The sequence below is a fragment of the Escherichia sp. WS33 genome (assembly GCF_046486385.1).
In the GTDB taxonomy this organism is placed as follows: Bacteria; Pseudomonadota; Gammaproteobacteria; order Enterobacterales; family Enterobacteriaceae; genus ECMA0423.
In genome coordinates this window covers 1-57671 of the sequence record NZ_JBJQLJ010000021.1, presented here as the reverse complement: position 1 = coordinate 57671, position 57671 = coordinate 1, and the positions used below count along the sequence as shown (strand labels likewise).

52 protein-coding genes, 4 tRNA genes and 3 pseudogenes (1 of these 59 running past the window's edge) are annotated in these 57671 nt (G+C 51.3%); 20 read left to right on the top strand and 39 right to left on the bottom strand.

The genetic code is table 11. The features are described 5' to 3' along the window. Both yigL and pldB read right to left on the bottom strand, forming a co-directional pair. Positions 1-376, bottom strand: the start of a protein-coding gene (yigL, locus tag ACJHXA_RS16945) for a sugar/pyridoxal phosphate phosphatase YigL (protein ID WP_000285353.1). It extends 425 nt beyond the left edge of the window; 376 of the gene's 801 nt are visible here — the first part of the coding sequence; its start codon is at positions 374-376; the stop codon falls past the left edge of the window. Between the two features lie 7 nt (positions 377-383). Further along, a complete protein-coding gene (pldB, locus tag ACJHXA_RS16940) occupies positions 384-1406 on the bottom strand; it encodes a lysophospholipase L2 (RefSeq protein ID WP_000487654.1) in 1023 nt (340 codons plus the stop codon). 110 nt (positions 1407-1516) lie between these two features. On the opposite strand from pldB, the gene rhtB reads away from it, so the two are divergent. Then, positions 1517-2137 carry a homoserine/homoserine lactone efflux protein gene (gene rhtB / locus ACJHXA_RS16935; protein WP_000171710.1) on the top strand — a complete coding sequence of 207 codons (621 nt, stop codon included), beginning with the start codon at positions 1517-1519 and terminating at the stop codon, positions 2135-2137. 61 nt (positions 2138-2198) lie between these two features. Here the strand turns inward: rhtB and rhtC are convergent, their stop codons facing one another. The 3 genes from rhtC to pldA all read right to left on the bottom strand — a co-directional run bounded on the left by rhtC (position 2199) and on the right by pldA (position 5714). Then, positions 2199-2819: a threonine export protein RhtC gene (rhtC, locus tag ACJHXA_RS16930; RefSeq protein ID WP_000928824.1), complete on the bottom strand. Its 621-nt coding sequence runs from the start codon at positions 2817-2819 to the stop codon at positions 2199-2201. A gap of 63 nt (positions 2820-2882) precedes the next feature. Next, positions 2883-4712: an ATP-dependent DNA helicase RecQ gene (gene recQ / locus ACJHXA_RS16925; protein WP_001346040.1), complete on the bottom strand. Its 1830-nt coding sequence runs from the start codon at positions 4710-4712 to the stop codon at positions 2883-2885. Positions 4713-4844: 132 nt separating this feature from the next. Further along, positions 4845-5714 (bottom strand): phospholipase A, encoded by an 870-nt coding sequence (gene pldA, locus ACJHXA_RS16920; protein WP_078046122.1) that lies wholly within the window; start codon positions 5712-5714, stop codon positions 4845-4847. Positions 5715-5878: 164 nt separating this feature from the next. On the opposite strand from pldA, the gene yigI reads away from it, so the two are divergent. Together yigI and rarD are read left to right on the top strand one after the other, a co-directional pair. After that, entirely contained in the window at positions 5879-6346 is a 468-nt protein-coding gene (yigI, locus tag ACJHXA_RS16915; protein ID WP_001277142.1) for an acyl-CoA thioesterase YigI, read from the top strand. Positions 6347-6397: 51 nt separating this feature from the next. Beyond that, positions 6398-7285, top strand: coding sequence for an EamA family transporter RarD (rarD, locus tag ACJHXA_RS16910; protein ID WP_000339103.1), 888 nt, complete (start codon positions 6398-6400; stop codon positions 7283-7285). Positions 7286-7331: 46 nt separating this feature from the next. On the opposite strand, the gene ACJHXA_RS16905 is transcribed toward rarD, so the two are convergent. Further along, a complete protein-coding gene (locus ACJHXA_RS16905; RefSeq protein WP_283512328.1) occupies positions 7332-7631 on the bottom strand; it encodes a hypothetical protein in 300 nt (99 codons plus the stop codon). A gap of 623 nt (positions 7632-8254) precedes the next feature. Continuing rightward, positions 8255-8401 (bottom strand): annotated as a pseudogene (locus ACJHXA_RS16900) (CorA family divalent cation transporter); the annotation flags it as partial. Between the two features lie 186 nt (positions 8402-8587). On the opposite strand from ACJHXA_RS16900, the gene ACJHXA_RS16895 reads away from it, so the two are divergent. Together ACJHXA_RS16895 and ACJHXA_RS16890 are read left to right on the top strand one after the other, a co-directional pair. Then, positions 8588-9436, top strand: a complete 849-nt coding sequence (locus ACJHXA_RS16895; protein WP_001059699.1) for a YPO3983 family protein — start codon at positions 8588-8590, stop codon at positions 9434-9436. Next, positions 9433-9912, top strand: coding sequence for a DUF943 family protein (locus ACJHXA_RS16890; RefSeq protein ID WP_000837561.1), 480 nt, complete (start codon positions 9433-9435; stop codon positions 9910-9912). Before ACJHXA_RS16895 ends, ACJHXA_RS16890 begins: the two co-directional genes overlap by 4 nt. Before the next feature lie 53 nt (positions 9913-9965). Here ACJHXA_RS16890 and corA read toward each other — a convergent pair whose 3' ends face one another. Then, a complete protein-coding gene (gene corA, locus ACJHXA_RS16885; protein ID WP_000947159.1) occupies positions 9966-10916 on the bottom strand; it encodes a magnesium/cobalt transporter CorA in 951 nt (316 codons plus the stop codon). 151 nt (positions 10917-11067) lie between these two features. After that, the gene (ysgD, locus tag ACJHXA_RS16880; RefSeq protein WP_211180520.1) at positions 11068-11124 is read right to left on the bottom strand and encodes a protein YsgD; all 57 of its coding nucleotides are present in this window, start codon (positions 11122-11124) and stop codon (positions 11068-11070) included. A gap of 161 nt (positions 11125-11285) precedes the next feature. Here ysgD and ACJHXA_RS16875 point away from each other — a divergent pair, with 161 nt between their 5' ends. Next, on the top strand, positions 11286-12050 hold the full coding sequence (locus tag ACJHXA_RS16875) for a phosphodiester glycosidase family protein (protein WP_000951164.1): 765 nt from the start codon (positions 11286-11288) through the stop codon (positions 12048-12050). A 146-nt stretch (positions 12051-12196) separates the two neighbouring features. Here the strand turns inward: ACJHXA_RS16875 and uvrD are convergent, their stop codons facing one another. The 6 genes from uvrD to lptM form a co-directional block, all read right to left on the bottom strand. Continuing rightward, a complete protein-coding gene (gene uvrD / locus ACJHXA_RS16870) occupies positions 12197-14359 on the bottom strand; it encodes a DNA helicase II (RefSeq protein ID WP_000383406.1) in 2163 nt (720 codons plus the stop codon). Positions 14360-14442: 83 nt separating this feature from the next. Continuing rightward, a complete protein-coding gene (gene yigB / locus ACJHXA_RS16865; RefSeq protein ID WP_001213584.1) occupies positions 14443-15159 on the bottom strand; it encodes a 5-amino-6-(5-phospho-D-ribitylamino)uracil phosphatase YigB in 717 nt (238 codons plus the stop codon). Further along, positions 15159-16055: a tyrosine recombinase XerC gene (gene xerC / locus ACJHXA_RS16860; RefSeq protein ID WP_000130691.1), complete on the bottom strand. Its 897-nt coding sequence runs from the start codon at positions 16053-16055 to the stop codon at positions 15159-15161. Before xerC ends, yigB begins: the two co-directional genes overlap by 1 nt. Further along, on the bottom strand, positions 16052-16759 hold the full coding sequence (locus ACJHXA_RS16855) for a DUF484 domain-containing protein (RefSeq protein WP_000812796.1): 708 nt from the start codon (positions 16757-16759) through the stop codon (positions 16052-16054). The genes xerC and ACJHXA_RS16855 overlap by 4 nt, the downstream gene beginning before the upstream one ends. Continuing rightward, positions 16756-17580 carry a diaminopimelate epimerase gene (gene dapF, locus ACJHXA_RS16850; RefSeq protein ID WP_001160654.1) on the bottom strand — a complete coding sequence of 275 codons (825 nt, stop codon included), beginning with the start codon at positions 17578-17580 and terminating at the stop codon, positions 16756-16758. Before dapF ends, ACJHXA_RS16855 begins: the two co-directional genes overlap by 4 nt. Before the next feature lie 36 nt (positions 17581-17616). Continuing rightward, positions 17617-17820 carry an LPS translocon maturation chaperone LptM gene (gene lptM / locus ACJHXA_RS16845; RefSeq protein WP_000799884.1) on the bottom strand — a complete coding sequence of 68 codons (204 nt, stop codon included), beginning with the start codon at positions 17818-17820 and terminating at the stop codon, positions 17617-17619. 349 nt (positions 17821-18169) lie between these two features. Between lptM and ACJHXA_RS16840 the strand changes: the two genes are divergently transcribed. The 4 genes and pseudogenes from ACJHXA_RS16840 to cyaY all read left to right on the top strand — a co-directional run bounded on the left by ACJHXA_RS16840 (position 18170) and on the right by cyaY (position 22247). Continuing rightward, a complete protein-coding gene (locus tag ACJHXA_RS16840) occupies positions 18170-18724 on the top strand; it encodes a DUF3304 domain-containing protein (RefSeq protein WP_000522552.1) in 555 nt (184 codons plus the stop codon). A gap of 337 nt (positions 18725-19061) precedes the next feature. Then, entirely contained in the window at positions 19062-20570 is a 1509-nt protein-coding gene (locus ACJHXA_RS16835; protein WP_000580515.1) for a hypothetical protein, read from the top strand. Continuing rightward, positions 20567-21879 (top strand): annotated as a pseudogene (locus tag ACJHXA_RS16830) (DKNYY family protein). The gene ACJHXA_RS16835 and the pseudogene ACJHXA_RS16830 overlap by 4 nt, the downstream one beginning before the upstream one ends. A 47-nt stretch (positions 21880-21926) precedes the next feature. Further along, on the top strand, positions 21927-22247 hold the full coding sequence (gene cyaY / locus ACJHXA_RS16825; protein WP_000999947.1) for an iron donor protein CyaY: 321 nt from the start codon (positions 21927-21929) through the stop codon (positions 22245-22247). Positions 22248-22286: 39 nt separating this feature from the next. Here the strand turns inward: cyaY and cyaA are convergent, their stop codons facing one another. After that, complete coding sequence (cyaA, locus tag ACJHXA_RS16820) at positions 22287-24833, bottom strand: class I adenylate cyclase (protein ID WP_000281680.1); 2547 nt, start codon at positions 24831-24833, stop codon at positions 22287-22289. A gap of 386 nt (positions 24834-25219) precedes the next feature. Between cyaA and hemC the strand changes: the two genes are divergently transcribed. The 5 genes and pseudogenes from hemC to ACJHXA_RS16795 all read left to right on the top strand — a co-directional run. Then, positions 25220-26161 (top strand): hydroxymethylbilane synthase, encoded by a 942-nt coding sequence (gene hemC / locus ACJHXA_RS16815; protein ID WP_001307481.1) that lies wholly within the window; start codon positions 25220-25222, stop codon positions 26159-26161. Further along, on the top strand, positions 26158-26898 hold the full coding sequence (hemD, locus tag ACJHXA_RS16810) for a uroporphyrinogen-III synthase (protein ID WP_000026061.1): 741 nt from the start codon (positions 26158-26160) through the stop codon (positions 26896-26898). The genes hemC and hemD overlap by 4 nt, the downstream gene beginning before the upstream one ends. A 21-nt stretch (positions 26899-26919) precedes the next feature. After that, entirely contained in the window at positions 26920-28143 is a 1224-nt protein-coding gene (gene hemX, locus ACJHXA_RS16805) for a uroporphyrinogen-III C-methyltransferase (RefSeq protein WP_000139042.1), read from the top strand. 2 nt (positions 28144-28145) lie between these two features. Next, positions 28146-29342 carry a protoheme IX biogenesis protein HemY gene (hemY, locus tag ACJHXA_RS16800; RefSeq protein ID WP_000921791.1) on the top strand — a complete coding sequence of 399 codons (1197 nt, stop codon included), beginning with the start codon at positions 28146-28148 and terminating at the stop codon, positions 29340-29342. 678 nt (positions 29343-30020) lie between these two features. Beyond that, positions 30021-30158 (top strand): annotated as a pseudogene (locus tag ACJHXA_RS16795) (arylsulfatase); the annotation flags it as partial. Between the two features lie 107 nt (positions 30159-30265). On the opposite strand, the gene ACJHXA_RS16790 reads toward ACJHXA_RS16795, so the two are convergent. The 21 genes from ACJHXA_RS16790 to trxA all read right to left on the bottom strand — a co-directional run bounded on the left by ACJHXA_RS16790 (position 30266) and on the right by trxA (position 48698). After that, the gene (locus ACJHXA_RS16790; protein WP_000941530.1) at positions 30266-31501 is read right to left on the bottom strand and encodes an anaerobic sulfatase maturase; all 1236 of its coding nucleotides are present in this window, start codon (positions 31499-31501) and stop codon (positions 30266-30268) included. A gap of 146 nt (positions 31502-31647) precedes the next feature. Continuing rightward, positions 31648-31724: transfer RNA gene (locus ACJHXA_RS16785), tRNA-Pro, on the bottom strand. Between the two features lie 42 nt (positions 31725-31766). Then, positions 31767-31853, bottom strand: a tRNA-Leu gene (locus ACJHXA_RS16780). A gap of 20 nt (positions 31854-31873) precedes the next feature. Further along, a tRNA-His gene (locus tag ACJHXA_RS16775) sits at positions 31874-31949 on the bottom strand. A gap of 58 nt (positions 31950-32007) precedes the next feature. Then, a tRNA-Arg gene (locus ACJHXA_RS16770) sits at positions 32008-32084 on the bottom strand. 102 nt (positions 32085-32186) lie between these two features. Beyond that, on the bottom strand, positions 32187-33572 hold the full coding sequence (thrP, locus tag ACJHXA_RS16765) for a bifunctional threonine/serine APC transporter ThrP (protein ID WP_000774731.1): 1386 nt from the start codon (positions 33570-33572) through the stop codon (positions 32187-32189). Between the two features lie 190 nt (positions 33573-33762). Next, the gene (gene wecG, locus ACJHXA_RS16760; protein ID WP_001064038.1) at positions 33763-34503 is read right to left on the bottom strand and encodes a lipopolysaccharide N-acetylmannosaminouronosyltransferase; all 741 of its coding nucleotides are present in this window, start codon (positions 34501-34503) and stop codon (positions 33763-33765) included. 2 nt (positions 34504-34505) lie between these two features. Beyond that, positions 34506-35858: an ECA oligosaccharide polymerase gene (gene wzyE / locus ACJHXA_RS16755; RefSeq protein WP_000055129.1), complete on the bottom strand. Its 1353-nt coding sequence runs from the start codon at positions 35856-35858 to the stop codon at positions 34506-34508. Further along, entirely contained in the window at positions 35855-36934 is a 1080-nt protein-coding gene (gene rffT / locus ACJHXA_RS16750; RefSeq protein WP_000217240.1) for a TDP-N-acetylfucosamine:lipid II N-acetylfucosaminyltransferase, read from the bottom strand. The genes wzyE and rffT overlap by 4 nt, the downstream gene beginning before the upstream one ends. Continuing rightward, entirely contained in the window at positions 36931-38181 is a 1251-nt protein-coding gene (gene wzxE, locus ACJHXA_RS16745; RefSeq protein WP_000050267.1) for a lipid III flippase WzxE, read from the bottom strand. The genes rffT and wzxE overlap by 4 nt, the downstream gene beginning before the upstream one ends. 1 nt (position 38182) lies before the next feature. Further along, positions 38183-39313 (bottom strand): dTDP-4-amino-4,6-dideoxygalactose transaminase, encoded by a 1131-nt coding sequence (rffA, locus tag ACJHXA_RS16740; protein WP_000612044.1) that lies wholly within the window; start codon positions 39311-39313, stop codon positions 38183-38185. Between the two features lie 4 nt (positions 39314-39317). Then, positions 39318-39992, bottom strand: coding sequence for a dTDP-4-amino-4,6-dideoxy-D-galactose acyltransferase (gene rffC / locus ACJHXA_RS16735; protein ID WP_001145196.1), 675 nt, complete (start codon positions 39990-39992; stop codon positions 39318-39320). Next, positions 39970-40851 carry a glucose-1-phosphate thymidylyltransferase RfbA gene (gene rfbA, locus ACJHXA_RS16730; protein ID WP_000676056.1) on the bottom strand — a complete coding sequence of 294 codons (882 nt, stop codon included), beginning with the start codon at positions 40849-40851 and terminating at the stop codon, positions 39970-39972. The genes rffC and rfbA overlap by 23 nt, the downstream gene beginning before the upstream one ends. A gap of 18 nt (positions 40852-40869) precedes the next feature. Beyond that, the gene (rffG, locus tag ACJHXA_RS16725; RefSeq protein WP_001226604.1) at positions 40870-41937 is read right to left on the bottom strand and encodes a dTDP-glucose 4,6-dehydratase; all 1068 of its coding nucleotides are present in this window, start codon (positions 41935-41937) and stop codon (positions 40870-40872) included. Continuing rightward, on the bottom strand, positions 41937-43199 hold the full coding sequence (gene wecC, locus ACJHXA_RS16720; protein WP_000006621.1) for a UDP-N-acetyl-D-mannosamine dehydrogenase: 1263 nt from the start codon (positions 43197-43199) through the stop codon (positions 41937-41939). Before wecC ends, rffG begins: the two co-directional genes overlap by 1 nt. Beyond that, positions 43196-44326 (bottom strand): non-hydrolyzing UDP-N-acetylglucosamine 2-epimerase, encoded by a 1131-nt coding sequence (wecB, locus tag ACJHXA_RS16715; RefSeq protein WP_000866670.1) that lies wholly within the window; start codon positions 44324-44326, stop codon positions 43196-43198. The genes wecC and wecB overlap by 4 nt, the downstream gene beginning before the upstream one ends. Before the next feature lie 55 nt (positions 44327-44381). Next, positions 44382-45428, bottom strand: a complete 1047-nt coding sequence (gene wzzE, locus ACJHXA_RS16710) for an ECA polysaccharide chain length modulation protein (RefSeq protein WP_001299252.1) — start codon at positions 45426-45428, stop codon at positions 44382-44384. A gap of 11 nt (positions 45429-45439) precedes the next feature. Further along, the gene (gene wecA / locus ACJHXA_RS16705; protein WP_001050960.1) at positions 45440-46543 is read right to left on the bottom strand and encodes a UDP-N-acetylglucosamine--undecaprenyl-phosphate N-acetylglucosaminephosphotransferase; all 1104 of its coding nucleotides are present in this window, start codon (positions 46541-46543) and stop codon (positions 45440-45442) included. 239 nt (positions 46544-46782) lie between these two features. Further along, positions 46783-48042 (bottom strand): transcription termination factor Rho, encoded by a 1260-nt coding sequence (gene rho, locus ACJHXA_RS16700; RefSeq protein WP_001054527.1) that lies wholly within the window; start codon positions 48040-48042, stop codon positions 46783-46785. 84 nt (positions 48043-48126) lie between these two features. Beyond that, on the bottom strand, positions 48127-48228 hold the full coding sequence (gene rhoL / locus ACJHXA_RS16695; protein WP_001295255.1) for a rho operon leader peptide RhoL: 102 nt from the start codon (positions 48226-48228) through the stop codon (positions 48127-48129). Between the two features lie 140 nt (positions 48229-48368). Then, entirely contained in the window at positions 48369-48698 is a 330-nt protein-coding gene (trxA, locus tag ACJHXA_RS16690) for a thioredoxin TrxA (RefSeq protein WP_001280776.1), read from the bottom strand. 130 nt (positions 48699-48828) lie between these two features. Between trxA and rhlB the strand changes: the two genes are divergently transcribed. Together rhlB and gppA are read left to right on the top strand one after the other, a co-directional pair. Further along, on the top strand, positions 48829-50094 hold the full coding sequence (rhlB, locus tag ACJHXA_RS16685) for an ATP-dependent RNA helicase RhlB (RefSeq protein ID WP_000047499.1): 1266 nt from the start codon (positions 48829-48831) through the stop codon (positions 50092-50094). A gap of 133 nt (positions 50095-50227) precedes the next feature. Beyond that, positions 50228-51712 carry a guanosine-5'-triphosphate,3'-diphosphate diphosphatase gene (gene gppA / locus ACJHXA_RS16680; protein WP_001299253.1) on the top strand — a complete coding sequence of 495 codons (1485 nt, stop codon included), beginning with the start codon at positions 50228-50230 and terminating at the stop codon, positions 51710-51712. A 46-nt stretch (positions 51713-51758) separates the two neighbouring features. Here the strand turns inward: gppA and rep are convergent, their stop codons facing one another. After that, on the bottom strand, positions 51759-53780 hold the full coding sequence (gene rep / locus ACJHXA_RS16675) for a DNA helicase Rep (protein WP_001238869.1): 2022 nt from the start codon (positions 53778-53780) through the stop codon (positions 51759-51761). Positions 53781-53996: 216 nt separating this feature from the next. Between rep and ACJHXA_RS16670 the strand changes: the two genes are divergently transcribed. Beyond that, entirely contained in the window at positions 53997-54446 is a 450-nt protein-coding gene (locus ACJHXA_RS16670; protein ID WP_000996708.1) for a type II toxin-antitoxin system PemK/MazF family toxin, read from the top strand. 198 nt (positions 54447-54644) lie between these two features. Continuing rightward, positions 54645-54926 (top strand): peptidylprolyl isomerase PpiC, encoded by a 282-nt coding sequence (gene ppiC / locus ACJHXA_RS16665; RefSeq protein ID WP_001140251.1) that lies wholly within the window; start codon positions 54645-54647, stop codon positions 54924-54926. A gap of 86 nt (positions 54927-55012) precedes the next feature. On the opposite strand, the gene ilvC is transcribed toward ppiC, so the two are convergent. Beyond that, a complete protein-coding gene (gene ilvC / locus ACJHXA_RS16660) occupies positions 55013-56488 on the bottom strand; it encodes a ketol-acid reductoisomerase (RefSeq protein WP_000024951.1) in 1476 nt (491 codons plus the stop codon). A gap of 149 nt (positions 56489-56637) precedes the next feature. On the opposite strand from ilvC, the gene ilvY reads away from it, so the two are divergent. Next, positions 56638-57531 (top strand): HTH-type transcriptional activator IlvY, encoded by an 894-nt coding sequence (gene ilvY / locus ACJHXA_RS16655; RefSeq protein ID WP_000365788.1) that lies wholly within the window; start codon positions 56638-56640, stop codon positions 57529-57531. Positions 57532-57671 lie beyond the last annotated feature (140 nt).

Here is a 57671-nt window from a genome sequence, read left to right as displayed (position 1 = left end):
CTTTAAAAAAGCGCATCTCTTCCGGGCGATGGCGATTCATAAACCATTCGTCGTCGCGATAAACGTTAGTAATGATGTCCGGATTGTCGTTGACTACGCCAAACAGATCGCTGGCAATGTCGCGATCCAGGTTATGAGCAAAAATCAGATTACCATCCAGATCGTGAACGCGCGCACCATTGGAGGTAATCATGTAAGACTTAATCTCCAGATTATCGCGAATTTGCCCCACATCAACGTGGTGACGACCGGTCGCAAACACAAAGTTGATGCCGCGCGCGGTGAGCAGCTTCAGAGTTTCTTTGGCGTAAGGGGATAACGTATGGTCGGGAGAAAGTAACGTGCCATCTAAATCAGACGCAACAACCTGGTACATAAGAAATTTAAACCTCTGTAGAGCGGTTTCCGCTGGGTGAGTTATGCCTGTTGAAAAAATCAACGATGGCGTGGAGCGCGACTGAGCGCATTGCGTCCTTTTCAAAAAGGATCTCATGGTAAGCACCTTTAATTACCAACGGTCGTCCTCCTTCGACAGGATGGCCCGCGGCGGTGCGGAGTTCACAAAAACGGTCATGCATGCGGTTATCCACCACGCGTTCCTCTTCAGCTTGTAAGAGAAGCGTTGGCGTGGCGTCATCACCCGCACCGGCTAACACCTGTTCGCCAGCCAGAATACTTTCGCGTACCCAATGGTAGGTCGGCCCACCGACGCGAATCGTTGGGTCATCAGCATAGAAGCGTAAGTTACGTCGATATCGCTGTCTGCTGTGGGTCAGTACGTTGATAGCAAACGGCAACGCGCGCCAGCGCCCGGTGCCTATTGCATAGCCATCACGGAAACGTGGATGCGCTTCGGCCCAGTTGAGGATCTGCCGTGCCATAAATGACGGCATACGAATCACGATCCCAAACATTGGCGCAGTTAGCGCAATGGCGTCACATACACCTGGATGGCGTTGCAGAAATAATGTGGAGATCGCACCGCCCATCGAATGTGCCAGTATATAGCGTTTACGCCACGGACCGGGCTGAACCTCCTGCTGCCAGAATGCCGCCAGATCATCAACATAATCATTAAAGCGATTAACATGCCCGAGATGCGGATCGGCTAACAGGCGACCGGAACGTCCCTGCCCGCGATGGTCGATGATTAAGACATCAAACCCCAAATGGAACAGGTCATAGGCCAGTTCCGCATATTTTACGTAGCTCTCAATACGCCCCGGGCAGATGACTACCACCCGGTCATGGTGCTGTGCGCGAAAACGGACAAAGCGCACCGGAATGTCATCCACACCAGTAAACTCTGCTTCATCACGCTGACGCCAGAAATCAGTCAGCGGTCCCATGGTAAAAGCAGCAAACGCGTTTTCTCTTGTTTCCCAGTCTTTTTGCTGCTGAAACATCGGGTAATCTGCCTCTTAAACCACGTAAAATCGTTTTTTTTAGCGTGCCTGACACAACGCTGCGACAGTAGCGTATTGTGGCACAAAAATAGACACACCGGGAGTTCATCATGACCTTAGAATGGTGGTTTGCCTACCTGCTGACATCGATCATTTTAAGCCTGTCGCCAGGCTCTGGTGCAATCAACACTATGACCACCTCGCTCAACCACGGTTATCGCGGCGCGGTGGCGTCTATTGCTGGGCTTCAAACCGGACTGGCGATTCATATTGTGCTGGTTGGCGTGGGGTTGGGGACGCTATTTTCCCGCTCAGTGATTGCGTTTGAAGTGTTGAAGTGGGCAGGCGCGGCTTACTTGATTTGGCTGGGAATCCAGCAGTGGCGCGCCGCTGGTGCAATTGACCTTAAATCGCTGGCCTCTACTCAATCGCGTCGACATTTGTTCCAGCGCGCAGTTTTTGTGAATCTCACCAATCCCAAAAGTATTGTGTTTCTGGCGGCGCTATTTCCGCAATTCATCATGCCGCAACAGCCGCAACTGATGCAGTATATCGTGCTCGGCGTCACCACTATTGTGGTCGATATTATTGTGATGATCGGTTACGCCACCCTTGCTCAACGGATTGCTCTATGGATTAAAGGACCAAAGCAGATGAAGGCGCTGAATAAGATTTTCGGCTCGTTGTTTATGCTGGTGGGAGCGCTGTTAGCATCGGCGAGGCATGCGTGAAAAATAATGTCGGATGCGGCGTAAACGCCTTATCCGACTTACTCTGAAGACGCGTCTGGCATCACCGCGAAATAATCAAATGAATGCCAAATCCGGCAAATAACGCCCCGGCAAAACCATCAATCCACTTCGCCAGACGTTGATAACCACGGCGCATTTGCGGCAGGGCAAACAGGCTGGCAACGACGGTAAACCACGCCAGCGTTTCGACAATGATCAGCGCAAAAATGCCCCAGCGCGCGGTAGTGCCAACGTTATCACCGACAAACAATGAGAACACCGAGCCAAAGTAGATAATCGCTTTCGGATTAGCGAGATTGGTCAGTAAACCTTTCAGGAAACTGCGCCCACTTTTCGCCAGCTCGACCTGTGGCGCAGGTGCAGAAACTGCCTCTTTTTTCAGCGCGCCGCGCAGCATCTGGTAACCCATCCAGCAGAGATACAGGCCACCGCCAACCATAATCAGCGTATGCAGCCAGGCCATTTTTTCGATAATCAAATGCAGGCCAAGCAACGCAATCCCAGCCCAAACCATTACGCCGCAGGTAATGCCCAGCACGCCCATCATCGCTTCTTTACGGGAACGACTGACAGCGGTCTGAGAGACAAAAAAGAAATCGGGACCGGGGCTCATAAGCGCCACAATGTGCACCATGGCGACGGTGAGAAATAACATCAACATACATTTGACTCGCGGGGGAAACGTTTACGGAGTCTTCATCCTGGCACTTTTTTATGCTGCTGACTACTCTTCGTCATCGCCATCAACATGCGCACGAATCAGCGCCATAAACGGTTTGCCAAAGCGTTCCAGCTTGCGCATCCCAACACCGTTAACGCTGAGCATTTCGCTGGCGGTGATCGGCATCTGTTCAGCCATCTCAATCAAGGTTGCGTCGTTAAACACCACGTACGGCGGGACATTACTTTCATCGGCAATCGATTTACGCAGTTTGCGTAATTTGGCGAACAGTTTGCGATCATAGTTGCCGCCGAACGATTTCTGCATCGCTTTCGGTTTGAGCGCCACGATACGCGGCACGGCAAGTTGCAAAGAGGATTCGCCGCGCAGCACCGGACGCGCGGCCTCTGTCAGTTGGAGGGCAGAATGCTGGGCAATATTTTGCGTCACCAGGCCGAGGTGAATCAACTGGCGGATCACGCTCACCCAATGTTCATGACTTTTATCACGGCCCATACCGTAGACTTTTAGTTTGTCATGACCATAGTCGCGGATACGCTGGTTATTAGCGCCGCGAATCACTTCCACCACATAGCCCATACCAAAACGCTGATTCACACGACCAATGGTGGAAAGGGCAATCTGAGCATCGGTTGAACCGTCGTACTGTTTCGGCGGATCGAGGCAGATATCGCAGTTCCCGCACGGCTCCTGACGCCCTTCGCCAAAATAGTTCAGCAGTACCAGACGACGGCAAGTTTGCGCTTCGGCAAAAGCGCCCATCGCATTGAGTTTATGACGTTCGATATCCTGCAACTGCCCCTGCGGCTTCTCTTCCAGACAACGGCGCAGCCACGCCATATCGGCCGGATCGTAAAACAGCATCGCTTCCGCGGGCAGGCCATCACGCCCGGCGCGACCGGTTTCCTGATAATAGGATTCGATATTGCGCGGAATATCAAAGTGGACCACGAAGCGAACGTTTGGTTTATTGATGCCCATGCCGAACGCCACCGTCGCCACCACAATTTGCAGGTCATCGCGCTGGAATTTCTCCTGCACGTCGGCGCGGACATTATTTTCCAGCCCGGCATGATAGGCCGCCGCGCTAATACCCTTGCTTTGCAGGCGCGCAGCGGTGTCTTCTACTTTCGCCCGGCTGTTGCAGTAGATAATGCCGGACTTACCGCGCTGTTCCTGCACGTAGCGCATCAACTGATCGAGCGGTTTGAACTTCTCCATCAGCATGTAGCGAATATTCGGACGGTCAAAACTGTTGATTTGAATCAGCGGATCGTTCAGCCCCAGCAGGCGCACGATATCCTGGCGCGTGGTGTCGTCGGCTGTGGCGGTCAGCGCCATAAACGGCAGCGTCGGGAACCGCTGGCGCAACTGACCGAGCGCGGCATATTCCGGGCGGAAATCGTGGCCCCATTGGGAGATACAGTGCGCTTCATCAACGGCTAATAACACCGGATTCCAGTGCGCCAGATGCTCAAGAAAGTTATCCAGCATCAGGCGTTCCGGGGCGATATAAAGCAGACGAATTTGCCCGGTGCGGCAGCCTGTCATCACTTCAAGTTGCTGTTCGCGGGTTTGCGTCGAGTTAAGGCACGCCGCCGCCACGCCGTTGGCTTGCAGTTGATCCACCTGATCTTTCATCAACGAAATCAGCGGTGAAACAACCACGGTAAGGCCGTTTAGCAATAAGGCAGGAATTTGATAGCAAAGGGATTTTCCGCCACCGGTGGGCATGACGACCAGGCAATCGCGACCGGAAAGCACAGTGTCGATAATTTCTTCCTGGCCGGGGCGAAACTGTTGGTAGCCAAAGGTTTCTTGTAAAACCTGTTTAGCTCCGGACTCCAGATTCAACACTTCCGCCTGCGCCACATTCACCCCGATTGCCTGAAATAAAAACAGGCGCTATTTTCAGCGCCTGCGCGAGAAACTGCAATGCTTTTAGTCTCTGAGAGGGTAATCCTGGATGCTGGATTCCAGATTTGCCAACCACTCAACCGTTCATCAAAACAAATCGTTTAGCATAACCCCCACACCGACACGGGTCTGGTTGAAGTTATAGTCGATGAGCGATTCGCCATAGCCGCTGTAAACCTGAGTATAAAGGCGCACATGTTTGGTGATCGGGTAACTTAAGCCTAACTCCGCGCCGCCGTAGCCGGTGTTCCAGTTGTACTGTCCTTTCGCACTGAGCACCGCATCACCGAGGTGATAGCCGATTTTAAGCTGGTAGTAACCCATATATTTGGTGATATCCGGGTTATCGTCAGTATTACCCACCACATACCACGGCTTCACTTCTACCAGCCAGTTACCGTTTTCTGCCATCAGGCGAGTATAAAGGCGGTTCCAGCTGCGGGAGGTCGGGTCGGAACGCCCGTTAGAGTCGTGGTTATACCCCATCTCCACATCGCGCAGCGTCCAACCTGCAAAACGGTAATCGGTGGCAAAACCGAGGAACAATTGCGGTTCGTAGTTGGTTTCACGAAACGGTGAAGACTCTTCGCTATTGGACAGTTGCCACCAGGATTTTTGCGTATAAGACGCACCCAACACCGAGTTCGGGCCTAAAATCCCACGCCACAGCGGAAATGCCAGGCTCAACTGAAACTTTACTTCATCCTTACGCGCATTTTCCGCCCAGTCGTAACTGGCAATCGCTTCTTTATTCAGATCGCTGGTTTGGGTGTAAATGAGGTAGTTGGTGTCATAAGGATAGAGCGTGAACGGATTGTCATGCTCCTGCAGCATATTGGCGATAATACTGCCACGCACCGCTGGCGCGTCATACACCTCTTTCACCGTTGCCTCTTGTGCATATACTGCCATAGGCAACATAAACACCGGCAACAACCAGCCCTGCAGAGTCCGCATCGGTCGTGTTCTCCGTAACGAATTATTGATAAGGTGAATATTTTTCTGCGGGCTATTTTACATACTTAACTCCATAGCCGTTAGTTATCCCTTCCTAAAGTAGAAACCAACAACAAAGAAGCATAAAATCAACATTTCATTAACTAATGAAGTGTAAGGATGATATGTCTGCCGTACTGACCGCTGAACAAGCCCTGAAATTAGTGGGTGAGATGTTTGTTTATCACATGCCATTTAACCGCGCATTGGGGATGGAACTGGAGCGTTACGAAAAAGAGTTCGCACAGCTGGCCTTTAAAAATCAGCCAATGATGGTGGGCAACTGGGCGCAAAGCATTTTGCACGGCGGGGTCATTGCGTCGGCGCTGGATGTCGCCGCCGGTCTGGTGTGCGTGGGAAGTACCTTAACCCGCCACGAAACCATCAGTGAAGATGAACTACGCCAGCGGCTATCGCGGATGGGGACCATTGATCTTCGCGTTGATTATCTGCGCCCAGGCAGGGGCGAGCGTTTTACTGCTACCAGTAGCCTGTTGCGTGCAGGCAATAAAGTCGCCGTCGCCCGCGTTGAATTACACAATGAAGAACAGCTTTATATTGCCAGTGCCACCGCCACCTATATGGTAGGTTGAAGACATAAAAGCAGGTAAACTGCTGTTACCAATTAAAAATGAGTATTCCCGATGGATGCAAAACAAACGCGGCAGGGCGTATTACTCGCTCTTGCCGCTTATTTTATTTGGGGTATAGCGCCAGCGTACTTCAAGTTGATTTACTACGTGCCTGCCGATGAAATCCTGACGCATCGCGTGATCTGGTCGTTTTTCTTTATGGTGGTGCTGATGAGCATTTGCCGCCAGTGGTCCTATTTAAAAACGCTGATTCAGACGCCACAGAAAATTTTTATGCTGGCAGTCTCTGCCGTGCTGATTGGTGGCAACTGGCTACTGTTTATCTGGGCGGTGAACAATCACCATATGCTGGAAGCGAGCCTTGGTTACTTTATTAACCCGCTGGTGAACATTGTGCTGGGGATGATTTTCCTCGGCGAGCGATTCCGCCGGATGCAATGGCTGGCGGTGATTCTGGCGATATGTGGCGTGTTAGTCCAGCTGTGGACTTTTGGTTCGCTACCTATTATCGCGCTGGGACTGGCATTTAGTTTTGCCTTCTACGGTCTGGTACGCAAGAAGATTGCCGTTGAAGCGCAAACCGGCATGTTAATCGAAACCATGTGGCTGCTGCCCGTGGCGGCAATTTACCTGTTTGCTATTGCCGACAGCTCAACCAGCCATATGGGGCAAAACCCGATGTCGCTGAATTTACTGCTGATCGCCGCCGGTATTGTCACTACCGTACCGCTGTTGTGTTTTACCGCCGCTGCCACGCGCTTGCGTCTCTCAACGTTAGGCTTTTTCCAGTACATTGGCCCGACGCTGATGTTCCTGCTGGCTGTGACGTTTTATGGTGAAAAACCGGGTGCCGATAAGATGGTGACTTTCGCCTTTATTTGGGTGGCGCTGGCAATTTTTGTGATGGATGCGATTTATACGCAGCGTAGAAAAAGTTAAGAATTAACATGGGTAGGCCGTTTAAAGAGCCTACCCACTGACTTATTTATCTTTTTTTGAAAAAAATTAAGATAAGAAAAAGAACAATATTTATTACAGGAAATACCCCCAAAACTCCCCAGTACTTACTCCATCCTAGAGACATCGTATATCTACCAAGGATTTGACAAAACCCAAAACTTAACCCTATACCTATACTTCTTAAATTTAATGTCGTAGTCAGGCTTAAAATAAATAGAACAAGGATGGTAATAGCCCACCACAATAACCATGCCTTAACAAAATCAGATTTTTTGCTGTAAGGTTCTTTACCCAAGAACAACTGCCAAAAGTTACCATTTCCCATATAGAATCCATTCACCCAAGATATTGTTTATAGAATAAAAATACATTTCAATTATATTTAATTAAAATATACCCCATCAATAAAAACTTACACACTCTAAATTACTACTGTATAGTTATCAATGCAAAGACTGCTATATTGCATATATATATGCAAACCACATAATTCAGGTAATATATATTCAAAACAATTATATATAAAACAGTGTAAAAATGTTCAAATCATCCATCAGAAATATATTCTACCCATCCAGGCTTGAGCGTTTATCACGCTTTCAGTTCATAATCTATACATTAACATCATGGTCAATATTAATAACTTTGAATGATATCAACCTGGCTTTGAGTTTTATTCTGGTTATTAATAATACCTATGTAAATATCAATATTGGAGCAAAAAGAATAAGAGATACTGGATGTAAGGCAATCTACTTTGTATTGATTTCATTGGGCTTGACACTTTTTTCTATTATCTCTGCAGCAATTGAAGGGATGAGATGTGAGTCATTAAGCGTCCAACTCAACGTGGCATGGATATTATTCACAACAATTATGTTATCTGCGATTCCCTCGGCTAAAATGTCGCTGTCAGCACACTAACTTACTCACAGCGACATCGTATAGTTACAGCCAGTTCTTACGCTTAAAGTACAGATACGGTGTCAGGCCCGCGAGGATCATAAAGATAATCGCGCCAGGGTAGCCAAAGCTCCACTTCAGTTCTGGCATAAACTCAAAGTTCATGCCATAGCTGGAGGCAATCCGCGTAGGAAAAAGTTTCCTAATCGGTAAATTCAACATTTTGTTATTAACAATGAGCAAGACCAATCATTAACGAGGTTCTCTTCAGAGATGTAATGAAAAAATGTGAAATGTACTTCTTTTTTAAATATTTTTTTACCCTAGCATTTGTTCTCGAATTGACATTGAGCTTAAATATAACCAAGGCAAATGCAAATGAATAACATATTACTTCCGCCAATTAATATTCCCTGTACACTTTTCGAAACTATTAGTTTATTCGATGATTTTTCTGCTGATGATATGCAATATGGTGATATGGTAGAACAAGACTTTCTCTCACTCGGCCTAAGCGATATCTCAGCAAAAGTTGATCCTTACAGACTTATTAAATACCATTTCCCTGGCCCAGGTTCTATTAATGTTGCTTTTAGTGCCTCAAGTTCCGGAACAAAAATATCACAACGTGAATGCACTGATATTTTATTTGCAGAAATGAAAGAACTAGCAAAAATGTTTTCCTTTTTTGGACAAAATAAAACACTTATCGAAGATCTGATTGAACATTTTAGATATGGAAATGGCAGCAATTTTCATAGCCAACAATTAAATTTATCTTTTCATGAAAAAATAAATAAATATGGTTATAATAGTCCAATACGAATAATCAAAGAATGTATCGAAAATGGCATTAATTCAACTCCCTCGACAGGATACCAACCTCTTATCCTGCAAAGCATTAAAACCAAATTACTTTCATCAAGACTAAATAAATTTAATGACTTCGAGGACAGTTTTAATGGCTTAGGAATCAGTGTTCATGATATTTCAGCTCAAAAAATATCTCTTTTAAGTTTTCAAAACTACGCTATAGGATGGAGTGCAACAATTCATTTTGTAGCACAGGACCACTTCGGTCTTGATGTAACTGATATCAAAAACAAGACTTACAGCAAATATAGATTTTTTCGCATATGGTTCTTTTTACAACGGCATAAAGACTTTGCTTTCAAACCTTTTTTCACCAATTTTAACACTATCGAAAGAATCGAAAATTATCTATGAAAAGCAAACTCCAGAAAATTATATTATGTTTATTTCTTCTATGCTGCATCTATAATTTATGGACATTGCGTCCTGTACAGATTTTGTATACATACTCTGATGCTGGCAATTCAGTCTTTCTGGTCGTTGATCATCTGCCATGGACTGACAGCGATAAAATAAATTGGTATCTGAAGCATCAGAATGAAATTAAAAATCAACATCCCCTACCAGAAGGTAGTTGGCATACCTGGTATGTCATTGATATCGGTAATGGCTTCACTGACTATAAAAAATATATCGAAGGGCCGTATGAAGATCTCTACTGTTTCCCGACAATTAAGAGCAATGATAATTGCATCGTGAAAAATTACTTAATGGTTATTAATGAATACCCTTATCGTAACACTCATATTGGTATTAACGATTTTACTGAGTATCAATTAACACAAGAAAATAAAATAGAGCGAGTTTTCAATCCGCATGACTTTAAATAAGACAATTTTTAGAAATAAGCCGGATAAAAAAATAGCTTTATCCGGCACTCATATTACAGCCAGTTCTTGCGCTTAAAGTACAGATACGGTGCCAGGCCCGCGAGGATCATAAAGATAATCGCGCCTGGGTAGCCGAAACTCCACTTCAGTTCTGGCATAAACTCAAAGTTCATCCCATAGCTGGAAGCAACGAGCGTCGGCGGCAGGAATACCACGGATACCACCGAGAAGATTTTGATGATGCGGTTCTGCTCGATGTTGATAAAGCCCATCGCCGCCTGCATCAGGAAGTTCACCTTCTGGAACAGGGATTCGTTATGCGGCAGCAGGGATTCGATATCTCGCAGGATTTCACGCGCCTGCTCCAGTTGCCCACCCGGTAAACGCGCCTTGCGTACCAGGAAGTTGAGCGCACGCTGGGTATCCATCAGACACAGGCGAACTTTCCAGCCGATATCTTCCAGTTCCGCCAGCGTGGAGAGCGCCTCATCGTACTCATCGCCCTGATGCCCTTCCATAATTACCCGGCTCAACTGCTCCAGATCGCTGTAGATATTTTCAATTTCATCTGCCAGCTGTTCGATTTTGGTTTCGAACAGATCCAACAGCAGCTCGTAGGCGTTACCGTCCACCATTGACTGGCTACGGGCGCGCATACGATACAGACGGAATGCAGGCAGTTCACGCTCACGCAGAGTAAACAGACGACCATCACGGATGGTAAATGCCACAGTGGAGTTACCGGCGTGATCTTCCGCATCTTCAAAGAAGAAGAAGGAGTGAATATGCAGGCCGTCATCGTCTTCAAAGAAACGTGCCGATGCTTCGATGTCTTCCAGTTCCGGGCGGGTTGCCAGGCTCTGGCCAAGTTCAGATTGTACGCGCAGTCGCTCGTCGTCGTCCGGTTCGACAAGATCAATCCATACTGCATTTACAAGGGGTTGTGACTCTTCGACTTCCAGCCGGGTCAGTCGGTTATTTTCCAGTTGAAATGCGCTCAGCATGACCGGGACTCCCAATGCTTAAAATATCGGACAGTTCGGTGGGCACACAGAAACAAATTGGGTTTCAGACCATTAAACAGCCTGACTCAGCGCGACGGGAAAAATTGAGGTCGCTGACAACCGCTAAGGCTATCAGCAAAAAGGGATAGCCTTAGGAGTTGATCCTGGATGACAGGATAGTGAGCCAGTATCTACTGGGTGTGTCCAAGGCGAATGTCCTCTTAGAGTGATCGTGCGCGCATGTTACGCCAGCAAAATTTTGCCGTCAACACGCAACAGAACACCACAGAACAATAGTTGAACTTCGCGCTTTTTGGTACTCGTCAAGGTCGCTAACAGGATAAAAAAATCCAACATCCAGGACCTATAATGGCGCATCGGCTACTCATTGGTAAAGGAATGATCACCTTGAATCTCAAACGGATTTTTCTCGCCCTCACCTTACTTCCCTTGTTTGCTGTTGCCGCTGATGATTGCGCACTCTCAGATCCGACGCTGACCGTACAGGCGTATACCGTTAATCCTCAAACAGAGCGGGTGAAAATGTACTGGCAAAAAGCCAATGGCGAAGCGTGGGGAACTTTACATGCTCTGCTGGCGGATATGAATAGTCAGGGTCAGGTGCAGATGGCGATGAACGGCGGCATCTATGATGAAAGCTATGCGCCGCTCGGTTTGTACATCGAAAACGGTCAGCAGAAGGTGGCGTTAAATCTCGCTTCAGGTGAAGGGAATTTCTTTATCCGTCCTGGCGGCGTGTTTTATGTCGCGGGAGATAAAGTCGGCATCGTTCGTCTGGATGCCTTCAAAACCAGTAAAGAGATTCAGTTTGCGGTGCAGTCAGGGCCAATGTTGATGGAAAACAGTGTAATTAATCCGCGTATTCATCCCAACGTCGCCTCACGTAAAATTCGTAACGGTGTTGGGATTAATAAACATGGGAATGCCGTGTTTTTGTTGAGCCAGCAGGCGACAAATTTTTATGATTTTGCCTGTTATGCCAAAGCGAAACTGAACGTTGAGCAGCTGCTTTATCTTGATGGCACGATTTCACATATGTATATGAAAGGCGGGGCAATCCCGTGGCAACGCTATCCTTTTGTCACCATGATTTCCGTAGAGCGGAAAGGTTAAAACGATAGTTTTGTGTCAGATACTGAAGATGGCGCAGATGCCGGATGCGGCGTAAACGCCCTATCCGGCCTACATGACGTTGCAATTTATTGAATATGAATGATTTTTTAGGCCAAATAAGGTGCGCAGCACCGCATCCGGCAACGTTACACCGACTCCAGCCGGGCGTATGCCGCCACCAGCCATTTAATACCCTGGCCCTGGAATGCCACCTGCAAACGGCTATGCTCGCCGCTGCCTTCCATATTGACGATGGTGCCTTCACCAAACTTAGCGTGGCGTACACGCTGACCGAGCTTGTAGCCGCTGTCGTTCTCGACCATCGGCGTCCCCATCCGTTGATGGCTGACCGGACGACTTACCGTAGCGCGCAGGCGCACCTCTTCCACACACTCTTCCGGCAGCTCGCCGATAAAGCGCGACGGGCGATGGTAAACCTCTTTACCATACAGACGGCGGGTTTCCGCGTAGGTCAGCGTCAGTTTCTGCATCGCGCGGGTTACACCAACGTAGGCCAGACGGCGTTCTTCTTCCAGACGCCCGCCTTCATCCAGCGACATCTGGCTTGGGAACATACCCTCTTCCATACCGACAATAAACACCTGCGGGAACTCCAGGCCTTTCGCCGAGTGCAGCGTCATCAACTGCACTGCATCCTGCCAGGTATCCGCCTGCCCCTCGCCCGCTTCCAGCGCCGCATGGGAGAGGAATGCCTGCAGCGGCATTAAATCTTCATCTTCTTCGTTGTAGCTGAACTGGCGCGTTGCCGTCACCAGTTCCTCTAAGTTTTCGATACGCGTCTGGCCTTTTTCGCCCTTCTCCTGCTCGTACATGGTGCGCAGGCCGGAGTCTTTAATTACCCGGTCAGTCTGTACATGCAGCGGCATATCGGCAGTTTCTTGCGCTAAGGCATCGATTAATTCCATAAATCGCTGCAAGGCGCTGGCAGCTCGCCCGGCGAGGGCTTTTTCCTGCAACAGTTCACGACATGCCTGCCAGAGTGTTAACTGGCGATCGCGCGATGTCTGACGTACCACGTCCAGCGTCCGGTCACCAATACCCCGCGTTGGCGTATTCACCACGCGCTCAAACGCCGCGTCGTCGTTACGGTTGGCAATCAGACGCAGATACGAGAGCGCGTCTTTGATTTCCTGGCGTTCGAAGAAGCGCATCCCGCCGTAAATACGGTACGGCATACTGGCCTGCAACAGTGCTTCTTCCAGTACACGCGACTGGGCGTTACTGCGGTAGAGAATGGCGCACTCGGCAAGCGCCCCGCCGTTGTCCTGCCAGGTTTTGATGCGGTTAACCACAAAACGCGCTTCATCGAGTTCGTTAAAAGCGCAATAGAGGGAAATAGGCTCACCGTCCGCGCCATCGGTCCACAGTTTTTTACCCAGACGCCCGTTATTGTTTTCAATCAGGGCGTTAGCGGCGCTCAGAATATTGCTGGTAGAGCGGTAGTTTTGCTCCAGACGAATAGTTTCGGCACCGGGGAAATCATTAAGGAAACGCTGAATATTCTCCACCTGCGCCCCGCGCCAGCCGTAGATTGACTGGTCGTCATCACCGACGATCATCACTTTGCCGGTGTCGCCCGCCAGCAGGCGGATCCACGCGTACTGAATGTTGTTGGTATCCTGGAATTCGTCCACCAGGATATTGGTAAAACGTTCGCGGTAGTGTTGTAGGATATGCGGCTTGTTAAGCCACAGTTCGTGAGCGCGCAGCAGCAGCTCGGCGAAGTCCACCAGGCCCGCGCGGTCACACGCTTCCTGATACGCCTGATACACCTTCTGCCAGGTCTGCTCCACCGGATTACCGTAGCTTTGAATATGATGCGGACGCAGGCCTTCATCTTTCTGGCTGTTGATGTACCACATTGCCTGGCGCGGCGGCCACTGCTTCTCGTCGAGGTTCATGGCTTTGATCAGACGCTTAAGCAGGCGCAGCTGGTCCTCGCTATCGAGGATCTGGAAATCCTGCGGCAGATTGGCGTCCATATGGTGCGCACGCAGCAGGCGGTGCGCCAGCCCGTGGAAGGTGCCGACCCACATGCCGCCCTGGCTGGTGCCCATCAGTTGCCCGATACGATGACGCATCTCCGCCGCCGCTTTGTTGGTAAACGTCACCGCCATAATCGAGTATGGCGAGCAGTTTTCCACGCTCATCAGCCAGGCGATACGATGCACCAGTACGCGCGTCTTACCACTGCCCGCGCCCGCCAGCACCAGAAGGTTGCTGCGTGGCGCGGCCACCGCTTCGCGCTGTTTGTCATTAAGGCTGTCGAGCAGGTAAGAAACGTCCATTGGCACCGCCGCGTAAAAATAGGTTGGGCGGAGAAGCGCAACGCCCTCCGCCAAAAAGCTGGGTATATATACAGATTTGCTGATTATATCAGCGAGGTCAGAGATGCCAACCGGGAAATTTCCAGATGCGGCAGTAAACGGCTGTCCCAGGTTTGCATCAGATCGCCATTTTCCGGTCTGATCCAACAAGCCTGCATTCCGCTGCGAATTGCCCCACCCACGTCAGTGGTGAGATCGTCCCCAACATGTAAGATCTCGCCGATCGGCACGTTGAGTTTTTCCGCAGCCAAAAAGTACATATCGCTGAACGGTTTTGAGCGCCCGTGCGGGCCAGCGCGCAGCACAAACTCAAAATAATCCCCCAAACCAAACAGTTCCGGCTGGGCGTTACCGTTGGTGATCGCCACCAGCGGCCATTTCTTCGCCAGCTGTTTTAAGGTGTCGTGAGTTTGCTGCGGGACGTCGATTCGGCTGCGCCATTTGGCAAAGTTAATCATTGCTGCGTGTGCGCCTGCACTGGCTTCTTCGGCACTCAGCCCGGCGTCGAGCATCGCTTGTTCAATCGAACGAAAACGCCAACGCGTCACGTCGTGATAAATCTCGGGTTCCGCTTCCCGTACCGCCTGGCGCAGGCGTTGCAGATCTTCATTCTGGAAGCTGCGCAGCGCCGGATGATAATTTTGCACAAAGGTAAGCGCCTCTCGCTCGGTGCGCAAAATCACCGGACGGTTATCGTAAAGGGTATCATCCAGGTCAAAGGTGAGCGCCGAGATGCGCCCCAAAGGCCGGTAAAAACGCATTATTTCCCCCGTTTGGCGCGTGGATGCGCCGCATCGTACACCGAGGCAAGGTGTTGAAAATCAAGATGAGTATAGATTTGCGTGGTGGAGAGGTTGGCATGACCCAGCAGCTCCTGCACACCACGAAGATCGCCGCTCGACTCCAGCATATGCGTAGCGAACGAGTGACGTAATTTATGTGGGTGAACGTGATTATTCAGCCCTTGTTTTATGCCCCATTCGGCAAAGCGTTTCTGCACATTACGCGCGGAGATACGCTTGCCCAGTTTCGACAGAAAAAGCGCGTCGTCTTCGCTACCAAACAGGTCGCGCAAATCAAGCCAGTGCTCAATCCACGCCACAGCGTTGCGACCAATCGGCAGGCGGCGCTCTTTGCTGCCTTTCCCCATTACCCACACTTCACCAGACTCCAGGTCGAGGTGTTTGATATCCAGCCCCACCAGCTCGGAAAGACGCAGACCCGCGCCGTACATCACTTCCAGCATTGCACGGTCGCGTACAGCGAGGGGATCGTTGATATCAATATCCAGCAGCCGATTCATATCGTCGACGTCGATGTTTTTCGGCAGATGACGCGGCGCTTTCGGTGCCGAAACTCCTTTCGCCGGGTTAGCTTTGAGTTCGTTCTGGCTGACCAGCCAGTCAAAAAAGCTACGTAGCGCAGAAAGCCGTAACGCGAGGCTTGCTGCTCCCAGCCCTTTACGGCGACTGCGTACAGCAAAATTGCGCACCATCGTCACATCACATTGCTGCCAGCTTTGCAGGCCGTTTTCGCTGGCAAAATTGATGATCGCCTCAAGCTGACGCTGGTAGTTAAGCAGGGTTATCGGGCTAAGCTGGCGCTCCACGCTCAGATAACGTAGGTAGCGTTCTACATCGGTGTGTAAATCGGTCATACGCGTTCAATCCAACGCTCCAGAAGCTCCGGCAACATCAGCGCAATTTCATGAAGTAACTGCGTTCCTTGCCCTTGTTGATAGTGACTGGCATCGCGACTGGTAAACAGCACGACACCCAAATCAGCATCGCTTCCCAGCATCGACATCGCCACCGATCCCACCGCTTTCGCTTCCGGTAGCACCACCAGCAGCTCTGGTCCGTTAAGCGGCCCAAGATAGTGCTGTTCCTGCCCCAAACGCTGAATACGCAGCGGTTCGAAAGACTGACGGCTTAATGCCAGATGAGTGTGGTTCGACGGCGCACCTAAGCGCCAGCGATCCGGAAACAGGCGCAGACTCGCACCTGCCAGGCCGAGATCGCGCGCCCAGCGGTGAAAGCGCATCAGCATATCGTCGAGACTGCTGGCGGCGGTGAGACTGCGCTGCAGGTAGAGTAGGCGATAAAACAGGCCTTCGTTGGCGATAGCCTGTTCCATCAACAGCGCCATGTTCTCTTCCAGAACATGAATATGATTACGTGCGCGGGCCATGTGCCACTCGACCAACGAAACGGTGCCGCGTACCGGATGCGGCACACGTATCGCTTCTACTGCGCGCGCATTACGGATAAAAAACTCAGGATTTTTAATCAGATAATCGACAACCGCCCGGTCATCAAGCTCCGTGAGTGTTTCCTGCAGTTCTTCCCCTGGTTGCTTCATAGATGAATAAATCCGTCGTAGACATGTACCGCCGGGCCAGTCATATATAACGGGTGACCCGGACCTTTCCAGGCGATATCAAGACGACCGCCGGGGAGTTCCACGCGTACTTCTTCGGCCAGCAAACCTTGCTGAATCCCTACTGCAACCGCCGCACACGCGCCGCTGCCGCAGGCCTGGGTTTCTCCTGCCCCACGCTCATAAACGCGTAAACGAATATGCTCGCGCTTAACCACTTGCATAAAACCGATATTGGCTCGCTCCGGAAAACGCTCGTGGCTTTCCAGAACAGGACCAAGCGTTTCTACCGCCGCGGTATCGACATCATCGACCTGAATCACGCAATGCGGATTTCCCATCGACACCACGCCGCATAAGATTGTCTGCTCGGCGGCGCGCATAATATAGGTCTTTTCCGCTTTGTTAGCGCGAAACGGCACGGCGGAAGGTTCGAAGTTGGGTTCGCCCATATTTACGCGGACCAGATCATCATCGGTGACGGTCAGAACCATCCGCCCGTTGGCGGTGCTGACGCGGATATCGCGCTTATTGGTCAGCCCTTTCAGACGCACAAAACGGGCAAAGCAGCGCGCACCATTGCCGCACTGCGCCACTTCACTGCCATCAGCATTGAAAATGCGATAGTGAAAATCCAGTTCAGGATCATACGGCGGCTCAACCACCAGCAGTTGGTCAAACCCTACTCCCAGGTGCCGATCAGCCAGGCGACGAATCAGCTCCGGTGAAAAAAAGACATTCTGCGTTACCGCGTCGACGACCATAAAATCGTTGCCAAGGCCATGCATTTTCGAGAACTGCATCATTTACTCCAATCACGCGGGTACAGAAACTGACTTTTAGTAATTCACCTGGGATGGACCATCGCCAGTGGCGCGATCGTTTTTATCCGGCACCGTGGATTGCGTTTGCGTCTCTACCGGTTTGGTCGGCGGCGGTGCGTTTTTATCTGCAGGCGGGAAATAGAGCGGACCTTTCAGACCGCAGCCCGTCAGGCTGAAGAGAGTAATTAATACAGTGAGTGCCTTAAACACGTTTTTCATTATGGATTGCCTGTAAAGTTCATCGCTTTCTGCTTTCTATCATCGCAGGAGAAGGCGTAAAAGCAAGCGTTTAGCGACTCTTTATGAAGTCTGAAAAGTGAGGAAATGCTGCGAGTATAACGCTTACACGTGGGGATTTATGTTTTGCTGGTAGTTTCGTGATCGGCACCTCGCGCCAGGATGGCTTTATGCACTATCGCAATGTGGTTTGTTTGTTGTCTTGTTCATTGTTCTTATCGTCGGCATGGGGCTTTTAATAGAGTGGCGCACCATGCAATTTCGTTGTCTGACCTTAGTCGCCAGTGACATACAACTTTGCCAACCTGGTGATAAGAGGGAATAAAATCTGATGGGGCTATTTACCCAACTGGAAAAATTTGACCAAAAGCTTACGCGCGGTTATGCCCGCTGGGGGCGCTGGGTATGGCGGACGTTAATTGTCGTTCCGGTACTGGTCGTGTTGTGGAATATAGGACAGGCAGTATGGGGAGGACCAAGAGGTGGAGTGATTCTGGAAATCCACAGTGAAATTGACCGTCCGATACTGGGATTCAGTGTTAACGGCGTGGCGGGCGCGAATGCTTTTGCAAATGGTGGCGGTTCAATCACCTGTTGTGGTGATGTCAGTGGGGATACGGCAGAGGTTATCTGGACATTAAGTACTACTCGTACACAGTATAATGCTGGAATGCGTCTGGAGAAACGGAATATGACGTTACCTCTCCCCAAAAGAGAATGGGGAGAAGATTTTCTGCATGTGCATTTTATGCCTGGCGATAAAGTGCTGCTGGGGTGGAGTAAAGATTCTTTTTCTCCGTATGAAGATCTTCACAACGGGGGGTACAAGACCCGCGTTCGGCAGGATGTGAAAGATAAACTTTATGGTACAGGGAAAATGAATTGATAGATTTCTATAAAAATCACGTTCGGCAGAAAGCGTAATAATGTGGGGAATGTTAGATACCGGTGGTGGGACCTAAGTACAACACGCGAAAGACAATAAAGTAGGTAACGGTGGGCAGAGTCGCATGTTGACACCCTTCCCGGCGTCAATCCGGCACATTTTAACGTGATCAGTCACACCATGGCGCAGTAGCTCGTATTTATATCATGAATGAAAACCTCAAGTTTACCCCAGCAACTATCAGAAAATAGCGATGGCCTTTATAGATTCTGAAAAGTGACGATTTGCCGCAAAAGTTACGCTTACGTGCGAGGAATTATGTTCTGCTGGTAGTTTCGTGATCGGCACCTCGCGCCAGGATGGCTTTATGCACTATCGCAATGTGGTTTGTTTGTTGTCTTGTTCATTGTTTTTATCGTCGGCATGGGGATGTCGGCTTGATCCGCCTGAACATAATATTTACCAGAAACAGGGAAAAGGCGTGGTATACCTGCGCCCTTATAAAGAAACAAATCTTTCTCTTCCTGACGTGAATTACAAAAGTTTGCGCCGTTTACCCAATTTATTAATAGACCCGACAACACTAGACAAATGGGATAAAGTACCTCCTCTGACTGATCTGACAACCGACTACCTCTATGAAGGCGCACAGGCCTGGTATCCTCATTACTCCTGGCATAGCGATGGTCGCTATATCCTCTACGCGGGTGAAGTTGTGCAAAACCCGCCAGACAAACCTCCCGTCGATGTCGCCTCGTTCAAGGCGTGGGGTGATTTTGCCGCAGATAAACACAGTCTCTATTTCGAAGGCAAGCGCACAGATAACAATGGCGGGGGAAATCGCTTAGATATCAAAACACTGCATCAGGTGGAATTCCGGCCTCCCCGGGATCCTGACTTACTGGGGCTGATATTACGTGACGCTAATTTCTTGTATATCAATGGGCATCGCCTCGCAGATCCCGATAGTTTCCGTGTGCTGGCACAAAAGTCATGGGATCAGCGAGGAAAGTTTTCTACCGCGTTTAATCCCTGTGTGGCTATGCCATTTGGCCCCTGGGATACCCTGGCTCGTACACGGACCAAAATCCTGATCAACGGCGAACAGCTTGATGCCGACCCGGACACCTTTTCCGTCGTGCGCTGGATGCCCGGCTCACTCTTGACCTGGCGTGATAAAAACGGGCTGCAGCGTAAAGTCCTCGACAAGGAAAATCCGGCGTGGGATGAAGATTTAACAAAGCACTGTCTGGATTTTTCTCTGCTGGAAAAGAAAGTGTTCTGGCGTAAAGGACCTGCTTGTAAACAGGAAGAATTACCCGGACTCGATCCGGAGCAGTTTCAACCCATCAGTGATGCTGTCGCCCAGTATCAGGACTCGCTTTATACCATCATCGAAACAGAGTCTGGTGACCGCAAGCTGGAAATCGTGAAACTTGATGATCCCAATCTTATTATCAACAAACGTTTCAACGCCGGGAAACGCCACGGCTATTTACTTACGCGTGCCGAAGGGTGGCCATACCATTCCGGTTTACATGTGTTTGAATCTGACGGACCGCTGATCTTACTGGATAACCGTTCTCCGGATGAACGCGAAGCCCATCTTAATGACCATCCCTTTTTGCGCAGATGGTATGCCCGCGATAACCGCTACATTTACAGCTTTGATGGCGCGCAGCTCTGGCGATACCGCACCGCTGATCCGAAACAAGTTCGCTTAATCTGGAAGGAACAACATTCGGGATATGGCTATGGCGTAAATTACAAAACGGGATATCTGGACGGAAAAATTACTGATGACGGCGAATTTATTCCTGCCCCGCGCAATGAGGCGACAAAATGAAGGGTCAAATAATCAAGTTGCACTCATCCTGTTGGGACACACATTTCTGACGCCTGCTGTACAGGCCATAGGGTTCGACTATTACAATGATCACGGTGTTATGTCTTACGGTAAAGGTTATTGGGGGGATAAGAAAATCATTGCCCAGTTTCCGGAGATGAGCAGGGCCGATTTGCGCCTTGTGAAAAATATCTCTGGGAAAACGGGTTATATACCTTCCGATGAAATAAGCATAAAAAATGAGGAATACCACTGGGTGACAGACGGCCGCGTTATTCTCTGGCGTGGCAAAATCGTTAGCAATCCACCGGGAACCCCCACTGTCGATATTGCCAGCTTTCAGGCTATGGGCCGCTTCGCGGTCGATAAATATAGCCTCTATTTTGACGGACAGCGCACCGAAAGTAATAGCGGCGCGTCACGTGTTGATCTGGCGACACTAAAAGCTATCGAAGGTAACTCTACCACGCTGGTGGATAGTAAAAATCTCTATTTGTCCGGTCGACGTCAGGGGAGCAGCAGTAATGTTACTGTATTAGAAAAAAGATGGTGGGGTATTAATCCACGTCTTATGAGTGTAAACAGAAATTTGTATTCCAATGATCTGCTTATCCGCAGTGGGCAGAATATTTATTTAAATGGCGTTCACCTTACGGCGAATGCAGACTCATTTGAGATAATTCGCTGGATACCTCATTCACTGCTGGTTTTTCGCGACAATAAGGGTATGTATCGTTATCCCTTTGGTCAATTATCAGGCAAAGCGATACCCGTAGATGATGACGTCTCTTTTGAAGTAGGGGAAAGTCGCGTTCGCTGGCGTAAACAGCTCACGTCCGACCGTCAGTGGAGCAAGTGGATAGACCTACCAGGTATTGAACCTGAACAATTTCATCTGATTACTGGCAATATTGCGCAATATAAAGATCGGCTGTATGTAACAAAATTATCGATATTTGGTGAAGACCAGCTTGAGATAATCCCGCTGGATACGCCAGACCTGGTCATTGATCGCTCATTTAATGGCGGCAAACAACATGCTTACTTTATCCGCCAATTACGGTCAAAGAGCTTGCAAATTATTCCAGTTAACGGTCCGCTAACTAAAAACGATCGCTTCGCTTATGACGATCGCAATGTTTATACATGGACCGATACAGAGGTAAGGATTACGCCCTCCCCCTGCCCGGCGAAAACTCGTGTCAGAGAGGAGAACGTACGTGAAGTTCAAAACAGAGACATCATTATTCCGGTGACGGATGAATCATGCCGGAACGCAGCAGCAGAGGTGCAAACTTTGAAGCCCTGACCCCATGCCGCTATACTGCCGCCATCACTTAAAAACAGGATACAACAATGAACGACAGTGAATTTCATCGCCTGGCTGATCAACTGTGGCTGACCATTGAAGAGCGTCTGGACGACTGGGATGGCGACAGCGATATCGACTGCGAAATCAACGGCGGCGTGCTGACCATTACCTTTGAAAACGGCAGCAAAATCATTATCAACCGCCAGGAACCGCTGCACCAGGTATGGCTGGCAACCAAACAAGGCGGCTACCATTTTGATCTGAAAGGCGATGAGTGGATTTGCGATCGCAGCGGCGAAACCTTCTGGGATTTGCTGGAACAGGCGGCGACACAGCAGGCGGGTGAAACAGTCAGTTTCCGCTAAGATTGCATGCCGGATAAGCCTCGCTTTCCGGCACGTTCATCACGAAAAATATTGCTGTAATAGCGGCGTATCGTGATCCTGATTGGCAGGCGGCATGTTACCGATAGATTTTGTGCGGAACGGAATCACCTGTTCACGACCATCAACCTTCACAATCTGATAGAACTGCGGCAGGTTGAAGTTGATGAAGCTTGAGCCGTAGGTGAAGCGGTCGTGCGATGACGAGTAGAAGCGACTGACGTCACGCACCAGTTCCTCTTTGCTGCCTTCGCAGTGGTGATACACCTCAACCCGGTTGCTTTCGTCGAGAATGTAGATATTAAAGCCATTCTCGTCTTGCGTTTCTTCGAAGAAGAACTGGATGATCCCTTCACTAGCAAAGCCGTCCACCACCGCCGGTAATTTGACGTGATTGGTTTCAACCTGCACTGACAGGCCGTGCAGTTTGTTATGCGAAATAGCGCCATAAAACTCGATGGCGTTCTCCAGCTTCTGTACCGATACATTCAGGCGTTCGAAGAACAAGCCCCAGGTTTGACCAGAAACGCGCAGCGCCTTGAAACGCCCGGTTTCCTGGCGGGTGCTGGAAAGGCGCAGTTCAATACACTCAGAAACCAGTTGCTGCACGCGAGTACGGATTAACCCGCGCAGATGCTGGCTATAACAGAAGACTTCCACGCTATCTGGCGGTGCGGCGTCCTGATGCATTTTGCCGAGAATAGTTTTCAGGGCTTCGATCATCGATTGCTCGCCGTTGAAGTGCAGCGTACGCACTTCGTTCCACGAGTTGCGGTACAGCAGGTCAACGCTACCTACCAGGCAATTTTGATTCTCGCCAAAGCTGAAGACATCCAGCTTACGGAAATCAAAATGCACCACCTGATTGCGGAACGCCGCTGTCGGGTCATATTCCAGGTTAACGATAATCGCCAGATGGCGGATCTCACACGGGCTGTAGAGCGCCTTCGGTGTCGGTGCAGGTAAGCGCAGCGGGAAATGGTGCGACACGTCGGCGACCATCTCCTGCAACTTAGGCAAATCGACAATGCCGTTACCTTTAATATACAAACGGGTGCGCGAGGTCAGCAGGCCGTTAAACCATGCCCACGCCACCAGTTTGTTCAGGTAACGGTTATATTCCAGCGGCTGATGGCTGATGATCGACTCAATATTTGGCGCGCGGTTATACAGATACCAACCTGAACGGTTAGCACGGCCCGGCGGCACATAAATAAAGGTCAGATTCGGTTCCGAGAGATCGGGTGAAATCTGCGGGTTTACCAGCGTCACTTTACCTGGTAATGCTTCAAACGCGGCATACAGCTTACGCGTCAGCACGCCGATATCCTGCGGACTGGCGGAGACGCTAAGGTTATTGCGACGCGCAAAGCGGATCAGATTACGGTAGCTCTGCATCATCGCGTCGAGCAACTCGTTGTGCGCCTCACGCACCTGATCAATCTTCCAGTTAGCGCGGTTATCGAGCATTGCCAGACGAGCTTCGTCCCAACCCCACTCGCTCACTAACTGGCTCAACACTGCGCGACGCCAGCCTACACAGGCGCGTTCACGGCTGAGCTTTTCGCACACTTTTAAATAGAAGCAGCGACGTACTAAATCCAGACGGGTAAAATCTTCAATCGCCGTCAGGTATTCAGTAACACGCTCCAGCATCATGCAGTATGGATCGAGACCAAACGATACAATCTCGCCGTCGTGCAAACGCTGTTTGATATCTTTCGCCAGCAGACGTGGGTTCGGGTATTCCCAGGAATAGGCTTCCAGCAGCAGTGTTTTCAGTACCGCTTTGTATGGGGAATCGATACTCTTGTAGAGCTGCCAAAGGCTGGCACCAAAGTACTCTTCAGCAGAAAGCGAGCTTAAGCCACCGAGATCCAGCCATTCATTTGGCGTCAGCACGCCCTGCGCGTAAAGCGTCATCACATAGTCGTCGTAATGCTCTTCTTCGTCGCACGGCACCATATTCCACAGAATACGCTTACCGGCGAGACGCACGGCGGTACGATAAAATTCGTCAAGCAGCAGTATATGCTGGGTGGAGCCACAATCTTCGCCCCCCAGGCTGCCGCTTTCATTATGACGGAAGCGGTTTTCATCAATCAGGAAGAAGCTGACTTCCACACCCAGCGAGGCGGCCCAGCTTTCCAGCAGACTACATTTACGTTGTAGTAACTGGCGCTCTTCGCTATCGAGCCAGGATTGATGACAGACCCAGATATCCAGGTCAGAGGAACAACTTTGCCCTACGGACGAGGTGCTGCCCATGGTGTATACACCAGTAATTGGAAGCTCACCTTTCGGTGGGTCCTGTACTGACATTCCACGATACAGTTCAAGCTCGTTCAGGTAGTGGCGTTGAGTTTCATCAGGCGTGTAAAGGCAAATGCCTTTGGGAACGTTACCATCAAGGTAACCCGGCATTAGCGGATGGTGATAGTGCAACAATGTCGGCAGTAGACTGTAGACCTGTTGGAATGCAGGCCCCATAGCAGCAAGCGCGCGATCCACACGCAATTGATTTATGGCATCCAGTCTCTGTTTCAGAGTCTCAATATAGAGGTACAAGACGTATCGCCTGATTTGCTACCCGTCATGACTGTGATTCCGCCAACATCAACGGTAACACGCGGCATTCGGGATATTTCGTATGTCAAAGGTAACCGTTACCACTTTTCGCGCCTGGTTTTTTTAGTTTCACGACGAAAAAATGGTCTAAAACGTGATCAATTTAACACCTTGCTGATTGACCGTAAAGAAAGATGCGCTACATACAAGTGTAGCACCGTTTATTCTCTGTAAATTCCTTATTACGACGGCGTGAAACGCCTGTCAGGATCCACTGCCAGACCTCATTTTACGATTTGCGCAGGCGTCTACGTTTCACCACAACACTGACATCACTCTGGCAAGGATGTTAGGATGGACCACGGATGATAATGACGGTAACAAGCATGTTAGACAATGTTTTAAGAATTGCCACACGCCAAAGCCCACTTGCACTCTGGCAGGCACACTATGTCAAAGACAAGTTGATGGCGAGCCATCCGGGCCTGGTGGTTGAACTGGTACCGATGGTGACGCGCGGCGATGTGATTCTTGATACGCCGCTGGCGAAAGTAGGCGGAAAAGGCTTATTTGTAAAAGAGCTGGAAGTCGCGCTCCTGGAGAATCGCGCCGATATCGCCGTACATTCAATGAAAGATGTGCCGGTTGAATTCCCGCAAGGTCTGGGGTTGGTCACTATTTGTGAGCGTGAAGATCCTCGCGATGCCTTTGTGTCCAATAATTATGACAGTCTGGATGCGTTACCGGCAGGCAGTATCGTCGGGACGTCCAGTTTACGTCGCCAGTGCCAACTGGCTGAACGCCGCCCGGATCTGATTATCCGCTCCCTGCGCGGCAACGTCGGCACTCGCCTGAGCAAACTAGATAACGGCGAATACGATGCCATCATTCTTGCCGTAGCCGGACTAAAACGTTTAGGTCTGGAGTCCCGCATTCGCGCCGCGTTACCACCCGAGATTTCTCTTCCGGCGGTAGGACAAGGTGCAGTCGGTATTGAATGCCGCCTTGATGATACGCGCACTCGCGAGCTGCTTGCCGCGCTGAATCACCACGAAACTGCACTGCGCGTTACCGCAGAACGCGCCATGAATACCCGTCTCGAAGGTGGATGTCAGGTGCCAATTGGTAGCTACGCCGAGCTTATTGATGGTGAAATCTGGCTGCGTGCGCTGGTCGGCGCGCCGGACGGTTCGCAGATTATTCGCGGTGAACGCCGCGGTGCGCCGCAAAATGCCGAACAAATGGGGATTTCGCTGGCAGAAGAGCTACTGAATAACGGCGCGCGCGAGATCCTCGCTGAAGTCTATAACGGAGACGCCCCGGCATGAGTATCCTGGTCACCCGCCCGTCTCCCGCTGGAGAAGAGTTAGTGAGCCGTCTGCGCACACTGGGGCAGGTGGCCTGGCATTTTCCGCTGATTGAGTTTTCTCCGGGTCGACAATTACCGCAACTTGCTGATCAACTGGCGGCGCTGGGGGAGAGCGATCTGTTGTTTGCCCTCTCGCAACACGCGGTTGCTTTTGCCCAATCACAGCTGCATCAGCAAGATCGTAAATGGCCCCGACTACCTGATTATTTCGCCATTGGACGCACCACCGCACTGGCGCTACATACCGTAAGCGGACAGAAGATTCTCTACCCGCAGGATCGGGAAATCAGCGAAGTCTTGCTACAATTACCTGAATTACAAAATATTGCGGGCAAACGTGCGCTGATATTACGTGGCAATGGCGGTCGTGAGCTAATTGGGGATACCCTGACAGCGCGCGGTGCTGAGGTCACTTTTTGTGAATGTTATCAACGATGCGCAATCCATTACGATGGTGCAGAAGAAGCGATGCGCTGGCAATCCCGCGAGGTGACGATGGTCGTTGTTACCAGCGGTGAAATGTTGCAGCAACTCTGGTCGCTGATCCCACAATGGTATCGTGAGCACTGGTTACTACACTGTCGACTATTGGTCGTCAGTGAGCGTTTGGCGAAACTCGCCCGGGAACTGGGCTGGCAAGACATTAAGGTCGCCGATAACGCTGACAACGATGCGCTTTTACGGGCATTACAATAACTCTCATAACAGGAAGCCATAATGACGGAACAAGAAAAAACCTCCGCCGTGGTTGAAGAGACCAGGGAGGCCGTGGACACCACGTCACAACCTGTCGCAACAGAAAAAAAGAGTAAGAACAATACCGCATTGATTCTCAGCGCGGTGGCTATCGCTATTGCTCTGGCGGCGGGCGTCGGTTTGTATGGCTGGGGTAAACAACAGGCCGTCAATCAGACCGCCACCAGCGATGCCCTGGCTAACCAACTGACGGCATTGCAAAAAGCCCAGGAGAGCCAAAAAGCCGAGCTGGAAGGCATTATTAAGCAACAAGCTGCACAGCTTAAGCAGGCGAATCGTCAGCAAGAAACGCTGGCAAAACAGTTGGATGAAGTCCAACAAAAGGTCGCCACCATTTCCGGCAGCGATGCTAAAACCTGGCTGCTGGCTCAGGCCGATTTTCTGGTGAAACTCGCCGGACGGAAGCTGTGGAGCGATCAGGACGTCACGACCGCTGCAGCGTTGCTGAAAAGTGCAGATGCCAGCCTGGCGGATATGAATGACCCGAGTCTGATTACCGTTCGTCGGGCAATTACCGATGATATCGCCAGCCTTTCTGCAGTTTCGCAGGTGGATTATGACGGCATCATCCTTAAGCTTAATCAGCTTTCAAATCAGGTAGATAACCTGCGTCTGGCCGATAATGACAGCGATGGTTCGCCGATGGATTCCGACGGTGAAGAGCTTTCCAGTTCCATCAGCGAATGGCGTATCAATCTGCAAAAAAGCTGGCAGAACTTTATGGACAACTTCATTACGATTCGCCGTCGTGATGACACCGCCGTACCGCTGTTAGCGCCAAATCAGGATATCTATCTGCGCGAAAATATTCGCTCTCGCCTGCTGGTCGCAGCACAAGCTGTACCGCGTCACCAGGAAGAGACTTATCGCCAGGCGCTGGAGAACGTCTCCACCTGGGTACGAGCTTACTACGATACTGATGATGCCACCACCAAAGCGTTCCTCGACGAGGTGGACCAGTTAAGCCAGCAAAATATCTCGATGGATCTTCCGGAAACCCTGCAAAGCCAGGCGATGCTGGAAAAACTGATGCAGACCCGCGTGCGTAACCTGCTGGCACAACCGGCAGCGGGGACAACGGAAGCTAAACCTGCACCTGCACCTGCACCTGCACCTGCACCTGCACCTGCACCTGCACCTGCACCGCAAGGTGATACTCCGGCAGCCGCGCCGCAAGGAGAATAACCATGCTAAAAGTGTTATTACTCTTTGTTTTGCTGATTGCGGGGATAGTGGTTGGCCCGATGATTGCCGGTCATCAGGGTTACGTGCTGATCCAGACTGACAACTACAATATCGAAACCAGCGTCACGGGCCTGGCGATTATTTTGATTCTGGCGATGGTAGTGCTGTTTGCCATTGAGTGGCTACTGCGGCGGATCTTCCGCACAGGCGCACACACCCGTGGGTGGTTTGTCGGACGTAAGCGTCGCCGTGCCCGTAAGCAGACCGAACAGGCGCTGCTGAAACTGGCGGAAGGCGATTATCAGCAAGTTGAAAAGCTGATGGCGAAAAATGCCGATCACGCGGAACAACCGGTGGTGAACTATCTACTGGCTGCCGAAGCCGCGCAACAACGTGGTGATGAAGCACGCGCCAACCAACATCTGGAACGCGCAGCAGAGCTGGCCGGCAATGACACCATTCCGGTAGAAATCACCCGTGTACGTCTGCAACTGGCCCGTAATGAAAACCATGCTGCACGCCACGGCGTGGATAAGCTGCTGGAAGTTACGCCACGCCATCCGGAAGTATTACGTCTGGCGGAACAGGCGTATATCCGCACAGGTGCATGGAGTTCTCTGCTGGATATCATCCCATCAATGGCGAAAGCCCATGTTGGTGATGAAGAACATCGTGCAATGCTGGAACAACAGGCATGGATTGGCCTGATGGATCAGGCGCGTGCCGATAACGGTAGTGAAGGTTTGCGTAACTGGTGGAAAAACCAAAGCCGGAAAACGCGTCATCAGGTAGCGTTGCAGGTGGCAATGGCGGAACATCTTATTGAATGTGACGATCATGATACTGCCCAGCAAATTATCATCGATGGCCTGAAACGCCAGTACGACGATCGCCTACTGCTGCCGATTCCTCGACTGAAAACCAACAATCCGGAACAGCTGGAAAAAGTGCTGCGCCAGCAGATCAAAAACGTCGGCGATCGCCCGCTGTTGTGGAGCACACTGGGCCAGTCACTGATGAAGCACGGAGAATGGCAGGAAGCATCGCTCGCCTTCCGCGCGGCGCTGAAACAACGTCCGGACGCCTACGATTACGCATGGCTTGCCGACGCGCTGGACAGACTGCACAAGCCGGAAGAAGCTGCAGCGATGCGTCGCGACGGTTTGATGTTAACGTTGCAGAACAACCCACCACAGTAGTTCCTTCTCACCCGGAGGCAAGCACCTCCGGGACCTTTCTGATGCATAAAAAAACGCCTGCTCTTATTACGGAGCAGGCGTTAAAACAGGTCTGTATGACAACAAGTGGGTGCTTCACTCAACGTTGTGTCCATGGTGTCTGATGAGGCATAAGCGACATCTGTCAGTGGACGATAAGCACCGTAAACGGCTCTGCGTCATTCCGGAGTTTATGAGGCACTAAGGCGAACATAAGAGATGGAATGAGCATCTACCCGTTTATTATGCCACAGAGAATCGGGAAATAACATCCCTTAACACTTGTTATGAGATAATTCTGTAATCCTCTTTGCTTCCTGAGTAATAACTTCCTGAGTGAATATTTAACCTGAGCTTGATCCTACACATACTTATTATGAATGATAAAATTCATTCAATTAATAACACATATATTAATTGCCGTTAAAACTAAAAAAAGCATCAATAATCAACGCGATATAATAAACCTGCCTTACATATCAACTGCGCCAGAGGTAGGATTGAAAACGCTCTCCTGATTTTCCAATTCATTTTCTGGATAAATAAATAATTTATTTTTGTCACTATTATTTATGTAATCATCCTGTCAGGGAGAGGGATCTCAATTATCAATGCTTAATTACGTCATCATTTTGATGACATGAAACCGGAGCATTTTGCATGGAATTTTCGTTTTCACCCAAACTTTTTGTTGTTGCTGTCGCCGCCGCTCTTCCTCTCATGGCCAGCGCAGCAGATACCCCGTCAACTGCCACCGCACGCAAAGGCTTTGCCGGATACGATCACCCAAACCAGTATCCACAGAACGCTGCAATTTATTGAATTTGCACGATCATGTAGGCCGGATAAGGCGTTTACGCCGCATCCGGCAATCAACCGCAGGCGGCCACAAAATGGCCGCTTTTTTACTTATTCACCACCAGCAAATGTGCCTGCATAATGTCACTGGCCGGGCGACCGTGCGCCAGCAAATCAGCCATTGCTTTAAGATATGGCGGTAGATGGCGGAAATAACGCTGATACCCGGCACACAAATAATTCAGCCCCGGTTTGCCGCTGGCATCGAGCATGAAGCGGTGTTTCGGGCAGCCTCCCCAGCACGCTTTTAACACGTTACAACTGCGACACTGCGCCGGTAATTGCTTAAATTTATCTTCACCAAACACCTGCTGTTGCGGGGAATCGATCATTTCTGCAATTGTTTGCTGATGCATATTCCCCAGCCGATATTGCGGATAAACATAGTGATCGCAGGCGTAAACGTCGCCGTTGTGCTCAACAATCACCGAGCGCCCACAGGTTGGCTGATGATGGCAAACCGCACCCGGCGCACCGACAAAATTGGCAAACGCCCATTCGATATTCATCACGAAAATCTTGCCGACGTCGCGTTTGATCCAGTGGTCGAATATCGCCACCAGAAATTCACCAAATTCATCGGGGCGCACCGACCATTCCGTCAGTTCCCCCTGAATATCACCAGGCGCATGTAGTTTCAGTCCATCGCTGGCAGCTGTTTCATCAGCCAGGCGCTCGACCACCGGAATAAACTGGATGAATTCGACTCCCGCATCGCACAAAAAATCATAAACCTGCAACGGTTGCTGCGCGCTGGTGCGGTTGACGCAGACCAGCACGTTATAGTCGACATGATGTTTTTGCAGCAGCGTCAGGGCACGCATCACCAGCTTATGCGTTGGTCTGCCACCTTTGGTCACGCGATATTGATTGTGGATCTCAGCCGGACCGTCCAGCGATAACCCAACAAGAAAATGATTTTCTGCCAGAAATGCACACCATTTATCATCGAGCAGCACGCCGTTAGTCTGGAAGCTGTTACTTATCTTCCTGCCAGCACCGTATTTCGCCTGTAACTTTACGGCACGGCGGTAAAAATCCAGCCCGAGTAACGTTGGTTCGCCGCCCTGCCAGGTAAAAGCCACTTCGTTTTGCGGTTCGCTGGCAGCGATATAGTGACGGACATACGCTTCCAGCGTGTCATCGTCCATATGCGTGACTGGCTTTTCGCGGTAAAGGGATTGTTTTTCGAGATAAAAACAGTAGTCACAGTTCAGATTACAATCGGAACCACTCGGTTTCGCCATCACATGAAAAGCACGCGTTGGAACCTGTTGCAGCATGGTCACTCCTTGCCTGAAGTCATCCTTCAATACGTTAAGGGCGAAATCATACCGTGGGGCAATGAGTTATTACGGGCGTTTATTGCGAAGGGAGGGTGACGAAATGCACAGAAAACAAAAAACCCCGCCGAAGCGGGGTTCAAAATTGGTCGGCGAGAGAGGATTCGAACCTCCGACCCACTGGTCCCAAACCAGTTGCGCTACCAAGCTGCGCTACTCGCCGAAATACTGCTTTTTGAATTTTTAGTTCAATTCTTTAAAGTCGTGGTGCGAGGGGGGGGACTTGAACCCCCACGTCCGTAAGGACACTAACACCTGAAGCTAGCGCGTCTACCAATTCCGCCACCTTCGCATTGTCACAACTTCTAATAATGGGGTGGCTAATGGGATTCGAACCCACGACAACTGGAATCACAATCCAGGGCTCTACCAACTGAGCTATAGCCACCACTACAAATCTTGTTACGCGGTATTACTACCACCGCAGCTCAAGCGCCGGGACTAAATGGCGCGCCCGACAGGATTCGAACCTGAGACCTCTGCCTCCGGAGGGCAGCGCTCTATCCAGCTGAGCTACGGGCGCTTAGCGCCGTTGCGGGGGTGGATAATACGGACTTCCCACCCCTCTGTCTAGTCCCTTTTTAAATAAATTGCGCGTTTGGTTACGGTTTGTGCGTTTTGCTGCTTATTCCTCCAGTTTATGCGCTTTCCCGTGGCGATTAAGGCCAAAAACTTTATAAATCGCCGTCACCGCCAGCATAAAGATGATGCCAACAAACAGCGACATACGCGTATCTTCATTAAAGTACATGCCGATCAAAACGCAAATCAGGAATGCCATTGTTACGTAGTTGGCCCACGGGAACAGGATTGAGCGGAACGGATGGCTGGCAATCGCCGCTTTATGTGCACGCCGAAAACGCAGCTGGCTTATCAATATCACAAACCATGGCACCATCCCCGGAAGCACGCTGGCACTGTAGACGTAGACAAACACACGCTGCGGATTGGGAATGATGTAGTTCAGGCATGAGCCAATTAGCAGAATAGCAATAGATACTGCCACACCCGCAACGGGTACGCCGTGACGGGAAACTTTCGCCATCGCCGCCGGTAACTGACGGTTTTTCGCCAGTGCGTAGAGCATACGTCCGCAACTGTACATGCCGCTGTTACAGCCAGAGAGCGCAGCCGTCAGCACCACAAAGTTGATAATGCCCGCCGCTGCGGTAATACCGATTTTGGCAAAAGTCAGTACGAACGGGCTGCCGTTGCTGCCTATTTCATTCCACGGGAAGATGGTGACGATAACGAAAATCGCGCCTACGTAGAAAATCAGGATCCGCCACAGCACCTTGCCTACGGCACTGCGCAGCGTCACCTGCGGATTCTTCGCTTCACCGGCAGTAATGCCAATCAGCTCCACGCCCTGGTAGGACGCCACCACAATACACAGCGCGGTCAGGAACCCTTTCCAGCCACCCGCAAAGAAACCGCCATGCTCTGTGAGATTGCTAAAACCAATCGACTGCCCGCCATTGCCAAAGCCAAAGAAAATCACGCCCAGGCCAATGACAATCATCACGATAATCGTGGTGACTTTGATCATCGCGAACCAGAACTCGATTTCGCCGTACAACCGCACCGCCGCCAGATTCGCCAACGCCACCAGCGCCACTGCGATCAATGCGGGTATCCACTGCGCCATCTCCGGGAACCAGAACTGGACATAAACGCCAATGGCGGTGATTTCTGAGATCCCCACCGCCATCCACATAAACCAATAAGACCAGGCGGTGAGATAACCAAAGAACGGGCTCATATAACGATGCGCATAAACGGCGAACGAACCGGTAACCGGTTCGAGGAACAACATTTCGCCCATTGAACGCATGATGAAAAAGACGAATAGCCCGGCGATGATATAGGCCAACAATACGGATGGCCCGGCCCATTTCAAGGTACTGGCGGCCCCCATAAACAGGCCGACGCCAATGGTGCCCCCCAGGGCGATGAGTTCGATATGTCGAGCTTCCAGCCCACGCTGTAGCTCTGGTTTGTTATCTGCCATAAATCCTCGTGTTGTGTTTGCATGCTTTCCGGTGTTACCGGTTATCGTTATGGGTACATCGAGTGTTGCGAATGTTTTCGTAATTCAGGAGAAATGGCAAATAAAGCATTAAAAATTTGAATGCTTTGTGTAATAAAAAAGCAGGCAGGCGACGAAGTGACCACTCCGTCGCTTTACAAAGAGAGGAAAATCAGAGGTTGCCGGTGTAGTGCCAGCGTAAATAACGCAGCAAACGAAGCTGACGCTTAATGCGGCTCGGCTGCGAAAGCAGGCGGTAGAGCCACTCCAGTCCCAGCGTTTGCCAGATTTTCGGTGCGCGTTTTACGTGACCGGTGAAAACATCGTAAGTCCCGCCAACGCCCATATACAGCGCATCTGGATGCACCAGACGGCAGTCGCGCATGAAGATCTCCTGCTTTGGCGATCCCATCGCAACGGTGACGATTTGCGCTCCGCTGGCATGAATGCGTTCAAACAGCGCCTGACGCTGCTCGGGTTTAAAATAACCATCCTGACTGCCAACGATATTCACATTCCATTGGTTGCGCAGTTTAGCTTCAGTTTGCGCCAGCACTTCAGGTTTACCGCCCACAAGAAATACCGGCGTCCCTTCTTTGCCTGCGCGCGCCATCAGCTCTTCCCAGAGATCGGCACCGGCAACGCGGGAAACCTGCGCCTGCGGGTACTTTTTACGTACTGAACGTACAACGCTGATGCCATCCGCATATTTAAATTCGGCAGCGTTAATTAACTCCCTGACCTCGGCGTTATCTTCAATAGTCAGCATTTTTTCAGCATTAATGGCAACCAGCGTTCCCTGCTTAAGCTGCCCGTCAGCAAACAGATAATCGAGGGCGTGCTGCATATCACGCCAACCAATCAACTGTAAGCCACGCAGCGTATAGGTTGGTGCCGTGGTGTTGTTATTCATTGTTATCCTTCAACCTGCGTCCGGAGCGATGATTTTGTACGTTTATGAATGAGTCCGGCGCTTTCAAAAAGCCAGTACAACAGTTTTGCGATCATCAGACATGCGCCGAAGACCACGATAAAAAAGACCACGCGTGAGACAAACGAATCCAGCCCTTCACGCGCCAGCACGATCATATTGAAGATCGCTCCAAAGCAGAAACTGTGCAATATCGCAGCCTTATAGCGATTAGGCTCGCGGTTGCCCAGCTCATACAGCCAGTCGAACCATTTGATGATCAGACCAACCACGATCGCCCCGAGCGGGATGAACAACGCGCCGCCCATCACCACCAGTGAGCCTATAAGCGTAGGCGAGATCGCCAGTCCGGAGTGGTTATTCAGCACTTCCCAGGTAAAGTAGTTGGCTGAGTTCAGCACCATACTCGGGCGACCCGGCCACAGCCAGGAAGGGATAAAGACATAGAAATCGCGGACAATTGGAGCCAGGCCCTGGAAGTCGATGTTGTCGTAGTTCTGCAACAGCAACGCCAGATTCTCCCACGGCGAGAAGGTGTCGCGAGTGAGATAGAGAAACGTATAGAACGCTTCATCGCCGCTCACATTCATTCCATAGCGTTTTAGCGCCAGCCAGAACATGCCAACAATCCCCAGCACGCCCGCCGCCGCCAGCATCCACAACGAAATCCAGCCGCGAATAATGCCAATAAACAGGAAGATAGCGAATGCGATGATGATATTAGCGCGAGTGCCGCCGACAATCATATAAGTCAGCAAGCCAAAGGCGACCGTGCTGACGAGGAAAAACAGCCACGCTTTGCTGTCCTGGCGCAGAAAGTAGACCACCAGCATCGCCGGGATGAAAAAGTAAAAGAAGCGTTTTAACGCCACGCCGGAGACTTCACTGGAGAAGATCTGACTGTAGGAGTTAAGCCGGAACAGCAAAAAGCCGTTGTGCATGAAGAAGATGCCGACGCTTACCAGCGCGATGCCCATCAGGATCACCCACGTAAGATTGGTCTCCACGCGGTTCATGGTAAACAGCGGACGGCGCGGTACATCAGCAACGCGTTTGCGTAGGCGGGTTTTGTAGGTGACATAGTAAACCGCGTAGAAGCAGCCCGCAGAAAGCAACGCCTGCAACAAGATTTCTGGCGGCGCGACACCAACATCAAAGCGAAATACCAGCACGCTGGTCAGCGGGAAGCCGAAGAAAAAGGTGAGCAAAAACAGCAATGAAAAGAAGACATTGAAGTTAAAGCGCACACGGCGAAACTCAAACCAGGTCAGCGTGGCAATAAACAGCGTGCAGAGCAGCCAGACAACAAACAGGCCACTGAATTGCAGCAGACTCATGCGACCTCCCCGGCGGCAATCGCCAACGCCCGCTGCCAGCCTTGTAGATAGTTAGGGCTAAAGAAGGCAATGGTGTTTTTATCCACCGACGCCAACTGGCGCTGCGCTTCACGCACAATATCCTCGTTGAGATCGTCGGTAGTAAACAGCACCGGCAAATGCTGTTCCGTCATATCCTGCCAGAACGGATTTTCCCGGTTAAGCACACAAGGAATGCCCGCCTGAATCAGTAAGCAAAGCGTACCAATGCCCTGCTGGCGGGCAAAAATAAAGTAACCAAGATCGCACTGACGAAGTAGCGCCAGATAGGCGTCAAATTCCAGTTTTTCGCTCAAAATTTGCAGATTTTCTTCGCTGAATAACTCCAGCCCCGCCTGACGAACTTCCTCAATGTACGCTTCGTTATTAGGCGGATATCCCATCGGCACCACCACTTTTACCGTATCGCCAAATTGCTGATGAACGGCGCACAAGGCAGCAATATGGTCATTGCTGCGGTCACCGGAGTTCCCCACCAGAATGGTCATTTTCCCTTCACGTTGCCGATCGTTCGCCATCGTATTGAGAGAAGGGTCCATCCGCGTCGGGAAGTACAGCAGTTCGCCCCGCACCTTTGGATGCGTTTTGGCAAAAAAGCTCAAATCGCCGCGGGTGGCAAATACACAGCCGACTCGCTTTTGCGCCAGGCGACGTAGTGGGTAAAAAAGCTTATATCTCAAGCCACTGGAAAGCTCATACAGGTCTGCCCCCCAGATATGCCAGAAAAACTGGCTGGGCTTAATGCCACCACTCAGCAGAGCCAGCCACAGTGTGGGATTGAACTGACCGTGGAAGAAAAAACGCTGCTGACGGTTAGCTTTTGCTTTCGCGATGACCGCTTCCGCCAGCGATTTTTTCCCAGGGAAAAATTGCACAGAAAGCGCCGGACAGCTATCACTTAAGCCGTCGTCCTTGCCAACAACCATAAACTCGCGCGCGTGCTCGCTCGTCGCAGCCAGCGCGTCATTGAAAAACCGCAAAACGGTTCGGTTATGGTGAGGGATATCCGATCCCAGTACGTGAATCAGTACAGTCATGCCCGCCTACGCCAGAGTAAAAACACGCCACAACAAAGAGAAAAATAGACGATATAAGTTGCCATATATGCCTGCGCCGCGCCCAGTGCACCATGCGCAGGGATTAGCCAGTGGGCAAATACCATCAATAAAGTGAACTGGCTGATTTCCGCCAGAATATAAAACCGCAATGTCGCTTTGGCGATCACCAGATAACCAAAGACATAAGCGCCCACTTTTAACACATCACCCACTAACTGCCAGGCAAAGAGATCGCGCATAGCGGTAAATTTATTCGACAACAGCAGCCAGATAGCAAAATCACGCAGCAGCCAGACGGTAAAACTCGCCGCCGCCACTGCCGGTAAGACGAATTTCAGCGATTTAACCACTTCCCGGGTGATATCGCGCTTTTCCGTTAGCCGCGACAACGTGGGCAGCAAATATACGCTGAACGATGCCGTAATAAATTGCAGGTAGGCATCGGAAATACTGCTCACCCCTTGCCAGATCCCCACTTCATCCCAGCTATACTGCGCCGCGAGCAGTTTACGCATCATGATGTAAGCAACAGGCAAGGTCACCGACGTAATCAACGCCATGAGCGTAAATTTGCTCAACTGCCCTGCCAGACCGTTATCCCAGCTGGGTTTCAGATAGCTTAACGGGATGACACCACGTTTGATCAACATGATGGCGGCAGGAATTACCACCAGCGCGGGAATCAGCGCCAGACCCAGCAACGCCCCTTCATAACCGCCCAAACGGTAACTGACGTAGTACGCGAGAACGCCAATCAAGCTGCCGACAATCAGCGATAACGCATTACCTGCGGCATCGCGAAAGCCTTTCATCAGCGCCAGTAACAGGTTGCCCCAGGCGATCCCCATTTGCACCAGCGCCACTAAACGCACCAGCCCCTGATAGTCGGTATTACCAAACAATCCCTGGCTGATTGGCGCAGCTGCCAGCACAAAAACCAGCGCCATCAGCGTAGAGAAACCAAGTACCATCGCTGATGAAGTGCCGACCACGCGGCGCAGCTGTTGCGGATTATCATGGTACTGGGCAACGTATTTGGTTACACCGTTAAAGATGCCAGCTCCGGCAAGCACGCCGAGCACGGTAATCAACTGGCGGAAATTTGCCGCCAGCCCAAGCCCCGCCGGACCAAATGACACAGCCAGCAACTTACCGACCAGTAACCCGGCACCAATCTTGACCAGTGTACTGGCCGCCGTCCACAAGGACGCTTTTGCCAACGACATATCAGGAGAAGTAGTTCAACAAAGTCGCAATTACCGTACGCTGATTGACGGGCGACAGGTTGTAGAACAGCGGCAGGCGCAGCAGGCGCTCGCTCTCTTTGGTGGTGTAGCGATCTTCACCGTGGAACTCACCAAAGCGTTCCCCCGCAGGGCAACCGTGCAGCGGAATGTAATGGAACACCGCCATGATTTCCGCTTCTTTCAGAAAGTTAATCAACGCGCTCCGGTCATCAATATCCCGCAGTTTAATGTAGAACATATGCGCGTTCTGCACGCAGCCATCGGGAATCGACGGCAGCTCGATACGCCCGGCTTTCGCCAGAGGCGCTAACGCATCGTAGTAGTTTTGCCACAGCGCCAGACGTTGCTGGTTGATACGATCCGCTGCTTCCAGTTGCGCCCACAGGTACGCAGCTTGCAGATCGGACATCAAATAGCTGGAGCCAATATCGCGCCAGGTATATTTATCGACCTGACCACGGAAGAACTGGCTGCGGTTAGTGCCCTTTTCACGGATGATCTCGGCTCGTTCGATTAACGCTTTATCGTTAATCAGCGTCGCGCCGCCTTCACCACCCGCCGTATAGTTTTTGGTTTCATGGAAGCTAAAGCAGCCAATATGACCAATGGTTCCCAGTGCACGCCCTTTGTAAGTGGACATCACGCCCTGAGCGGCATCTTCTACCACAAACAGATTATGCTTTTTCGCCAACGCCATAATGGTGTCCATTTCGCAGGCCACACCCGCGTAATGGACCGGCACGATAACGCGCGTTTTGTCGGTGATCGCCGCTTCAATCAGCGTTTCGTCGATGTTCATGGTGTCCGGGCGAACATCCACAAAAACGATTTTTGCGCCACGCAGCACAAAGGCATTGGCGGTGGAGACAAAGGTGTAGCTCGGCATGATCACTTCATCGCCAGGCTGGATATCGAGCAGCAGCGCCGCCATCTCCAGCGAAGCGGTGCAGGACGGCGTCAGTAACACTTTGGCGCTGCCAAAACGTTGCTCCAGCCACTGCTGGCAGCGACGGGTAAAACCGCCATCGCCACACAGTTTGCCGCTACCCATTGCCGACTGCATATAGTCGAGTTCGGTTCCCACCACCGGCGGTGCGTTAAATGGAATCATGTGATCACCTGTATAACCAGTACGCGGTGCTTTCTACATTCGCACCACTTTGTATGTATCGTTTAAGCGCGGCGGTGTTGCCCATTTGGGTCGCCACCCGCAAAGTTGTTTTACCGCGAGCATACGCCCAGTTTAGCGCCGTTTGCATCAGCTCAGCACCTACACCGCGTCCAGCCAGCAGGCCAATTCGCGCATCTGTCGCATTGAGTTCCCGTAAAGAGACATAACCACGAATACCGCCGGACGCCGCACGTAAAATCAGACATTGATGATCAAAGGTGCCGCGCACGGCATTTTCAATCCACTGTGCATAAAAGCGTCTGCTGGCGTCAGGCGCATACCACGGCGCACGAAAACGGCTTTGCGCAAATGCGGCGCTGGCTAACTGACGTAATGCGGGAATATCGGTCTCTTGTGCCACTACAGCACCACTATCACTGACATTGTTCACGGGTAGTGCCAAATCAACTTCACCTTCTACCAGGGAGAATCCCAGCTGTTGCAGGGCATCCAGTTCACCCGTATTTGATGCCGCAATTTTGGCCTGCACCCGTGACCACGGCGCTAACACGTCTGGCGTCAGGAGCGGTGCTTCAGACGTAATGCGCACGATGGCGCTGTTAACACCAAAGAAGGCGTTTTCCCAGGTTAGTGGCTCAATACTGGCGCGGACGGGCACGAAGTAACTCCAGCAGATATTGGCCGTAGCCAGTTTTCGCTAATGAACTGGCAGCACGCTTCACACCCTCGTCATCGAGCCAGCCGTTACGCCAGGCGATCTCTTCCAGGCAGGCAATCTTAAAGCCCTGGCGTTTTTCTACTGTCTGCACAAAGGTACTGGCTTCAATCAGGCTGTCGTGAGTGCCAGTGTCCAGCCAGGCAAATCCGCGCCCGAGCAGTTCAACGGTCAGGTTGCCCGCCTCGAGGTACATCTGGTTGATGGAGGTAATCTCCAGTTCACCACGCTCCGACGGCTTCACCTGCTTTGCGTACTCCACGACTTTACTGTCGTAGAAATAAAGCCCGGTCACCGCCCAGTTTGACTTCGGCTGTTTTGGCTTTTCTTCCAGCGAGATAGCGCGGAAATTGTCGTCAAACTCCACCACGCCAAAGCGTTCCGGGTCCATCACCTGATAGCCAAATACCGTCGCCCCTTCCGTGCGCGCCGCAACATGACGCAGCTTCGGACTGAAGCCCTGACCGAAGAAGATGTTATCGCCCAGCACCAGACAAGAAGGTTCACCGTTGAGGAAGGTTTCACCGATGATAAAGGCCTGCGCCAGACCGTCCGGGCTGGGCTGTTCGGCGTATTCCAGCTGGATACCGAACTCACTACCATCGCCCAGCAGGCGCTGGAAATAACCTTTATCTTCCGGCGTAGTGATGATGAGAATTTCGCGGATACCGGCCAACATCAGCACCGACAGCGGATAGTAAATCATTGGCTTATCGTAAATCGGCAACAGTTGCTTCGATACGCCGCGCGTAATCGGATGCAATCGGGTGCCGGAACCGCCCGCCAGGATAATACCTTTCATGTTTGCCTCCGCTGAAAATTAGCCTTTCAGACCTAAACGCTCGCCCTGATAGCTGCCGTCCTGCACCTGCTTCCACCAGCTTTCATTAGCCAGATACCACTGCACCGTTTTACGCATTCCACTTTCAAAGGTTTCCTGTGGCAGCCAACCAAGTTCACGGGCAATTTTCGAAGCATCAATGGCATAACGCAGATCATGCCCCGGACGGTCAGCGACAAAGGTGATCAAGTCACGATAGTGCGCCACGCCGTGCGGCTTGTTCGGAGCCAGTTCTTCCAGCAGCTCGCAAATGGTTTCCACAACATCGAGATTCTTACGCTCGTTGTGACCACCAATATTATAGGTTTCACCGACTTTCCCGGTGGTCGCCACGCAATACAGCGCGCGGGCGTGATCTTCCACATACAGCCAGTCACGGATTTGCTGCCCGTTGCCATATACCGGCAGCGGTTTACCCGCCAGCGCGTTGAGGATCATCAGCGGGATCAGTTTTTCCGGAAAGTGGTAAGGACCGTAGTTATTCGAGCAGTTGGTGATCAGCGTCGGCAGACCGTAGGTCCGCAGCCAGGCGCGCACCAGATGGTCGCTGCTGGCTTTTGACGCGGAATAAGGGCTGCTCGGCGCATACGGCGTGGTTTCGGTGAAGAAATCATCCGTCGAGTGCAGGTCACCATATACTTCGTCGGTGGAGATATGATGAAAACGGAACGCTGATTTTTTATCTTCCGTCAGCGTATTCCAGTAAGCCCGCGCCGCTTCAAGCAATGTATAAGTCCCGACAATGTTGGTTTCAATAAACGCTGCCGGGCCGTCAATAGAACGGTCAACATGGCTTTCGGCTGCCAGATGCATGACACAGTCTGGCTGATGCTCAGTGAATACGCGTGCCAGTTCTGCCCGATCGCAGATATCAACTTTCTCAAAGGCAAAGCGCTCGCTTTGCGCGACCGGTGCCAGCGACATCAGGTTTCCGGCGTAGGTCAGCTTATCGACCACTACCACCGCGTCGCTCGTTTCGTTGATGATATAACGCACCAGCGCCGAGCCAATAAACCCGGCACCACCTGTTATCAGAATTTTTCTCATCAGCGCCAGACTCCTTTGGCATCGACGACATACTGCTGATGGACATTGTCGCCATTGATAACTTTGAACTGACTATGATCGACCAGCATCACCAGCACGTCTGCCGTTGCCAGCGCCTCGTCAAGCTGCGCCAGAGTACAAAGCCCGGTCAGTTTTTTCGGCAACTGGTGGATGTTAGGCTCAACAACCAGAGTTTCGCCGCTATGCCACTGGGCGATCAGTTCAGCGATTTCCATCGCCGGGCTTTCGCGCAGGTCATCAATATTCGGTTTAAACGCCAGACCAAAGCAGGCGATTTTCAGTTCACTGGCGCGTTTATCGGTAGCAGCCAGGCAATCAGCCACCGCCGCTTTCACCTGATCGATAACCCAGAACGGTTTGTGATCGTTCACTTCGCGTGCGGTACGGATAAGCCGCGCCTGCTGGGGGTTCTGTGCCACGATAAACCACGGATCAACAGCAATGCAGTGACCGCCCACGCCAGGGCCAGGCTGAAGAATATTAACGCGAGGGTGACGATTCGCCAGGCGAATCAGTTCCCAGACGTTAATCCCCTGATCGGCACAAATCAGCGACAATTCATTAGCAAAAGCGATATTCACATCGCGGAAGCTGTTTTCGGTGAGCTTACACATTTCCGCCGTCCGCGAGTTAGTGACGACACACTCACCTTCGAGGAAAATTTTGTACAGTTCGCTGGCGCGGGCCGAACAAACCGGCGTCATACCACCAATCACGCGATCGTTTTTAATCAGCTCGACCATAACCTGGCCCGGTAACACGCGTTCCGGGCAGTAAGCAATGTTGACGTCCGCCTGCTCGCCCACCTGCTGTGGGAAAGTGAGATCCGGACGCATCTCTGCTAACCATTCTGCCATCTTCTCGGTTGACCCCACCGGCGAGGTGGATTCAAGGATCACCAGCGCGCCTTTTTTCAGCACTGGCGCAATGGAGCGAGCAGCCGATTCAACGTAGGTCATATCTGGCTCATGATCGCCTTTAAACGGCGTAGGTACAGCAATCAGCCAGGCATCCGCTTCAACTGGCGTCGTGCTCGCTCGTAAAAAACCGCCTTCTACGGCAGTTTTTACTACGCTCGCCAAATCAGGTTCGACGATATGGATTTCGCCACGATTGATGGTATCAACCGCGTGTTGGTTGATATCGACACCAATCACCTGTTTTTGCCGTGAGGCAAACGCAGCTGCTGTAGGCAGCCCGATGTAACCCAGTCCGATAACAGAAATGGTCGCAAAACTCATAGTGATATCCGATTATTTTTTAACGCTTCCAGAATGCGAGAGCATGCCTGACCATCACCATACGGGTTATGGGCGCGGCTCATAGCTTGATATTCGTTTTCGTCTTTTAAAAGACGCGTCACTTCCTCGACAATTCGCTGCTTATCCGTGCCTACCAGACGCACCGTACCCGCCGTCACCGCTTCCGGACGCTCAGTGGTATCGCGCATCACCAGCACCGGTTTCCCCAGCGAAGGCGCTTCTTCCTGAATGCCGCCTGAGTCGGTCAAAATCAGCCAGGCGTGGTTCATCAGCCAGACAAACGGTAAATACTCCTGGGGATCGATCAGAATGACATTTTTCACATGCCCCAGAATGCGATTGACCGGCTCTCTGACGTTCGGGTTGAGATGCACCGGATAGACAATCTGGATGTCCTGGTGCGTGGTGGCGATGTCTGCCAGCGCGTGGCAGATTTCTTCAAAGCCACGACCGAAACTTTCACGCCTGTGACCGGTCACCAGAATCATCTTTTTATCGGGGTCGATAAACGGGTAATTTGCCGCCAGTTCTGAACGCAGCGTGTCGCTGCTCATCACCTGATCACGCACCCATAACAGTGCATCAATGACTGTATTACCAGTAATGAAGATTCGGCTATCCGCAACGTTTTCACGCAGCAAGTTTTGCCGGGAAGTTTCGGTTGGAGAGAAGTGATACATCGCCAGATGCCCGGTCAATGTACGGTTAGCCTCTTCCGGCCACGGCGAATAGAGATCGCCCGTGCGTAAACCAGCCTCAACGTGACCAACAGGAATACGCTGATAAAACGCCGCCAGGCTGGTTGCCAGCGTCGTTGTTGTGTCGCCGTGAACCAGCACGACGTCTGGTTTGAACTCGGCAAGAATAGGTTTTAGCCCTTCCAGAATCCGACAGGTTATCTCTGTCAGGCCCTGTCCTGGCTGCATTATGTTGAGATCGTAGTCAGGTACAATGGAAAAGAGTTTCAGCACCTGATCGAGCATCTCCCGATGCTGCGCAGTGACGCAAACTTTAGCCTCAAAAAAAGGATCTTTTGCCAACGCATGCACCAACGGAGCCATCTTGATGGCTTCCGGGCGCGTACCAAATACAGTCAGTACTTTCACATCGATTCTCTTCGAATAAGCGGCGAGCGCCTTTGCGCTCGCAGCAGCAGTGTTGCTATTTCGAGCAACGGCGGGTTAATGCGACACCAGCCCCGATCAGCCCCCCGACAATGCCCCACATAATCATCAGGAAGGCACGACGTGGGCTATCGCGTTTTACCGGTTCTTCCGGCGTACGCAAATAGCGATAGGTCTGAAAACGCGGATCCAGGGTTGGACCAACATTCAGGGTGTTTAACATGGCCCGATTCTGATCATAGTCGAGATCAAAGGCCGGACCGACGGCCTGTAAATTTTCCAGTCGAGCCTGGAGCATTGGACGCCCAAGCAGGAACATTTCTGAATCAGGTAATTCCTCGGCAGGCACATCTGTCGCACTGCGCGAAATATTATGCTGCTCAGCAATTTTCAGCGCCTGCTCAATGCTGTTCATCCGGCGGTCGTAGATGGCTTTCGCCACCTCTTCCTGACGCTTCACCTGAGCTTTCATCTGGATGGTGCGTGCCGCCCATGCGCCTTTCAGCTCATCATTCAGATGGCTGGCTGCACGCTGGCTGGCAAAAGCAACATACTGACGTAACAGGTTATTAGCGTCAGGCGCGGTTTCGGCAATAAGCTTCACGCTGTCATTGACCGCGCGGGTAAAGTCTCCGGGGATAAACTGGATGTTGTTAATCATTTCATCCAGCAACGCCGCATCGGCTTTGCTGTTGCCCACCATCCGCTGCTTGTAATAGTCGGTTTGCAGCCAGAACTCTCTGCGGGTATCCCACGAGGCCAGTTGCATAACAAACTCTTTATAGGCTTCGTCCATGACCGATGGTTGGTCGGCAGAAGCCATGTTTGAACGGGCATCCAGGTTACGCAAAAATTGCTGCTGCGAGTAATATCCCCCCAGCATATTCACCGTTGGACGATCGGTAATCGCCGTCGCGCTCCACTCTTGTCGAGCAAAAAAAGTATACGCCAGCGCGATTAACGCAAACGCCAGCCCCATGCCAATAATCCATAGCTTCCCAGCCCACAAGGTACGAAACAACCCACGAATATCCAGTTCATTTTCAGCGTCTTCGGCCGGTTTCCCAGGCATTGGTTGTGTCATCACATCCTCATTTATTTGGTTAAATTGGGGCTGCCACCACGATTTCTACGCAGTCTGCGTTTTACGCGCTTAATAAAGCGAGCAACTTTCCAGGCACGCTTAATGCAATATCCATAGAGGAAGAATGCTAGCAAAAAGAGCACCAGCATGACCCACTCCGGGACAAAATGAGAATATTCTGCCAGCACGCCAATGGAAGCGAGCAGTGCTGCGGCAAGGGTAATCAGCACAAACGCCTGACGGGAAGTAAACCCGGCACGCATGATCAAATGGTGAATATGCTGACGGTCAGGAGAGAATGGGCTCATGCCTTTACGCAGGCGACGGTACATAATCGCCACCATATCCATTAGCGGAATGGCGATTATCCACAAAGCGGTAACCGGGCTGATGGGATGGGTTTTGCCCTGGGTCGTTTCGAGCAGGATCCAGATAACGGTAAAACCAATCAGCGTACTGCCCGCATCACCCATAAAGACTTTGTAGCGGCGACCCAGGATACCAAGGTTAAGCATGATGTATGGCAGGATGGCGGCGATCATCGCAAAGCACCAGATTGCGAGGCTGGTTTGCCCGTCGAACCACAAAATCATACCGATTGCTGCAAACGAGACGCAGGACAACCCGCCCAGCAAGCCATCAATGCCATCAACCATGTTGAACGCATTAATGGCCGCCCAGACGGCAAATAGCGTCAGGAAGTAACCAAACGGTCCGAGCACCATCTCCCAGGAGCCAAAGATATAACCCAGGCTACTGAGATAAAGTTTGCCGAACACCATCATAACAATGCCAACAGCGGCCTGTATGGTGGCACGGATTTTCACGCTGATATCAAAACGGTCATCCAGCGCGCCAATGAAAACAAGCACACCGGCACAAGCGAGATAGAGAGATGCATGCGGAATATAGTAATCGACAATTCCGAACGTGAAGCAAATCCCTGCGTAAACCGAAATCCCCCCAACGAGAGGTATCAATCCCTGGTGACGTTTGCGGAAGTTTGGTTTATCCACTAAACCGACTTTTTTTGCCACCTTACGGGCAAAAAACAGAAACAGTGTCGTGAATAAAAAAATACTGATGAGATCAGTACTCACTGTCAGTAAATTCACAATGCATGCTCTCAGAGAAAATTATTAGCAGAAGTATAACCACGAAGACCTTTATTCAGAAGGGAAAGTCCGTTCCGAACCCACCAGCCCTGTGCAAAAATTAACCATTTGATATGCAAATTGCATAACATGCCAGCAAATTCCAGGAATTTTCCTAACATCGCCAGCGCGGCATTAAGATTACAGATATAAAAGCAAAACGCCACGTAAACACGTGGCGTTTTTGGCATAAGACAAATTTATGAGCGTTTCATCATTTCGAAGAAATCGTCATTGGTCTTGGTCATGGCCAGTTTATTAATGAGGAATTCCATTGCATCGATTTCGCCCATCGGGTGAATGATTTTGCGCAGGATCCACATTTTCTGCAGTTCTTCCTGAGTCGTGAGCAGCTCTTCTTTACGGGTACCGGAACGGTTGTAGTCGATAGCCGGGAAGACGCGTTTTTCAGCGATCTTACGAGAGAGGTGCAGTTCCATGTTGCCTGTACCTTTAAACTCTTCGTAAATAACTTCGTCCATTTTAGAACCGGTATCGATAAGCGCCGTCGCGATAATGGTCAGGCTGCCGCCCTCTTCCACGTTACGCGCCGCACCGAAGAAGCGTTTCGGACGATGAAGGGCATTGGCGTCCACACCACCGGTCAACACTTTACCTGACGCCGGAACAACAGTGTTGTAAGCGCGCGCCAGACGAGTGATGGAGTCGAGCAGAATGATAACGTCTTTCTTGTGCTCAACCAGGCGTTTGGCCTTCTCGATCACCATTTCCGCAACCTGAACGTGGCGAGATGCGGGTTCGTCAAAGGTAGAAGCAACAACTTCACCTTTTACCAGACGCTGCATCTCGGTTACTTCTTCCGGACGTTCGTCGATCAGCAGAACCATCAGCACACAATCCGGGTGGTTGTAAGCAATGCTCTGAGCAATGTTCTGCAGCAGCATAGTTTTACCGGCTTTCGGCGGTGCCACAATCAGACCACGCTGACCACGACCGATAGGTGATGCCAGATCCAGTACGCGAGCGGTTAAATCTTCAGTAGAACCGTTACCACGTTCCATACGCAGACGAGAGTTTGCGTGCAGCGGGGTTAAGTTCTCAAAGAGGATTTTGTTGCGGGCGTTTTCAGGTTTGTCGAAGTTAACTTCGTTAACTTTCAGCAGCGCAAAATAGCGTTCACCTTCTTTCGGCGGGCGAATCTTACCAGAGATGGTATCACCAGTGCGGAGGTTGAAACGGCGGATTTGGCTAGGGGAAACGTAGATGTCATCAGGACCGGCGAGGTAGGAGCTGTCTGCGGAACGGAGGAAACCAAATCCATCCTGCAATATCTCCAGTACGCCATCACCAAAGATATCTTCGCCACTCTTTGCGTGCTGCTTCAGGATGGCAAAAATAATGTCCTGCTTACGCATACGAGCCAGGTTTTCCAGCCCCATATTTTCGCCGAGAGTGATCAGCTCAGAAACCGGCGTATTCTTTAATTCGGTAAGATTCATAGTGGTGTGAGTTCTTAAACTTGGGGTAAATCTCGAACTTAATGTTGTGAATGGTATGGCAGGATCATCCATGCCTGTTTACGGTCATCGACTCATGTCTTTTCGCTGCCTGGTCACAGGAGAGTACGCAGAACTGAAACGACAAGACGGATTGAGTGACGAGCCAGAAATCTGTTCACTTCGCATTTAAGATAAAACGGGAAGCGTTGGAAATTACAAGATTCAAACTTAATAAGGTATGTTTAATACGAAGTCAACACTAAGTTAGCATGACTCACGCCGGGCGTCCAGTTTTTAGCGACGGGGCACCCGAACATGAAATTCCCTTACGCCAGGTTAGCGTCGAGGAACTCTTTCAACTGACCTTTAGACAGTGCACCCACTTTGGTTGCCGCCACTTCACCGTTTTTGAACAGCAGCAGAGTCGGGATACCACGGATGCCATATTTCGGCGCAGTGCCAGGGTTTTGATCGATGTTCAGTTTTGCAACGGTCAGTTTGCCCTGATATTCGTCAGCGATTTCATCCAGAATCGGGGCGATCATTTTGCACGGACCGCACCACTCTGCCCAGAAATCGACGAGGATCGCCCCGTCCGCTTTGAGTACATCCGTGTCAAAACTGTCGTCAGTCAGGTGAATAATTTTATCGCTCATATATAACTCCACAGGAATAAGCCTGGCGTGTTGGTTTCGTTGTTGGTGTAACATTAACCAACTAAAGGTTGACTTTATTTCACCGGATACGCTTTCGTAAAGCAATAGTAAGCTGATATTCTACCACACTATGAGCAAAACACATTTAACAGAACAGAAGTTTTCCGACTTCGCCCTGCATCCGAAGGTTGTAGAAGCCCTTGAAAAAAAAGGGTTTCATAACTGTACGCCCATTCAGGCACTGGCCCTTCCGCTGACGCTGGCGGGTCGTGACGTAGCCGGGCAGGCGCAAACCGGTACCGGGAAAACGATGGCGTTTCTTACGTCAACGTTTCATTATCTTCTCTCTCATCCTGCGATTGCCGATCGCAAGGTGAATCAACCACGTGCCTTAATTATGGCACCGACGCGTGAACTTGCCGTGCAGATCCATGCCGACGCAGAACCGCTGGCGGAAGCTACCGGCCTGAAGCTGGGTCTGGCTTACGGTGGTGATGGCTACGACAAACAGCTGAAAGTGCTGGAAAGCGGCGTTGACATTCTGATTGGCACTACGGGGCGTTTAATTGACTACGCCAAGCAGAACCACATTAACCTCGGTGCCATTCAGGTGGTGGTACTGGACGAAGCCGATCGCATGTACGATCTGGGCTTTATTAAAGATATCCGCTGGCTGTTCCGCCGTATGCCGCCTGCAAACCAGCGCCTCAACATGCTGTTCTCCGCCACGCTTTCGTACCGGGTACGTGAACTGGCGTTCGAGCAGATGAACAATGCCGAATATATTGAAGTGGAACCGGAACAGAAAACGGGCCACCGTATTAAAGAAGAGCTTTTCTACCCTTCTAACGAAGAAAAAATGCGTTTGCTGCAAACGCTGATCGAAGAAGAGTGGCCAGACAGAGCGATTATTTTCGCCAATACCAAACACCGTTGTGAAGAGATCTGGGGCCACCTGGCGGCAGATGGTCATCGTGTCGGTTTGTTGACAGGCGATGTCGCGCAGAAAAAACGTCTGCGTATTCTTGATGAATTTACCCGTGGCGATCTGGATATTCTGGTTGCCACCGACGTTGCCGCGCGTGGTTTGCATATTCCGGCAGTGACGCACGTCTTTAACTACGATTTACCCGATGACTGTGAAGATTACGTTCACCGTATTGGTCGTACAGGTCGCGCAGGCGCAAGCGGTCACTCTATCAGCCTGGCGTGTGAAGAGTATGCATTGAATTTGCCTGCTATTGAGACCTATATTGGTCACTCAATTCCGGTAAGCAAATACAATCCGGACGCATTGATGACCGATCTGCCAAAACCGCTGCGCCTCACGCGCCCACGTACAGGCAATGGTCCGCGTCGTACTGGCGCTCCGCGTAATCGTCGTCGTTCAGGTTAAATAAAATGTCATACTCAAAATCATTCAAACTGTATCAAGATGGCAAGAGAATGAATCCCGATGAGCATACTGTAGTAAGTGATTCAGGTGAAAGAATGCAGCCAACACAGAGACAGATTGAAGGATGAAGAGTATGGGTTCCACCTCGTCGCTGTATGCAGCCATTGATCTCGGTTCGAATAGTTTTCATATGCTGGTTGTGCGCGAGGTGGCTGGAAGCATCCAGACGCTGACGCGAATAAAACGCAAAGTGCGTCTGGCTGCTGGCCTGAATAGCGAAAATGCCCTGTCTAATGAAGCAATGGAGCGCGGTTGGCAATGTCTGCGCCTGTTTGCTGAACGTCTGCAAGATATCCCTCCCTCGCAAATTCGCGTTGTCGCTACGGCGACATTACGTCTTGCCGTCAATGCGGGTGATTTTATTGCCAAAGCGCAGGAAATCCTCGGTTGTCCGGTACAGGTGATCAGCGGTGAAGAGGAAGCACGTCTGATTTATCAGGGCGTTGCTCACACAACTGGCGGTGCCGATCAGCGCCTGGTGGTGGATATAGGCGGTGCCAGTACTGAACTGGTAACCGGCACGGGTGCACAAACCACCTCGTTGTTCAGCCTGTCGATGGGCTGCGTCACCTGGCTGGAACGCTATTTTGCCGATCGTAATCTGGGGCAGGAAAATTTTGATGCTGCAGAAAAAGCGGCACGCGAAGTGTTACGTCCGGTTGCCGATGAATTACGGTATCACGGCTGGAAAGTGTGCGTTGGAGCTTCCGGCACCGTGCAGGCGTTACAGGAAATCATGATGGCACAGGGGATGGATGAACGCATTACCCTGGAAAAGTTGCAGCAATTGAAACAGCGAGCCATTCATTGCGGTCGGCTGGAGGAACTGGAGATTGACGGGCTGACGCTGGAACGTGCGTTAGTGTTCCCGAGTGGTCTGGCGATCCTGATCGCCATTTTTACCGAACTGAATATTCAGTGTATGACCCTGGCGGGCGGTGCGCTGCGTGAAGGCCTGGTCTACGGCATGTTGCATCTGGCCGTCGAGCAGGATATTCGCAGCCGTACGCTGCGTAATATTCAGCGCCGCTTTATGATCGATATTGATCAGGCGCAGCGCGTAGCCAAAGTTGCGGCTAACTTCTTCGATCAGGTGGAAAAGGAATGGCATCTTGAAGCAATAAGCCGCGATTTGCTCATCAGCGCCTGTCAGCTTCATGAAATCGGCCTGAGCGTTGACTTTAAACAAGCGCCGCAACACGCTGCTTATCTGGTGCGTAATCTGGATCTTCCCGGTTTTACCCCCGCACAGAAAAAATTGCTGGCGACGCTACTGCTCAACCAGACTAATCCGGTCGATCTCTCATCGCTGCATCAGCAAAATGCCGTACCGCCGCGCGTCGCAGAACAACTCTGCCGTTTACTCCGCCTGGCCATCATTTTTGCCAGCCGTCGCCGTGACGATCTCGTGCCAGAGATGACATTACAGGCTAACCATGAACTGTTGACCTTGACGCTTCCGCAAGGTTGGCTAACCCAACATCCGCTGGGTAAAGAGATTATTGCTCAGGAAAGCCAGTGGCAGAGCTATGTCCACTGGCCGCTGGAAGTGCATTAATGAGTAAGTGCCGGATGCGATGCTGACGCATCTTTTCCGGCCTTGATTATTTCCCTCGTTTTGCCGCCATCATCGCTTTCAGATTCGCCAGATGGCTTTGCCCTTTCTGCATCCGTTCTTCGGCGCTGACCACTTTGCGCTCCTGTTCCCAAATCAGATCATCCTGCGGCAGCTCCAGCAAAAAGCGGCTCGGCTCCGGGCGCACCAGCTCGCCGTACTGACGGCGTTCTTTACACAGCGTAAAGGTCAATTCCTTCTGGGCGCGGGTAATGCCGACATAGGCCAGCCGCCGCTCCTCATCGATATTATCTTCATCGATGCTGCTCTGGTGCGGCAAAAACCCTTCTTCCATACCGACCATGTAGACATAAGGAAACTCCAGCCCTTTTGACGCGTGCAGAGTCATCAGTTGCACCTGATCCAGCTCTTCTTCACTCTCACCACGCTCCATCATGTCGCGCAAAGTAAAGCGCGTCACCACCTGGGTGAGCGTCATCGGCTCATCCAGTTCGCTGCCTTCCAGCATCTCCGTCATCCAGCTAAACAGTTGGTTGACGTTCTTCATGCGCATTTCGGCGGCTTTCGGACTGGGCGATGTTTCGTACAGCCAGGATTCATAATCCATGCCGTGGATCAGATCGCGCACCGCGGCAATCGGCTCCCGCTCCGCCAGACGCTGGATTTCTGCCAACCAGTGAGTGAAGCGGGTCAATGCTTCATAACCACGTCCGCTAAGCGTCTGACTCAGACCCATATCAAAGCTGGCGGTAAACATGCTTTTATTGCGCGTCATCGCCCACTCACCCAGCTTTTTCAGCGTCGCCGGGCCAATCTCTCGCTTCGGCGTGTTAACGATACGCAGAAATGCGCTGTCATCGTCCGGGTTAGTCAGCACGCGCAGATAAGCCAGCAAGTCCTTGATTTCAGGACGAGAGAAAAACGACGTACCACCAGAAATTTTGTACGGGATGCGGTTTTGCATCAGGAATTTTTCAAACACCCGCGACTGATGGTTACCGCGATAAAGAATGGCGTAATCTTTGTACTGCGTTTTATTGACGAAGTGATGGGCGATCAGCTCGCCAGTAACGCGCTCGGCTTCATGTTCCTCGTTATTCGCGCTTAAAACTTTTAGCTCTGTGCCGTAACCCAGTTCGGAGAACAGACGCTTTTCAAAGACGTGCGGATTATTGGCGATCAGGATGTTCGCCGCTTTCAAAATACGTCCGGAAGAGCGGTAGTTCTGCTCAAGCTTAATCACCTTCAGCGCCGGAAAATCCTGACTCAGCAGCACCAGGTTTTGTGGACGTGCGCCGCGCCAGGAGTAGATCGACTGGTCGTCATCGCCCACCACGGTAAAGCGCGCGCGGCTGCCCACCAGCAGTTTCACCAGTTCATACTGGCTGGTGTTTGTGTCCTGATACTCATCCACCAGCAGATAGCGAATTTTGTTCTGCCAGCGCTCGCGGACTTCTTCATTGCGTTGCAGCAGCAACGTCGGCAATAAAATCAGATCATCGAAGTCGAGAACATTGCACGCTTTCAGGTGTGCATCATACAGCCCATAACAATGGGCAAAAATACGATCCCGCTCGCCCTTTGCCTCTGCCGCCGCCTGCGCCGGAGTTTTGAGATCGTTCTTCCAGTTGGAGATGGTCGAAATCAGCTGTTGCAGGAGAACTTTGTCATCTTCAATCAGCCCCTCGGTCAACTCTTTAAGCAAAGCAAGCTGATCGGTATCGTCAAACAGCGAAAAGTTCGCCTTCATCCCAAGCGCCGCATACTCGCGTTTGATGATATCCAACCCCAGCGTGTGAAAAGTGGAGATCATCAGCCCGCGCGCCTCTTTGCGACCCAGCGTCTGCCCGACACGCTCTTTCATCTCGCGCGCCGCCTTATTGGTAAAGGTCACCGCCGCGATATGTCGCGCCTGATAACCGCAACCGCGGATCAGATGGGCGATTTTATTGGTGATCACACGAGTTTTACCGGAACCCGCGCCCGCCAGCACCAGGCAGGGGCCGGTAACGAATTCGACAGCTTGTTGTTGGCCGGGGTTTAGACGCATAGGTGTATTGCTCAATCTTCGAACGGGGGGAGGATTGTAGCAGAATCGCATTTGAATGTGACCGCGTGTAAGCCGCTAACCGGTTGGCTGCGGATGTTTAAATCAGAGAGAGAAGACCGAAATCGGAGTTCATCGTGAATCCATTAGACTTAGAAAATATCGGGTCGTAACGTTGTGTTATTACTTTTTCAGAGTTTACTAAGGAGAGGTTTACTCGTGGCGATTAATTTCAGCCCTAAGGTTGGTGAAATACAGGAATGCAACTTTGGTAACTATCCTGTTATCCAGAATGGACAGTTCAGCACCACGTATTACGATGGCCGCATTCCTCCTGAAATGATAAAAAACAGGTTAGTTGTCGTGCTCAACGGAAAAATTAATGGCAACGCATGTATCGTCGTTCCATTATCAACCACTCGCGATCATGACAAGTTAAATCGTGGAATGCATGTTGAAATAGCCAGTAATGTTATCAATGTCCTGCAATTCTTTGATCAGCAGATTCGTTGGGCCAAAGCCGACCTGGTACAACAAGTCAGTCGAAACCGATTAAATAGAGCAAGGACTTACAGAGGGTATCTTAATCAATGTTTGCCACATGAGTTGGTTGCAGACATACAGAGGGCGGTCATCAAGTCAATCAATGCCATATCGCTCATAAATTGACAATAAAATAACCATCCCCGATAATGACTTTGTAGCCCATAGAGGCCCTAAGTTTTCTCCCCTTGAGGGACCTGCGAAGCCCGGATTTTCCGGGCTTTTGCCATATATGTACCAGCCCCTCCCTGACTGACAATTACGTTAGCATCTGCGGATCATGCTAAAATCGCCGCCTGACAATTATTCACTCAAGGCACGATCATGGCAAAAACAGCAGCAGCACTGCATATCCTTGTAAAAGAAGAGAAACTGGCTCTGGATCTTCTCGAGCAGATTAAGAACGGTGCCGATTTCGGCAAGCTGGCGAAGAAACACTCCATTTGCCCATCAGGCAAACGCGGCGGTGATTTAGGTGAATTCCGCCAGGGTCAGATGGTTCCGGCGTTCGATAAAGTTGTGTTCTCTTGTCCGGTACTGGAGCCGACCGGCCCGCTGCACACCCAGTTCGGTTACCACATCATTAAGGTGCTGTACCGCAACTAATAGCAAGGCCTTCTCCAGGAGAAGGCCTTGAGTGTTTTCTCCCTCTCCCTGTGGGAGAGGGTCGGGGTGAGGGCATCAGCGCGCACTTAACCCGCAACAGCAATACGTTTCATATCTGTCATATAGCCGCGCAGTTTCTTACCTACCTGCTCAATCGCATGGCTGCGAATCGCTTCGTTCACATCACGCAGTTGCGCGTTATCTACCGCGCCTTCCGGAATAGCTTTACCCAAGTCGCCCGGTTGCAGCTCTGCCATAAACGGTTTCAGCAACGGCACACAAGCGTAAGAGAACAGATAGTTACCGTACTCAGCGGTATCAGAGATAACCACGTTCATTTCGTACAGACGCTTACGGGCGATGGTGTTGGCAATCAGCGGCAGCTCGTGCAGTGATTCATAATATGCAGACTCTTCAATGATGCCGGAATCGACCATGGTTTCGAACGCCAGTTCAACGCCCGCTTTCACCATCGCGATCATCAGTACGCCTTTATCGAAGTACTCCTGCTCGCCGATTTTGCCTTCATACTGCGGCGCGGTTTCGAAGGCGGTTTTGCCGGTCTCTTCACGCCAGGTCAGCAGTTTCTTATCATCGTTGGCCCAGTCCGCCATCATACCGGAGGAGAATTCGCCGGAGATGATGTCGTCCATATGTTTCTGGAACAGGGGTGCCATGATCTCTTTCAGCTGTTCAGACAGCGCGTAAGCACGCAGTTTCGCCGGGTTAGAGAGACGGTCCATCATCAGGGTGATGCCGCCCTGCTTCAGCGCTTCGGTGATGGTTTCCCAACCGAACTGAATTAGTTTTTCTGCGTATGCCGGATCGGTGCCCTCTTCCACCAGCTTGTCGAAGCACAGCAGCGAGCCAGCCTGCAACATACCGCACAGGATGGTTTGCTCACCCATCAGGTCAGATTTCACTTCCGCAACGAAGGACGATTCCAGCACGCCCGCACGGTGACCACCGGTTGCTGCCGCCCATGCTTTAGCGATCGCCATACCTTCGCCTTTCGGATCGTTTTCCGGGTGAACGGCAATCAGCGTCGGTACGCCGAATCCACGTTTGTACTCTTCACGCACTTCGGTGCCAGGGCATTTCGGCGCAACCATGACTACGGTGATATCTTTACGGATCTGCTCGCCCACTTCGACGATGTTGAAACCGTGCGAGTAACCCAGCGCCGCGCCGTCTTTCATCAGTGGCTGTACGGTGCGCACTACATCAGAGTGCTGCTTGTCCGGCGTCAGGTTAACCACCAGATCCGCCTGCGGGATCAGTTCTTCGTAAGTACCAACTTTAAAACCGTTTTCGGTCGCTTTACGCCAGGACGCGCGCTTCTCGGCAATCGCTTCTTTACGCAGAGCGTAGGAGATATCGAGACCAGAATCACGCATGTTCAGGCCCTGGTTCAGCCCCTGTGCGCCACAGCCGACGATAACCACTTTTTTACCCTGAAGGTAGCTCGCGCCGTCGGCGAATTCGTCGCGCCCCATAAAGCGACATTTGCCCAGCTGTGCCAGCTGCTGGCGCAGGTTCAGTGTATTGAAGTAGTTAGCCATGGTGATTCCTCGTGATGTTGTGCTTCTTATTGTTCGGTTCGCGTTTGCGAGATTGAATTCACTATATGACAGGAAATTTATTGCGGAAATTGATATATTCACAACGTCACATTGCAATTTCTGCAACGTCAACATTGAGGGCTGCGCCATTGGATTTACGCGATCTGAAAACCTTCCTGCATCTGGCGGAAAGCCGCCATTTTGGCCGCAGCGCGCGGGCGATGCACGTTAGCCCATCCACGCTCTCACGGCAGATTCAGCGCCTGGAAGAAGATCTTGGTCAGCCGCTATTTGTGCGCGATAACCGCACGGTAACGCTGACCGAAGCGGGCGAAGAGTTACGCGTTTTCGCCCAGCAAACATTGTTGCAGTATCAGCAACTGCGCCACACCATCGATCAGCAAGGGCCGTCGCTCTCTGGCGAGTTACATATTTTCTGCTCGGTGACCGCCGCTTACAGCCATCTACCGCCGATTCTCGACCGCTTCCGCGCGGAACACCCGTCGGTGGAGATCAAACTCACCACTGGTGATGCGGCAGATGCAATGGAAAAAGTGGTCACGGGAGAAGCGGATCTGGCGATTGCCGGGAAACCGGAGACGCTACCCGGCGCTGTGGCGTTTTCGATGCTGGAGAATCTGGCAGTAGTGCTGATTGCCCCCGCGCTGCCCTGCCCGGTGCGTAATCAGGTATCTGTCGAAAAGCCCGACTGGTCAACGGTGCCGTTTATTATGGCCGATCAGGGGCCGGTACGCCGCCGCATTGAACTGTGGTTTCGACGCAATAAAATCAGCAACCCGATGATTTACGCCACGGTTGGCGGGCATGAAGCGATGGTATCGATGGTGGCGCTCGGCTGTGGTGTGGCGCTGTTGCCGGAAGTGGTGCTGGAAAACAGCCCGGAGCCTGTACGCAACCGGGTAATGATTTTAGATCGCAGCGATGAGAAAACGCCGTTTGAACTGGGCGTGTGTGCACAAAAAAAGCGGCTGCATGAGCCGCTGATTGAGGCGTTCTGGAGGATTTTGCCGAACCACAAATGACGTTGTCGCGCGGGTAGATACTGTTATGGCCTGCAAGTTTTTTCCTGGTCCGGTTTCCCGGATTGCAGGCATGCCAGACACAGCGCCGTCAGGCGCTGTTTTTTTCATCCCTTCCGCGATTTTTACGCCGCTACCGGATT

Coding starts and splice junctions, on each gene's coding strand:
- pldB (WP_000487654.1), bottom strand. CDS start 1,406: ATGTTTCAGCAGCAAAAAGACTGGGAAACAAGAGAAAACGCGTTTGCT.
- rhtB (WP_000171710.1), top strand. CDS start 1,517: ATGACCTTAGAATGGTGGTTTGCCTACCTGCTGACATCGATCATTTTA.
- rhtC (WP_000928824.1), bottom strand. CDS start 2,819: ATGTTGATGTTATTTCTCACCGTCGCCATGGTGCACATTGTGGCGCTT.
- pldA (WP_078046122.1), bottom strand. CDS start 5,714: ATGCGGACTCTGCAGGGCTGGTTGTTGCCGGTGTTTATGTTGCCTATG.
- yigI (WP_001277142.1), top strand. CDS start 5,879: ATGTCTGCCGTACTGACCGCTGAACAAGCCCTGAAATTAGTGGGTGAG.
- rarD (WP_000339103.1), top strand. CDS start 6,398: ATGGATGCAAAACAAACGCGGCAGGGCGTATTACTCGCTCTTGCCGCT.
- ACJHXA_RS16905 (WP_283512328.1), bottom strand. CDS start 7,631: ATGGGAAATGGTAACTTTTGGCAGTTGTTCTTGGGTAAAGAACCTTAC.
- ACJHXA_RS16895 (WP_001059699.1), top strand. CDS start 8,588: ATGAATAACATATTACTTCCGCCAATTAATATTCCCTGTACACTTTTC.
- ACJHXA_RS16890 (WP_000837561.1), top strand. CDS start 9,433: ATGAAAAGCAAACTCCAGAAAATTATATTATGTTTATTTCTTCTATGC.
- corA (WP_000947159.1), bottom strand. CDS start 10,916: ATGCTGAGCGCATTTCAACTGGAAAATAACCGACTGACCCGGCTGGAA.
- ACJHXA_RS16875 (WP_000951164.1), top strand. CDS start 11,286: ATGGCGCATCGGCTACTCATTGGTAAAGGAATGATCACCTTGAATCTC.
- uvrD (WP_000383406.1), bottom strand. CDS start 14,359: ATGGACGTTTCTTACCTGCTCGACAGCCTTAATGACAAACAGCGCGAA.
- yigB (WP_001213584.1), bottom strand. CDS start 15,159: ATGCGTTTTTACCGGCCTTTGGGGCGCATCTCGGCGCTCACCTTTGAC.
- xerC (WP_000130691.1), bottom strand. CDS start 16,055: ATGACCGATTTACACACCGATGTAGAACGCTACCTACGTTATCTGAGC.
- ACJHXA_RS16855 (WP_000812796.1), bottom strand. CDS start 16,759: ATGAAGCAACCAGGGGAAGAACTGCAGGAAACACTCACGGAGCTTGAT.
- dapF (WP_001160654.1), bottom strand. CDS start 17,580: ATGCAGTTCTCGAAAATGCATGGCCTTGGCAACGATTTTATGGTCGTC.
- lptM (WP_000799884.1), bottom strand. CDS start 17,820: ATGAAAAACGTGTTTAAGGCACTCACTGTATTAATTACTCTCTTCAGC.
- ACJHXA_RS16840 (WP_000522552.1), top strand. CDS start 18,170: ATGGGGCTATTTACCCAACTGGAAAAATTTGACCAAAAGCTTACGCGC.
- cyaY (WP_000999947.1), top strand. CDS start 21,927: ATGAACGACAGTGAATTTCATCGCCTGGCTGATCAACTGTGGCTGACC.
- hemC (WP_001307481.1), top strand. CDS start 25,220: ATGTTAGACAATGTTTTAAGAATTGCCACACGCCAAAGCCCACTTGCA.
- hemD (WP_000026061.1), top strand. CDS start 26,158: ATGAGTATCCTGGTCACCCGCCCGTCTCCCGCTGGAGAAGAGTTAGTG.
- hemX (WP_000139042.1), top strand. CDS start 26,920: ATGACGGAACAAGAAAAAACCTCCGCCGTGGTTGAAGAGACCAGGGAG.
- hemY (WP_000921791.1), top strand. CDS start 28,146: ATGCTAAAAGTGTTATTACTCTTTGTTTTGCTGATTGCGGGGATAGTG.
- ACJHXA_RS16790 (WP_000941530.1), bottom strand. CDS start 31,501: ATGCTGCAACAGGTTCCAACGCGTGCTTTTCATGTGATGGCGAAACCG.
- thrP (WP_000774731.1), bottom strand. CDS start 33,572: ATGGCAGATAACAAACCAGAGCTACAGCGTGGGCTGGAAGCTCGACAT.
- wecG (WP_001064038.1), bottom strand. CDS start 34,503: ATGAATAACAACACCACGGCACCAACCTATACGCTGCGTGGCTTACAG.
- wzyE (WP_000055129.1), bottom strand. CDS start 35,858: ATGAGTCTGCTGCAATTCAGTGGCCTGTTTGTTGTCTGGCTGCTCTGC.
- rffT (WP_000217240.1), bottom strand. CDS start 36,934: ATGACTGTACTGATTCACGTACTGGGATCGGATATCCCTCACCATAAC.
- wzxE (WP_000050267.1), bottom strand. CDS start 38,181: ATGTCGTTGGCAAAAGCGTCCTTGTGGACGGCGGCCAGTACACTGGTC.
- rffA (WP_000612044.1), bottom strand. CDS start 39,313: ATGATTCCATTTAACGCACCGCCGGTGGTGGGAACCGAACTCGACTAT.
- rfbA (WP_000676056.1), bottom strand. CDS start 40,851: ATGAAAGGTATTATCCTGGCGGGCGGTTCCGGCACCCGATTGCATCCG.
- rffG (WP_001226604.1), bottom strand. CDS start 41,937: ATGAGAAAAATTCTGATAACAGGTGGTGCCGGGTTTATTGGCTCGGCG.
- wecC (WP_000006621.1), bottom strand. CDS start 43,199: ATGAGTTTTGCGACCATTTCTGTTATCGGACTGGGTTACATCGGGCTG.
- wzzE (WP_001299252.1), bottom strand. CDS start 45,428: ATGACACAACCAATGCCTGGGAAACCGGCCGAAGACGCTGAAAATGAA.
- rho (WP_001054527.1), bottom strand. CDS start 48,042: ATGAATCTTACCGAATTAAAGAATACGCCGGTTTCTGAGCTGATCACT.
- rhoL (WP_001295255.1), bottom strand. CDS start 48,228: ATGCGAAGTGAACAGATTTCTGGCTCGTCACTCAATCCGTCTTGTCGT.
- trxA (WP_001280776.1), bottom strand. CDS start 48,698: ATGAGCGATAAAATTATTCACCTGACTGACGACAGTTTTGACACGGAT.
- rhlB (WP_000047499.1), top strand. CDS start 48,829: ATGAGCAAAACACATTTAACAGAACAGAAGTTTTCCGACTTCGCCCTG.
- gppA (WP_001299253.1), top strand. CDS start 50,228: ATGGGTTCCACCTCGTCGCTGTATGCAGCCATTGATCTCGGTTCGAAT.
- rep (WP_001238869.1), bottom strand. CDS start 53,780: ATGCGTCTAAACCCCGGCCAACAACAAGCTGTCGAATTCGTTACCGGC.
- ppiC (WP_001140251.1), top strand. CDS start 54,645: ATGGCAAAAACAGCAGCAGCACTGCATATCCTTGTAAAAGAAGAGAAA.
- ilvC (WP_000024951.1), bottom strand. CDS start 56,488: ATGGCTAACTACTTCAATACACTGAACCTGCGCCAGCAGCTGGCACAG.